Here is a 57,671-nt window from a genome sequence, read left to right on the forward strand (position 1 = left end):
AAATTGACAGCTTAATCCACCATCTTTTGTACGAGCAGTCCAGCCGTTGTCGTCCATTTTAGATTTCCAAGTCCCTGTATTTACCATTGGTTCAATTGTAATTACCATACCTTCTTTTAAACGTAAGCCTTTGCCAGCTTCGCCATAGTGAGGAACTGCAGGACTTTCATGAATCGTTGGCCCAATTCCATGTCCAATGAATTCACGGACAACAGCTAAATCTTCACCTTCTACGTAAGTTTGAATGGCGTGGCCAATATCGCCAATTCGATTGCCAACTTGTGCTTGTTCGATCCCAACGTATAGTGCTTTTTTAGTAACAGCCATCAAATGATCTAATTCTGGAGTTGATTTTCCTACTACATAGCTCCAACAAGAATCCGATAGCGCACCCTTTAAATCGACACACATGTCCACTTTGATTAAGTCACCATCTTTTAATACTTCTTTTCTAGGGAAACCATGGCAAATTTCATCGTTAATGCTAACACAAGTCGCATACTCATATCCTTCAAATCCTTTTTGAGCTGCGATAGCGCCGTGTTTAGTTATATAGTTATCTACAAATTCTTCAATGTCCCAACTTGTAATACCTGGTTTAATAAAATCTCGCAAAGCAATATGCACATCGGCTAATAATGCACCTGATTCCGCCATTGCATCAATTTCACGTGTTGATTTTAGTGTAATCATTCTATCTATTCCTCATTTCTTTATTTTCTTGATACTAGATTAGTATGGTAGTTTTTTTATAATCATCTTCTATATTATAGCGTATTTTTTTGATTTGTGTACTATTGTGGTTGATTTCTTATGAAATCCTATTTATTTTATCGTTTTCTAATTGCATTTACAAGACGGTTTTTGTTATAATCGATAAGACTTGTTCACTATTTAGATAGAGAAAGGATGGACTAAAAAATGGCAACTGCTAAAATTGTTTATGCGAGTATGACTGGAAACACGGAAGAAATTGCCGATGTTGTTGCTGAAGCATTAGAAAACTTAGATATTGATGTTGAAACTGTAGAATGTACTCAAGCTGATCCTGAAGATTTTGAGGATGTGGATTTGTGTATCGTCGCTACATATACTTATGGCGATGGAGATCTTCCTGATGAAATTGTTGATTTTTATGAAGAATTAGCTGAAATTAATTTATCTGGTAAAATTTTTGGAACTTGTGGTTCTGGCGATACATTTTATGATGAGTTTTGCAAATCTGTTGATGATTTCACCGCTCGTTTTATTGAAACTGGCGCAACACAAGGTGCTGACAGCGTTAAAGTTGATTTAGCTGTAGAAGAAGAAGATATTCAAAAATTAGAAACCTTCGCAAAAGAATTAGCGTCAAAACTATAATCTTGTACTTATATTTATATCTAAAAAAAGAACGGACTTAGAAAATTCTAAGTCCGTTCTTTTTATTTACTGTATCTTGCACCAAGAATCATATCAGATAACGCATCACGTAAATTCGATTCAATATCTTCTTCATTCATTGGCAATAAACCAGATGAAATTAATGACGCAATTCCTTGCGCTACAATCCAAATTTTAGTGAACAGTTCAAATTTATCTTCTTTTGATAAATTTTTCGTATCTTCATTTTCTTCCATTAATCGCATGGCAAAATCTAATGAAATTTTATGCATTTTTTCAATGCCTAAGTGATTTTCAATGTACAACGCACGGAATAAAACTTTTTCTTTATCTGCAAATTGAATGTAGTTGATACATGCATCAAGCAATGCATCTCCTGTATGTTCATTTGAGTAAACTTCTTGTTTTAAATAATTTTTAATTTTTTCAAATAATTCATTTTTCAAGTCATCCATATTTTTAAATTCTAAATAAATAGGTTGAGTAGAGCATTTCATTTTTTTGGCAATATTACGTGCTGTAAAACCTCCGAAACCTTCAGTTCTAACAACTTCATATGCTGCGTTTAATATTTGTAGTTTGGTAATTGTTTTTTTTCTAGCCATCCGGCTGCACCTCATTTCATTTAGTTGGGTTAGTTACTGTATTTGTATAATAAAAAATAGTTATTTGTTATTTGACAAAATGCTATTTTAACTATCTGGTTCGACCATTATGGCTGTCTGTTTTTTTATGTTCATAAATGAATAAAATAATCGCATTAAACACTTACGTTACCTATCTTTAAAAGGATTCCAAAATAATAACTAGTCTCTTTTTTTAACTATTGATTTCTTTTATAAATCTTCGATGTTAATTTTTACCCTCCTTAACTATTAACAATAAATGTTATTGTTATTTTAACACCTTTACAACAGAAAAAAAAGAACTTTTTAACGTATGTAGTCATTATTCTAAAAAATGTGACGTTTTTCTTAAAGTTATTTTATGAAACCTTAAAAAATGAACAACATTTGTAATGATTTTAGTCTTTTTTTTAATTTGACAAATTGTTTCCCACCTCTCCTTATGCTATTATAAACATATAGTTTTTCAATTTTTACAATCTTAATTCAGGGGGAATTCAAAATGGTATTACCAAATTTTAAAGAAAATCTACAAAAATATGCTGAATTAATTGTCAGTACCGGCGTAAATGTATCGAAAGGCCACACCGTTGTGTTACAAATAGATGTTGAACAAGCACCACTTGCTCGTTTGATTACTAAAGAAGCTTACAAATTAGGTGCAACAGAAGTCATTGTAAAATGGTTAGATGATGAAATTAATCGTGAAGTTTTTTTAGGTACTCCTGAAGAACGTTTAGTAGACATTCCTCAATATAAAATTGATGAATCTATTGACCAAATTGAAAAAGGCGCAAGTCGTATTAGTGTTCGTTCTGCTGACCCTGATGCTCTTGCTGGCGTAGATACAGATAAAGTTGCGGCTTACCAAAGTGCTGTTGGAAAAGCTCTCTCAGAGCAACGCACAGCTACTCAATCAAATAAAGTTAGTTGGTCAGTCGTTGCTGCAGCTGGCGCTAAATGGGCAGCTAAGGTCTTCCCTGATTTAGCAACCTCAGAGGAACAAGTAGACGCTTTATGGGATCAAATTTTCAAAACAACACGTATTTATGAAAGCAATCCTGTTGAAGCTTGGGTCAATCACGATCAGCTGTTAGAAGCAAAAGCAAATGAATTAAATAAAGAACAATTTGATGCTCTTCATTACACTGCTCCTGGAACTGATTTGACCATTGGTTTGCCAACAAATCATCGTTGGGAAGGCGCTGGTAGTTTTAATGTCCGCGGTGAGAAATTCATGGCGAATATGCCTACGGAAGAAGTTTTCACTGCTCCTGACGCAAATCGCGCAGATGGTGTAGTAAGAAGCACTAAACCACTTAGTTATGCTGGCACGACTATTTTAGATATGACCTTTACTTTTAAAGATGGCAAAGTAGTAGATGTTACAGCTAAACAAGGTGAAGACGTTTTAAAAAAATTAATTGCTACAGATAATGGCTCTGCTCGTTTAGGTGAAGTTGCCTTGGTTCCAGACCCCTCTCCTATTTCTCAATCAGGAATTGTTTTCTATAATACCTTGTTTGACGAAAATGCTTCTAATCATTTAGCTTTAGGATCAGCCTATGCGTTTAGTTTAGAAGGTGGTACAGAAATGACAGAAGCAGAATTGATTGCTGCTGGTTTAAACCGTAGCAATGTCCATGTTGACTTTATGATTGGTTCAAATGAAATGAATGTTGATGGAATCCGTAAAGATGGCTCAATTGTCCCAATCTTTAGAAACGGAAACTGGGCATAATAGAAAAGAACTCGTAATTTTATATTACGGGTTCTTTTTCTGTTTAAGGGCTAGACATTTTTTTTAAACCATGAGAAACTGTGTAAGAGATTTCTTTTGTTCCTATAGCTCAGGGGATAGAGCATTCGTTTCCTAAACGATGTGTCGCAGGTTCAAATCCTGTTAGGAACGTTTGATTAATGCTGGTATATTAGCCTTTTAGGTTTTTATATCAGCTTATTTATATATATGGAATTTTTTAAACTAATTAAACATTAACCTTTATTCTACACACATTATCCGTTGGAAATGTTTTTACGAAAAAAATGACTACTAATGATTATAGTAGCCATCTACACCCCATAGTTTATGAATCCCCTTAAAAGACTCTGATATCAGGAAATTATTTTTAAGCACATTTTTTGCGGAGTGCGACTCAAAAATGTAAATACGCCAATAGAGTTTAGATACATAGATAGGCTTACTCACTGTATTATTTTACAACAAAATTTCTTTTCTAACAAAATAAAAACACGCTCGATTAACGTGTTTTTCAAGGTAAATGGTTGTGAAACACTTGCCTTATCAATGATTATTTTATACTAACCTGTATAACTTGTAAAATGCAAAATTCAAATACAAGTCCTCTTATTATTTTGATTATCAAATACTTCTAGTTCATTAAACTTTAATACCAACTAAATCTAATTATTCCTTTACTGAGACTCTTTAAAAAGAAAGACAGCCAAACTTAAATTTTGTTCAAATAGCGACTTAAATAACTGATACTCTTTTTCTGTATAATACTCGTCTGGTAAAAAGCTCGTTTATTTACTTATTTCTTGAAATAACCTTTCGGACAAATCGATTTTATTCATATAATATTCCTCTTTTTAAAACAACACCTATCAAATAAAGCCTTTCAAAGAAGAACCCTTAGATATTTATAATACCGCATAGATAAAAAAAGCCTCCATAGACGAGTCCATGAAAGCTGTAAATAAACATGGAAATAGTACATTTTATAGAGGGAAAATGTATTAAATAAAAAATTTGGGATTAATTATTTAATTTATTTACATATTTATTTTATCATAATTTATAAAAATAAAAAAATCTAAAAAAACAATAACAGAATCCGTTTCCATCTACAATTTTTATAATAAAAAAATCTTCAACGACAAAATAGAGTGGTAGGAAAATCTTTGCATTAAAAAGTTCCTTCAATTATTATTCAGATAAATTTCTTTTTACACTCTTTATCATCTTATAAAGAGAATCTCTATCAATAAGACATACTCCAGTTTTAACTGCTAATTCCTTAGCTGATTTAGTAAAGTAGCTGTTCGTAACCACATATACCTCATCTAAGCCGTAATAACTCTTGCCTGCATGTGCTTCTTGGACTGCTTTATTTCCAACATTTTTCTTATATCTTTTACATTGATAACCCATTTTTTTATCTTCATTGTGTGCTAATACGTCAATTCCCTGGTCCCCTTGATATTGAGTTACTCTTACTTTTTTATAATTAGATTTTCTAAGTAAGTTAGCAAAATAATGCTCAAATTTTTCACCAGTCATTAAATCAATGTCTTTCATTTCGTAATTTTTATGACGTTCCATAAAGAATATAGTGATTTTAATACTATAGATAATTACAATCAGACTTATTCCTATCCAAAATAACTGACTCTTCAAAAGAGGTTCTAAAATTGTTTTTAAATCCATCATGTTAGTTTGTTTCATACGCCCTCCAAAGTTTGTTGTTATGTATTTAGTTTAGCATAGGTACAACATATTTATAAGTATAAAAAAACGTGTTTGTTAAGGTAGATGTCTTTTTTTTCTGTTAGGAACGTTAGATGAATTAAAACTTTATAAATATAAAAAACTTCTTAATCCAAAATTGGAATGAGAAGTTTTTTATATCTAATTATTTTATTGCAAAACGATTTTATAACTTAATTCTATTTTTTATACTCTCGATTAGCTACATTCAATAAGCGTTCATAGTATGGAGCACTAGAACTAAATTCCATATGTGGCATATCTTTATCATTATTTGCTTTATAAATTCTGCGTAAAATTTCTAATTCATCTCCATGTGCCAGTTGTTTCACTGCAATTCCATCAAAATAAAAAGTAGGTTCATTGTTATTGACTCTATATGTTAATTGCATTTCAATCTCTCCTTTTTTGTCTGTATTTGTTCCTGTCTGCCCTTTTAGTAATTCATAGATGCTATTTGCTGCATCAATTCGAATCTCCATATGAGCAAGGGCTACATCTGGCCTCTCCCAATGTGCACAAAAATCAGCTGCAGCTGCTGTCAAACTTGAACTTTGTTTGAATTCTGATAAAGTTTGATTACGCTGTACTGTTGGATGATAAGCGGTATTTCCATAGTTTGACCATTGACCAGTTTTATCCCCTTGTGCAATTATTGTTGCTTGCCCTTGAGCTGTTTCTGCCTCACTATTTGAAATCCCACAAACTCTTGCCTGCGAATATACATTACTTTTTGGGGTCCATTGGCCTAATCCGTAACCTCCGCCTCCACCATGTTCGTTAACGTGAGGATTGAGCGCAGATTCTGCATATAGATTCCCAATTACTCCTGCGGCAGAAATATCACTGTAGTTAAATAATTTTAATGTATTCCATACTATTTTTGCCGTCTCCAACTGCGTTGATGTAAAATTCACCATAGTCATTTCCTTTCCTTTTTACTACTTCCCATGCGTCCGTGAGGAACATACGTTCGTAACCCTATTATAAACAACATCCATCTATCTCGTCTTTCAAATGTCACTACACTATCTTTCTATATTCTTTCAAATGTCTTTTTATGTACCCTTCCACAAAGTAGGAGGTTCTTTCGAATTTTGTGACATAATGTTGAAGTAGCTTGCTTTATTCCAGTCACTGATATTAATAAACAGTTCACCGCATAAATACTTTTCCCTTACCACTTTGTACTCCAGCATATTCTACTTACTTCGACATTTGAATCAACTGAAACATTATAAAGAGGTAGTAAGTCTGGATAAATCGATACAACTACTTTATCTAATAAGAAAATATTTGCCATTTTAATTGCTTGGCTTAGGCGGAAATTATACCAATCCACAGGTACCCATTCATTATCACCAATTAAATAGTAAACATCCTCAAAATTATAAATACAAAACTTTGACCAAATTTTCACAAACTGACCAGCTAGCTCATCATAACTAGTTGGAGTTTATTTACGTACAGTCGCCTCTATAATTTTGATTGTTCCAATACTATTCGCATTTACACCTGTAACTTTCATTTTTATACAAAAAAAGTAGCCTTCAACTTTTCACATTGATGGCTACTTTTAACTATTTTTGTTTTGCAGTACAAATAAGTCATAGTGCTAAAAAAATTCTAGCACGTTTGAGATGTATATTTTTTACTAGCACTGCGCCACTATTTTCAAGACATTTTAGGGTTATATACACGTGTATTTTATGAATCGCAAGCTCTTCTTAAGGAACATCAGATAATAACCAGGTTATTTCACCTTGATAACTTCCAACTTTGGCATCTGGGCTGACTTTTAATAATAAACCTGCTGTTTCTGCCCACTGAACCGTTGGATAGGTTTCCGCTCCTGCTGCGATTTTTTGACTTGTTTCATTGATAACTACGTCTTGTGTTTGACTTTTTTTTAGAATCAAAGCACTTTTTAATTTTTCTTTGGCTTTGTCTTCAAAAGGAACGGCACTGGCAAATAGTGACCAGTTTGCAACAATGGTGTTTTCGAGTTCAATTTTCCAATCTGATTGTGCTCGTTCCACATAAGGGGTTTTTTGGCTTAACTCGCTGTCTTGTAATCTAATTTTTCCGGAAGCTCCATAAATTTCAGCTCACCACCGACAGATAACTTACTGGTTTTTTGTAAACTTTCCTCTGAATATTCTCTGGTTGCTTTGAATGTGGCACTATACTCACCAAATCCGGGTTTAATTTCATTTGTAATGAGCTCAATAGGAATTTCAGTCCCATCAGCTATATCCCAGGATTTTGGTTCAATTTTTTGACGAACCAGTTCATCTAAAGTTCCTTCTTCACTGCTTTTACGAACATCTACTAATTCAAAATAGGTGTCTTTGGCATCTAAGGCAATAGTGTCTTTGGCATTGAATACCGTACTTTCAGCATTGTATACATTGACTGGGATTTTTTTTATGACGTCCCTTTTTCCGTCAGTTAACGTCGCTTCTACCCATTGAAAGCCTACTACTGAGGAATCCATCGATAATGGCTTGAGCGTTACATTCGTTCCCTTTACTTCTTTGAACAATGTTGTTAAATCGTTACTAAGCGCTTCTCCCACTTTCACTTTCTGAATGTCAGGTGTGGCGTCTAATTCAGTAATTGTCAATTCGATTTTCTGAGCTGCGGAACGTGTTCCATACTCATCAATCCCAATTATTGAAACCCTATGAATTCCTGGTGAAAATAGTTTCCCATCAATTATTCCTTTATAAGTTTGCACTTCGTTATACGGAATATTTGTATAATCAGCTAACGGAACTAACGTTTTATCCTTATCATCCAATTCCAGATACACGCGATAATCCATATTGTCTTCATCCTAAATGGTTCCGTCAATTCCGATTTTTTCATCTCGGTACATGGAAGCTTTTGTTTGATTCAGTGTAATTTTGGGAGGTGCAAGTACACCATACTTCCAAATTTGTTTGAATGATATACTCTCATTACTTGCAACGTCTACACCTTGATTTTTCATTGAAATACTTGTATTCGATACTCTAACAGGTTGGTTTTCTTTTAAAACAGTCGGTGGAGACAACACCCCTCCATCATCATTACGATATCGTTTTCCCGTTTCCCAACCAACGCCATTTGCGTTTTGTATATTGTATTGTTGAAACTTATCTGCCAATCGGCCAGCTGCCCAATTGGGCATAGTTTCTGGATCTGGTATAACCACCATAGAAGACCCATTGTAAGTTAAATTAATCCCCTTAAAGTTATTGATTGGTGTAACAACTACTGGATATGAAGCTGACCCAAAAAACGTATTGGCAAATTGGCTAAGACCGATCTTTTGAGTGTCTGAACCTAAGTTTGTAACTTGATACGTAATTTCAACCCCGGTATTCTCTAATAATCGTTGAGTTATATGAATTTTATAGCGATCTAAATACTTAAACGTACGTCTAAGGGAGTTCGTTTCTCTCTGAATGCTATAAATTGATTCCGTCTGATTTTTTCTTAAAAACCCTTGCCCAACTGGATTATACCCAGCCATACCATCTGATGTTCCCGCTGGAAATACGCCATTTATAATTAAAGACGCTTCAAGATATCTATCCCAGTATATACAAGATTTCCCATTAAATGTGTACCACCAAGAACCTTGCACCCATTCAATTTTGTATCCGTCCTTTAAAATCGTATCATTAACTGATCCAAATTCCCAACCATCTTTTAAGGGCCCATCTGTTACAGCTAGACTGATTTTTTTGTATGAACTTTATTTGTGTCTTTTCTTATTGCTTTAATTGTTGCTTCATACTGTCCAAACTGCGACTTTACATTCTGTGACATGACCTCTATAGTAACTGCTTCCCCATTTTCTGTTTGCCAAGCTTCGGCTTCACTTTTTTGAAGAATCAATTCATTTAAACGATTTTCTTGAATCGCAGTAGTTAGTTCTGACATCGTCAATGCTGTATCTTTTACATCCAGCACAATATTATCTAGATCATTAAATGTTGTCGTTTTAGTATCATAAACTGTTACAGGTATTTTAAAGGATTCTTCTTTTAAATCAGCATCAATCAAGACTGCATCTGCCCACTGAAATCCAACGGTTGTAGAATCTACTGGAGAGACAGATTTCAACTTCGGTTCATTTCCAATAATATTTTCAAATAATTTCGTTATATCTGTTTGAATCGATTCTCCAATTGCAACCTTTTGTATCAGCGGTGTTCCATTTATTCCTTTCTTTGTAATGGATATTTTTTGAGCTACTGAACTCGTTCCATATTCGTCAATTCCAATAATTGAAACCATATGTTCACCGATTGTAAAGTGCTCCGCTTCAATTGATGCTTCATAAGGCTGCACTTCTTGATAAGGGACATTTTTAAAATCTTTTAAGGGAATGAGAGTTTTATCAGGATCATCCATTTCCAAATACAAACGATAATTATGGTTATTACTATCGAAAATAGTTCCTGTAATCTTCACACGTTCATTTTTATACATTTCACCGCTTTTTTGATCTAATGTGACGGTTGGAGGAACCATTCTCCCCAATTTTACAATTTGTTTAAAGATAGTCGATTCATCAGGTTGTACCATCACCCCTGGATTTTTCATCACTACATCTGCATTACCTATAGACATTGGTTTATTTTCTTTTAAGTCAGCAGATGAATCAGGTTGCCTTTTTCCTGATTCCCATCCAACTCCATTGACGGTCTTTGGATCATATCCGACAAAGTTATTTAACTTTCCATTATTTCCAACCGACCAATTTGGCATAGTTTCTGGGTCTGGAACCAGTGCCAATGAACTCTGTGCAATATTTAGCCCTTTAAAGTCATTAAGAACACGGATTGGTGTCCTATCTAAAATATTAACTTTTTGACTAACTCCAATTTTTTGAGCTACTGAAGTCTTATTCGTAACTTGATAACTGACTTCCACAGCTCCATCATCTAATAATTGTTGAAAAATAGTAATCTGAAAATTTTTATAAGCAAAACTTCGACTTAGTGTATTGGTCGTAGGATTTTTAGCATACACCGATTCAGCTTGATTGGCCCAGAAAAATCCACCACCCCAAACTAATTCATTCGTACCAGGTAAAAAATTATCATTAACAATCAATGCTGCTCCTATTGCATTACCATCTCCATATATCCATGTATTATTATTGTATGTGTAGGACCAAGCTTCACCATATTTCCAGCTAATTTTATTCCCGCCTTCTTCAATAAAATCAGTGTATTTTCCAACTACCCACCCGTCTTCAGTTGCTTCTTTGGTTATTCTTTCAACCTGTTGTGAAGGTATTTGACTTTTTTCTAGTTCAGTTACTAAAGTTTTTTCTAGCTTATTCCTTTCGGCACTGCTAGTCTTTCTAATTTCCGATATACTGCTCTCTTCACTCGTTTCAGCAAATATCTGCCCTTTTAAAAACTCAACATTTCCATAGACAGTAACACCAATTAAACTAATTGAGAAAATAAGCGCTATTAGCTTTTTTTGTTTTTTAAGCATGATGTATTCTTCTTTCATAAAGAATTAAACTAATTGACTTTATTTTTTTGTAGTCTGATTAGTGGGTCTTTTTTTTACTGTTTTTGTTTTAGTGAGTGCTTCTGAAGCATTTTTTCTTTTTCTTAATTCTTGATTTTTCTTTCGTCTTCTTTGTTTGATTAAGCGTGCACGTTTTTCTGCTGCTTTTTTCTTTTTATGACGATATAGGAAGAAACCAATCACTAACATAAGGAGTAAAATCACACCTACGACAACTGAAATAATCAAGATCCAGTTTGGTTCTGCTCTTTCTAATTCCACAGCTTCTTTATTTAAATTTGTGGACTCTTTTGACGAAATGGTAAATTCTTTTTCAAATTTCCATTTATCTTCACCTGATTGGGCGGCTAATTGCAACATGTAGGTTCCCGGGTCTAAGCTTTGATTGTCCCAATTAATCGGAAAATCGAAATTGGAGTTTGGTGCCATTGAAAGACCTTTTTTATTGGTTTCGTGAAGAACTTTTGTATTGCCTTTTTTCATCACTTTTGCGTCGATATCTAACTCTTTAATAATCGTCGCTTCTGTGTTTTGTATATTGGCCGTAACCGCTGTACGATAATTTAATAGGGTGGGTTTAATGTCATGTAATTCTATAACCGGCTTCACTTCATTTGTATTTTCACGAATTTGAAGTCCAATTACATAGGAATATTTATTTTTAATTTGAACATCCTTTTCTTTGGCCTCAAGCTTCGATGTATCTTCTTTTTTAGAAATATAAAATCCCCCTAAAATCAACCCATCAAATTCTTTTTCGGGCATTTGAAGAGTAAAGGGAACCTGTTTGGTTTCTTTTGGTTCTAAGGTCACTTCTTGCGCTTTCGATATAACGGACGTCAATGGATTTTTTAAGGTTGAATCAATTTTAGCATTCACTTTACTATAATCAATCACACCATTTTGGTTAGTCATGGCTACATTTGGAGAAATAAGAATGGTTGCTTTCGCATCGCTGGAATTACTAACGGTTAAGGTAATATCTTGTCTTTGGTTTGGCTCCATTTTTAGATCGAAATAAGTAAGTGTTTTATTGATTTGATTTTCTGGTATATTCGCTTTAACGGAGTAAGCCATTGTTTCGGCTGCTGCTCCTATTACTGGCATATGTTGGAGCCCCACTAGACATACAACGAGTATTGAAATAATTTTTTTCATCTTATTGTGTTCCCCTTTTCATAACTAGATATAGAAAGGACCCTTTGAACAACCGATCCTTTCTATCAAATTTTAAATTTAGTTGGTTATTTTGGTGCGTCTTCTAATTCCCACGTAATGGACGACGTGTATTCTGTATTGGCTTCTGGTGTTCCAGCAATCACATTTAATTGAACCGCTTCATTCGCTTGATCTGTTCCTGACCAAGTCGTTAGCCAAGTCCCACGACCGCTTTTATCTTTCGCATTCATGACTGGTCTACTGTCAGCATTAGTAAATAACATTTCTGAATGAGTCGGTGCAAGCGAAATATTGCTTGAGCTTCCAGCTTTTACAACACCGTTTTTGAAAGCTAGACTTGCGCCTTTTAAAACTTTATTGCCATTTTTAAATTCAGTCATTTTAGCAGATAAATGCCACCCTTCTCCAGCTCCTCGTAAATCGGTTACTTGGACAAATGGATTTGCATTCAACGCTTTATAAGCAATATCTTTACCTGTAATTTTGTGTTGTCCAAATTTTATATTAGATACATAGTCGATTGATAACGGTCCAGTTTGTCCTGTACCTTGATTTTCTGGATCTGTTGGATCTAGTGGTTTTGGGACATTTGGATTATCTGGGTTTGTTGGATCAACAGGAGGTGTTACCACGCCTTCACCCGCAATGAAATTAATTTCATTCTCTGATGTATGTGTGCTTGATACGGCTGCCTGTACTTTTGCTCCTCCAAAAGCAAATGAAGCTAAGGCTACAATTGTAATAATATATGAACTTTTTTTCATTTTTTCTCTACCATCCTTTTTAATTCTTTTTATTTATGGTGCATCTTCTAATGACCATGTAATGGTTGAAACATAGCTTGCCACTTTATTTCCTGAAGGTACTGCTAAGGTTACTTTTTCACCGTTTCCTTCGAAGGCATTGCTCCATCTTGAACGACCTTGTGTCGTTGTTGCACTCATAATTTTCGTTGGTGTTGGTGATAGATTCACTTTGAAAGCTGTTGGTGTTAAACTTGGATCCACACCTTCTTCTGTTGTTAATTTACCTGCTGGAATCGTCGTCACAGCACCTTTTAATGTCAATTTTTTATCTTCTGTTTCAAAATTGGTTGCACTTACTTTGAGATTCCACCCTAAATCTTGTCCACGTGAATCCGTTACTTGTAATCCTAATTTCGTACCTTCAACGGGTGTTGCTTCAAGTGGTGCTTGTGCTTCTGCTCCTAATTTTTTTGTTGGAAAATTAAAACTAGAAACGGCATCTAAACTTAATGGTCCTGGGTTCAACGTTGGCGGTTGAATTTCTGGATCCAGTATCTCAGGAACCGTTGCATCTCCTGCTTGTAATTCAAAATTTGCCTTTGAAGTCCCTTTACTTACTTCTGCGGCCACAACTGATTGACTACTCCCCAAAAATACAACACTCATTAAAAGACCTAAACCTATGATAGAATACTTACTTATTTTCATTTTTTTCTCCCCTTTAATCATCCATTTTATTGTGGTGCATCCATTAATGCCCATGTAACAGTAGACATATATTCACCTTTTTTATTTCCGGCAGCAACTGTTAATTTCACTTCATCTTTATCAAAAACGGTTCTCCACGTTCCAGCACCTGATCCTGCAGTAGCACTCATAAAAGTTGCTAAATCAGCATTAACTTCAACCGAACTTGTCGTTGGAGCAACAGAGATATTCCCAGAAGATTTCACTACGCCAGCTGGTAAAATAAGTTTTGTTCCTTTTAATACTTTAGTGCTATCAAGCTTATCGACAAATGGTGTTTGTGATACTTGCACATGCCACCCTGCTTCTTCTCCACGCTTATCACTCACTTGAACATTCGAATTTTCTACAACAGACGTGTAAACTTGTTGTTTTCCCTCTAATTTATGGGTAGAAAATAATAGCGGAGCAATGTTATCTAGTGTCAAACCCCCTTTATTTCCAGTTCCACCTGATGGAATTGTTGGTTCTTCTGGTTCAGTGACTGTGTCATCGTCACCTGGGGTCAAATTGATATAACCATGTGATGTACCACCTTTTCCGTCTACGCTTCCTTTAACTTCATCTTGTGTTTCCGCTGCACTGACTGTGCTTGTTCCTATCAACATACCACTTCCAACTAACCCTATTACTGCCATCATTTTCAATTTCATTTTTATTCCTCCTCTTTTTATTATTGCTACTACCACTAACAGAATCCATCCTACTGTAAGTATTTTAAATTCTTTAGGCTCCCCCGTTTGTGGCAATGTTAAGCTTGCTCTATCAACTTGCGTATTAGGTAACTCTTTGTTTTTTTGAAGAGTCCTGCCCCCGTATTCTTCTCTCTCAGTAAAATAAATACCCGCTTGACTAATAGTTGTATTCGCCATACTTGTTGATGAGAAAGTTAAAAGAAAAAACAAACTAAGTCCTGCTAATAGAACGCGCTTTAGTACCTTCATTTTTTCACCCCCCAATAATGATTGCCTTAGGTTTTTAATATGGAATTACCTAAAACCCAATTAAAATTTTAATTCATTCGTTTAAATCAACTATTTTTTTAATAATAAGACTTCATCATAATATTCAACTGATAATACTTTCGTAACTAAATTAAAACTTTTTTTAACTAGTTTTTCTAACTCAAAAAAATCTAACTCTTCAGGAAGAACGATATTCTTTCTAATTATTTTTAATGTCCCTTTTAAAGATACTTGAAATTCAACAGAATATAATATTCCATCCTCCCATTTATCCTCTATTCTCAACGTAACTCTCCCCCATTTCATTTCCTTCACAATCATTAATTTGAGCGTAAATTTTTTCTTGAATAATATAGACAATTTTTTTCAAACTAGATAGATCCTTATGTGAATAAATCATGAATTCTTCACTACAATTTTGTTCCATTGAACTATTTGTAAGAATCAAATTAGTTTGACTGTTTAATTGGCTCTGTATCTCAATATTTCCTCCAAATAGTAAAAGAAGTTTTTTTTTAATTAATTGTTCACTTAATAAATCAAATGTATCTGACATAAAAATTTTAATTGGCTTAATTTCTTTTTGATTGAATAAATATGTGTAAATGTAGTAATAATATTTTTCAATCACAATCTTTTCGCATATTTCCAACCCTTGACTTTTTATAAAATCTGAAAATTCTTTATTTTCTAATAATTTGTGATAGAACCGTGTTGTTTGTTGGTATATCTTTTGATTTAAGATAATTGGATTCAGATTATTCTCATATTTAGAAAATACAGAGCTTCTATTTAATGATAAGTCATAACGTTGATTTAAAATGTATAGGTCTTGATAGATTTGAAGTTCATCATTTAATGAAATTTGTTGATTAAAAATACGTTTGAATTCTTCTACCCATATTTGATTAATTCTTAAACATTTATTATTGTCATATGAAAACAACATAAAACTCCCCAAAGCGTCCTTCTTTATTGAAGTAATCCGCTCCGCATAAATCATATACATGAAAAAATTGGTTTCGTAAGCAACGTGTTTCTTACTGAAGATACTTTGATTATTTAGATACTCTTCATATATTTTATAAATTTCGTTATAACCTTTGAGCTCATTAAAAAGGTATGTATTTTCTAGAAGGATATTATTTTGAATTAATCTTTTCTTAATGATCAAAATCAAATAATACAACTTATGCTTTTGCATAAAATTCAACTCATTCGTCATACTTTTAATTTTTTCTTGATAAAAACGCTCTACCTCTATTTTTTGATTCTGCTGGAAAGGCCATTCAATAGAATTATAAAAAGAAGTAAAAAACTGGAAATAAAACAGTCTAATGTAATACTCATCTCCAACAATGCCTCCTTTTAAATGGGTGGCTAATGTTAAATTACTTTTTTCAAGAATTCTCATTAGTTGTTTTTTAGCTCTAGAAAAAGTTGCAGGGCTAATATATTTACTTTCACAAAAGTTAGCAACATGGATATGCCCTTTATGATACAACTCTTCTACCATACTAAAGACGATTGATTTTTTTCCACAAGCTAATACAAAAGCATCTAAATTAACATCATTCCTTTGTTTTTTATTCTCGCATGTATTTTCCAAGTAATATTCTTTATCGTTGTTCATTTTAATTTCAATATCAAAATCTTTTAGTTCACTTTCCATAAGGACTAAAAGCGTATACGCAGTCTTTTTCACAATTTTTATATGTTTAGCTATTTCATCTAGGGATACAGGTTTAACAGATTTATTAATGAAATCTACTATTTTAACCATTTTGATATACTCTAAATCTAAAAACTCTAACATATTCTATCTACTCTTTTCTTTTATTTAATCTACACTCTAAGATTAGCACAGTTTTTCTTGTTTTCTTTTCAAATAATTCCTTTAAAAAAAAGCTTGTTTATTCCTACTGTTTCAAAGTTTTTCACCAAATTTAATCTTTTTTTCGCATTCGTTCAAACAAAAAAACGAAAAAAGCCACTTTACGGTTGTTATTTTTTCATTTTTTTCCAAAAATATAAAAATGCTATCACCTCCAACAACTGTTAGTTTAGTCTAATCAGTAATAAAAATACATCTCAAAAACTCCTAACTAACATGGAGTTTTTGAAATGTATTCTAATTAATAACCTTATTCAATTATTTATTTACTTCGATTAGCATGCCTAACTCTCATTAATTTAAATTAAAACCAACTTAATAAATAATAAAAAATCATGTATCTTGATTGGTAAAATAGAAAGTAGAATAAAACGTTTCTAGTTTGGACCAGTCCTTTTCTCTTGGATATGTCAGAAAACAAAGGACTTCCACATTTGGGATAACAAGTCCAGGTATATTCGTAAGAACCAAATCACATTGATTTTTGATGTTTTCTATATCCACGAGGGTATAATTAATTCTTTTAACATCAAAACGTTTTTTAAATCTGTAGGTGATTTCATTTTGAATACGTTTTATAAATTTCTCTTCTGTACTGTAAATAAACCTTATTTTTAATGGCACTACTTCCCTCTCAAGTACGATGACAAATTCGTCCCAATAGATGATCAATATGCGTATATAGTCGTTTAATTTATAGTCTTCCAAAACTTCATCTTGAAAAATCTCTTTTAATTTTAATCGGATAAACTCAATTCCTTTAAAATAGTCATGGTTGAAATGATTGACAATATCCAATGAAAGATCGTATAAAATATGATGTTTTCCATATTCAATCATCCGACTATTACAAAGAAGAGTTACTAATACTTCTCTATTGGTCTGTTCAATTTTATACTTAAAAGCTATACTATCAATCAATTCTTCAAATTTTTCTTTGGTTTGTTTAAGCTGATTATTTATTTTTGCATGTTCTACTAATTTATTGTAACTAAAAGACCATTTCCCATCTAAAAATAAAGAAAATAATTGAATTAAATCTTGATCACTAATATCTGTATTAAATGCATTATTTAATTGTTTTTTGATTGACGAAGTGTCAACATCAGAAAAAATATTTTTCCGTTTAAGATTTGGCTCATCAATGACAAAATGATTGTTTTTCCGTCGAATTAATTGTACCAACATAAACATCTCTATTTGTTCTCTGCCTTGATATTCTAATTTAACATAATATTGTTTTAATGCTAAATCGATTAGCTCCTTAACTGCAGCTATCTGCGCTTCTGTGAAAATAGTTTTATTAAAATAATATCGCTCTAACACATAATAGGTAAAAACAGTATAAATTCTCCATTCATCCCCTATAATTTGCAACGGGTTTAAATTTATTTCCATACCTTCTTCCCGTAATACGACATTAATTCTGCTCACCATTCTTCTCAAAGATGAAGCGCTCAGAAATAACTCTTCTGACAACTTTTCTATTGTATAGGTTTCACACAAAAAAATTTTTTCAAGTAAACTGAATTCAAGGCTTGCTGAAAGCAAAGCAGAGTATATATACATAATAGAATAGTTAGAAGGGATTACAATTTTTACGCCTTTATTTCCATTAACCTTAATGTCAATCGGAAATAGAATTAACCTCGCATGCTCGATATCTCTTTTTAACGTTTTAGAAGAGACCTTAAGGTTATTACAAAGATCCCCCATAAGCAGCTCGTCTTTATCGTACAAAAATTCAACTAAATTTAAAATACGACTGTCCTGAGGAGACAATATTCTTCTCATATCTAATCAACTATCTTTTTTCACCTTAACTTTTATTTAAACGCGCTCTTCTTTAGGGCTGTAAAAAGTTTAGTTAAGATTTCATTTCGACACACCTGTCTGCATAGATAATTAATTTTTAGCTAACAAAAATTCAATATCTTTCATCATATTTTTAGGGCTATCCGTCGGTGCATATCTTTTTACAATAGTTCCTTCTTGATCAATTAAAAATTTCGTGAAATTCCATTTAATTTTACTTCCTAAAACACCTGAAGTATTCTCAACTAAATAAGAAAAAATTGGGTTCGCATTTTCACCGTTTACTTTGGAAATCTCATGCATAGGAAAGCTCACTCCATAAGTCAAACGACATGCCTCTCCCGCTTCTTTGCTCGTACCTAGTTCTTGTTTAAACTGGTTAGATGGGAATCCTAAGACCTCTAATCCTTTTTCACTGTATGCCTCATAGATTGTTTCTAAATCTTCAAATTGAGGTGCTAGCCCACACTTAGTTGCTGTATTTACGATCACGAGTACCTTACCTCGATATTTTTCCATTGAGTAGGTTTCGCCATTTTCTAGTGTTGCTGTATAATCATAAATAGTCATTTTAGTTCCCCTTCCTCAAATAACAAAAGTTAATTTTCATTCTATTGACTATTCATAGTATATCCTAAAACTACTTTTTCCCCTCTGATTTAGTCTTATTTTTTAGCATTTTTTTATACAATGTTCAATCAGGTATGATTAAGGGGAGACTTAGGTATACTTTTAATATTTCTCTCTACCTAATAAGCATATATTGAGTACCTTCTATATTTAGTCCTTTTCTATTATCATGAATTGTCTATCTTTTTGCAAGAACTTATTGTAACCTTAATCATGCTATTTTTTGTAACCTAGAATCAAGGTTCTAGCAATGACACTTCATCTTCAAAATTTAAATAAATTGAATTTTTTCACTTTCTTCTTTTTGATTGCACTCTCTTGTTCATTCATAGCAGGAATTCGTAATTTAAAGAAACATTAAAGTAGACCAAATAAAAACAAGCAACGCTTTTATTTGGTGAGAAAAGTGTTGCTTGCTTTTATAATTTATTTAGTAGATGCTTGTGGTTTTATTTTCTCCCACACGACTGTCATTTCGTTATACTCGTTAATTTCAATAATGGGTTGCTTTTGATAATAAATAAGAAAAAATAATAAATGAATCATCCAATCATTCCTCTCATCTTTAAGAACATTCTTACCTTTCTATATCTATCTTACCGAAGAGCTATGAACATTCTGTTAATAAAAACTAAAGGAAAGGTTAAATCAGTAAAATAAAACAGCTGTCCACAAATTGTGAACAGCTGTTTTTAATTTGTAACTTCAATCGAAGTTAGCATCTTTTTCATATTTCGTTTTCTAAAGTAACCTAAAATAATACCTAGTAGTTGGTCATTTAAATTTTGAATCGTTCCAAAAGACTCCATTTTTTCTTCATAATGAATACGGCAACGATTAGCATCCAACGCTTCAATTTTGTAGGCTACTTCAAATTTATTTTTCACTGTTTCCGTTGTGAATGCATACGCTTCGTTATCTACCATTTCAGTAATCACAATTTTACCAGTAGATGTTTTATTGAATTGTTTTTTATAAGTAAAACCTGCTAATTGATTTCTTCTTAAGGCTTTCTTTGTGTGTACACGAATATCGTACAACACAGATTCCATCACTCGGTCGTAAAAATATTGAGCGGATACATTTAATTCTTTTGTAATTTCCATTTATTTTCCCCTCCACTTTTTTTAATCCCTTGAGCTTTGCCTTTTCGATAAATAAGATAGCCCACTGCTAAAATGAATCCTCCTGTGATTAACACAGAATAGTTGATAATCATTCCATTTCCAACAGCACTCATCATCATAATCAGCAATCCGATACTCATTACAAACAATCCATTCTTAAGCATATGACTCATCCTTTCATTCTGCGGTTACTTGAAAATATAACACTGCACCATAAGGAGTCTCCTTAATAATTTCTTTTACTTTTTTTGCAGTGGCTTCAAGATCAGTTGCATTTGTGTTGAAATACAATTTCATTCCTTTTTTTTCAATAAACTCAAAAGTTAATCCTTCTTCATTATACGTTGTTAACGTTTCAATTATTTTATCTTGTTGAACTGGTGCATTTAATACGATCATCGGGTTCCCTCTTTTCTCTTGATTAGGTTCCTTACTATACTATAATGCAAGTTTCATGCCAAGTAGTTAGCTCTGAAAACCTTATTTTAAAACGATTTAATTAGTCTAAACAATTACACATACCTTTTAAATTTACACACTAATAATAAAACGGTTTGCTTTGATGACTGATCCATCGAAGCAAACCGTTATTTTTATGCGTCTACTTCACCTGCATTTGGATCAATTTTATTTGCTGCTAATACAAATGGTGTCCAGATTGCAAAAGCAACAACTGAATTAATTAAGGTTAAAATTGGTGCACGCCAGTCCCCGCCAGTTGCAAGGAATGAATTTAAGAACGGAGGCATAACCCATAGCACTTGAACTTTGATTGGACTTACTAAACCAAGTGTTGTTGCAAAGTAAGCAATTGTTACCATCACACATGGTGCTAATAAGAATGGAATAAAGTAAATAGCGTTCAATACAATTGGCAAACCAAACATTGCTGGTTCATTGATGTTGAAAATTCCTGGCGCTAATGATAACTTAGCAACAGTTAATTGATCTGCGCGTTTTGAGAATAGTAAGATGGCAATAATCAAGACAATCGTACCACCTGAACCACCCATCCAAACATAAGCATCAAATGATCCGCGTACCCACTCATAAGGAAGTGGCAAACCTTTTTGTGCAGCGTTTACATTTTCAAGCCCTGCAGTTCCCCAAATAGATTCTAGAACTGGTGCTAATACGTTAGGTCCATGAATTCCAAAGAACCATAACAATTGAACTAAGAAAGTAATTAGTAGTACAACGCTAAAGCCTTGTGATAGCGCTAATAGCGGCGCTTGGATTTCTGCAGAAATCCAATCAATAATAGCCATTCCTGTTACTTTTGTAAATACGAAATTGATAATACCTGAAACATATAAAGCAACTGTTGCTGGGATAATTGCAGCAAAAGCTTTTGATACTGCTGGTGGAACTTGTTCTGGCATTTTGATTGTAATATTTGCTAACATTAATTTAGAGAAAATAATAACTGAAATAAATCCGAATAACATTGCTGTAAATAGTCCAGTGCCACCTAAGTGTGCGCCAATATTAAAATAACTACCACCTGTTGATGAAATAACTGAAACCCCATCTGCTGTTGCTACTTGTCCACCTGCATCTGTAATCATTGTTACAGCGCTTTTAGATAAAACAGCTTTTAGTGGGAAATCAACGGTTGCTGCTTGTGCTAATCCCATTACAAATGCTGCTAGTGAAACCACTGCACCTGATAAAGCATCTACTTTATAAGCTTTAGCTAAATTATAACCTAATGTCATTGAGAAAATAACTGCTACAACTGCTAAAGTTCCTGTCCAAACAAATCCATTAACTCCAATGATTGGATTCATTGCTTTAACAAAACCTGTCCATCCCCATTCAGTAGGAAAATCACGTAAGAAGGCATTTAACAGTACTGCAATCGATCCTGCCATAGTTGCTGGCATTGTACCAATAAAAGCATCACGTAGAGCAACCAAGTGCTTCTGTGATCCTACTTTTGTTGCAACTGGAACCACATATTTTTCGAGCCAATTCATCAAACCATTCATTTTTATTCCTCCCAAAATTTAATTAATAGTTATAAAATAAATAAAAGCGTTCTCATTTATTTTGATAATATCCAAATCTAGTAAGTTTTTTCTTGCTGGTTAACAGAAATACTCATCATCCTTTTGTAAACAATGACCATTTATCTCGCTAAATCACGAAATAGGATAGTATTCATTAAATGATCTTGGCTCATCGTTTACAGCACTTTTAGCATTTCCCCTATTGATGATCAATCCCATGATTATTTCTAAATTTTGTTCATTCAGTTATCACATCCACTCCTTTACTAAATCGTCATGACTATTTCATTAAGTTCATTGCTTGATCTAATACTTTTTCGCCATTCATCATGCCATAATCTTGCATGTTAATAACTTCTAATGGAATGCCTTTTTCAGCTACCTTAGGTTCAAATTGGGCTTTCATAAAGCGTACTTGTGGGCCTAATAGCATCACGTCAATATTTTTTGATTCTAAATTTGTATCAGCTTCTGAAGCGGATACTGCAAAAATTTCTGCGTCTAGTCCTCTTGCTTCTGCTGCTTTTTCCATCTTTGTTACTAATAAACTTGTACTCATTCCTGCTGAACATACTAACATGATTGTTTTATCTGCCATTGTCATTCACTCCGTTTCTTTTTATTGTTTACACTTTATTATAATGCAAGTTTCGTGCCAATAAAAAAGATATTGAAAACGCTATCATTATAACGTTTCCAATATCTTTTTTATTCTACACACTTTGAGGAATGTTTACACAGATAAGTTATTTCATTGATTCTCCATTAATTTATCTGCCCAAGCCAACACACTTTCTCCGTCCATCAAGCCATAATCCTTCATTGAAATTACTTCAACAGGAATTCCTTTTGGTTCTAGCAAAGGCGCAAACTGTTTTTTCATAAAACGTACTTGTGGACCTAGTAACATGACATCAATTTCTTTTTCTTCTAAATAGGTATTCACATCTGAACCTGAAAGAGCAAATATTTCAAAAGGCAACTGCTTACTTTTTGCTGCTTTTTCCATATTTGAAACTAAGAGACTGGTACTCATTCCTGCTGAACATACTACCATAATCTTTTTCTTTTCCAATTGGTTGTACCTCCTATTTACTTTCTTAAAAAAAGATAGGAGAATATCTCCTATCTTTACTTTAGTGGCTTGTGCTTAAGCGATTGGTACGCCAGCCATTTTTTTATATAAATCAACCATCTCAGCTGCTAAGTCACGGAATGTGATTGCATTCATTAAATGATCTTGACTGTGTACGGTTAACAATGTTACTGCTACATGATCGCCTTTTGCTTCTTGTGTAAGCATACTAGTTTGTGAATGATGAGCTTCTACCAATGCTTTGTCTGAATCAATTAATTTTTGATCTGCCAACTCAAAATCACCTTTTTTTGCTGCATGAATGGCTTCCATTGCATCACTCTTAGCATTTCCTCCGTTAATAATTAATCCCATGATTGTTTCTAAATTTTCTTGATCTGCCATAATTAAACGCTCCTCTATCTACTAATTGTGTATTTTTATTTCATTAAGCTTAACGCTTGATCTAATACTTTTTCGCCATTCATCATACCGTAATCTTGCATGTTAATAACTTCTAATGGAATTCCTTTTTCTGCTAATTTAGGTTCAAATTGGGCTTTCATAAAGCGTACTTGTGGGCCTAATAGCATCACGTCAATATTTTTTGATTCTAAATTTGTATCAGCTTCTGAAGCGGATACTGCAAAAATTTCTGCGTCTAGTCCTCTTGCTTCTGCTGCTTTTTCCATCTTTGTTACTAATAAACTTGTACTCATTCCTGCTGAACATACTAACATGATTGTTTTATCTGCCATTGTTATTCACTCCGTTTCTCTTATTGTCTACACTTTATTATAATGCAAGTTCCGTGCCAACTTTTAATCATCAAAATCCAGATATACCAATGTTTTTAGGATTCATTTAATTACACTCTCTACCTTAAATTTTTACACACTTCATTTAAACAGCAACTTTATTGATTGCACGCTTCTTTTTCCCTTTACACTATCGCTTGAAGCTAATTTTAGTAGACTGATTATAGTCAATACCAATAAAGAAACATCCCACACTTAAAATTGTGGGATGTCTTTAAATTTAAGCTACTTCTTTTTCGCGTTTTAATTCTTGAATTTCAGCAATTTTTACAAATGGTGCGTAGATTACAACTGAAATTAATAAGTTAACTGCTGCTAATACTCCACCTGCAACGCTTTGAGTTGCTAAGAATCCGCCAATAATTGGAGGAGTTACCCATGGTGGCATTACCGTTGCTGCTGGTACAAGTCCAGAACTAGTTGCCAAGTATGCAACAGTTACTAAAACAACTGGTGTCAAAATAAATGGAATGAACATTAATGGGTTTAGCACAATTGGCAAACCGAACATCATTGGTTCATTAATATTAAAAATCCCTGGTGCTGTACTTAAATTTGTTACGATTTTATAAGCTTTATTACGACGTCCGAATAAGAAAATAGCAATAATTAAACCTAATGTTGCACCTGTTCCACCTAAGTTTACAAATGAATCAAAGAATGGTTTGTTTACAATATAGGGTGCTACTTCGCCAGCTTTGATTGCCGCTTGATTCGCTTCAATTGCTGGTAAATTAATTGTTTGCATTAATGGCTCTACCATGTTCGCGCCATGTAATCCAAAGAACCATAGGAATGGTGTAATAAATGCTAATAGCATTGCTGATGGCAATGAATTTGCCAATCCCATAAATGGTTGTTGAACCAACTCGTAGAATGACGCTACTAAATCTTTAACACCGAATGCTAAGAAAATTGTTGTGATTAAACCAAAGATACTAATTGTAATCATTGCTGGGAATAACGCTGCAAATGATTTTGCTACTGCTGGTGGCACGCCTTCTGGCATTTTTACGATTAGTTTTTCATTTCCAACTAGACGAGAAAAAATCTCAGCAGAAATCAAACCAACTAATAGTGCGATAAACAATCCGTTTGAAGCCATTCCTGTTGCTCCACCAAGAGCAAAGAAAGATGCTACAGAAACAACACCGGCTGCTACGCCATCTTTACCATAATGCTTTGTTAGGTTGTAGGCAACCATGAAAGCGATTAAAACTGATAAGATACCAAAAGTTCCGTTCCAAACATTTCCACCGAAACTCTTCCAAAGTTCTTCACCAAAAGTATTGTTCATAAATGTTTGATACATTGGAATTGGTAAATTATTGATCAAAATTGCCAATGATCCTAAAATCATTAGTGGCATTGTTACAATAAATGCATCCCTAATTGCCACTAAGTGACGTTGCGCTGCGATTTTTGACGCAGGTGGGATAAAGTATTTCTCCATAAAATTAATAAATCCATCCATTTTTATTGCCTCCTTATAATTGAGGTTTAAATTAAAATCATTGCCAATAAATAATTGCTTAAAACAAATTTTTCTATTTTAACTTTTTTAATTTAACCCCTTACATTGTTTATTATATGCAAGTATCGTGCCAAAATAAAAAAACACGAAGAAAGCTTTAAAATCAAGTTTTCTTCATGGTTTTCATTTAATACACAATAGCTACAGTACCTTACACACTTTCATTTTTGTGTATTTTTATTTATTTAACTCGTTATTTATTAATTGTTAATTGAACTTTATTGTCAATAAACATTTGAACAATATAGGCTACTTCATCTTCTACCATTAGAACGCCATATTGTTTTTCAATTGCCATTAAAGCTGTTTTAACAATATCCATTTCGATTCGATGTTGTTTTTTATACTCTTCTAAATTAGGAAAATTACGAATAACCGTCCCTACTTTTAGGCGTTCAACTAAAAAGGCTAAGTGAATCATAATTCCTGTATCGACACCCGGTTCAACAATAATATGCATATCTGTTTGAAGTTGGTGGACAATTTTTTGAGAAAGCATCACTAGTTTATGAACCGAACCAACATTACGAATCGTTCCTTCTAGTGATTGAATCATTTGTTCTACAGGAATTTCTTCGTCAACAATTCGTTTTAAAATATTTAATTTTTCATCATTAAAAATATCATAGGCTGAAAAATATGGAATGTTTTGATAATCAAATTCAACAGTCCCAACAATCGCTTTAATTTCATATTCTTCCATCAAATCATCAATATGTTGTTTGAATGCTTCCCTGTGTAAAAATTGTAATTGAATAATTTTCGTGCGGCTTTCATCAATTACAGGGCTGATTCGCTCGTTTAAATGTTTTGCTACACCTTCCCCTGTAAAACAGGTGACTAATACAGCTTTTTTTTGCGGTTTTTCATTGGTTAAAGGATGTTTTGAATAATTTTCAAATGAAAGTTGGCAATTTTGATAAATGTCTTCCAACGTTCTTCCTACAGATGCCATTCTTACTGCTTCTAACACAATAGGGGTACTTACCATAGAAAGGGATTTTGTACGAATGCCTAGTTCTTCAGAAAGCATATTGCCAAAAGAAGTTAGCGAACCCATGTCGGACAATACTAATAACCCATGTTTATAAGACTCTCGATCTGCAAGTATTGTTGTTTTAACGCGCTCATACATCTTTTGAACTTCCATCGTCAATGGCATATCAATAGCGACTCCAACTTTGGTGTCTAGCAATTCTTGTACAGTCTCTAACATACTAGTTGCTGTTGATCGCCCATGCATTAGAACCATAATAGAGACGAGTTCTTCTTGCGGTACTACTGCGTCGCTAATATCAATCGTTAAAAACATGGTAATAAAACCGATTTCATCAAAAGGGATTTCAATTTGTAAACTTTCTTCAATCATACCAGATAAATCAATGGCTACTTGGAATTCTTTTGAATAATTTTTTCGAACATTGTTTAAATCTGGATGAACAATTTGACGATTTTCTTTGATACGTTCAATCGAACTTTGCAAATGTAGTGCAAATGCAAAACGCGCTTTTGGATTGTAGCTTCGATCTAGTCGTTCTTCGGCTAAGTCATAGAGTTGGTCCGTTAAACTTCGAATATCTTCTGGGATCAAATCTTGATGAACTTCACTCATCGATAATTTTTCAACATAATCTCTAAAATATTTGTTCATATCTGTTGCCATTAATTCTTCTAAATTGATGTCATCAATTGAACCTGTTGCTAAAATTTCATCTACTTTTTCCTCAATAATACTGTATACACCCATATCTTTATCTGTTTCTTGACCACTTGGAACATAGCTAAATTGACTGGTTTTATGATCAATTAATCGTTCCATACGTTCAGGCGCTTCTTTGACTAAAAGCAATCCTTTTTGAACTTGTAATGGCAAATCTTTTTGGGAAATACGTAAATATTCTTCTTGGTGAGTTCGGTAGTGTAAAAATGCTTTCGCGCATACTAATTTTAAATCTCTTTGGACTTGTCCAATATTGCCCTCTGCATGGTATAACATGAAAGCTAATAATACTTCTCTTTCTACGACAATTTTTTGGCCAAGACGATCTGATTCTTTTTGTAAAAAAGTAGCAACTAATTCATAGCGTTCATCAATTGATCTTTCTTCTAATGGAGGTAATGTAATCATCATTGGAATACGGCGATTAAACGTTGACAGTAATGTATCAGAATTTTCTGTTGTCGCTCCTATAATTTGAACACTTGCTTCATGGACTTGACTGCTTTCACCTAGCGGACGGTAAATCCCTTTATCGATGAAAGTAAAGAGCATTTCTTGTCCTTCTGGAGGCAAACGATGGATCTCATCTAAAAAAAGAATTCCTCCATTTGCTTTATTCATTAACCCAGGGCGATCTTCGGCAGCCCCTGTATAGGAACCTTTTTTAACACCAAAAATATGACCAAATAATAATTGAGGATTTTGAGCATAATCCGCGCAGTTGAAAGAAATAAAAGGAGCGTCTGCGGCTAATGTTTCTGACTCTACTGCAAAGTGGTACATCGACTCAGCAAATAGGGATTTACCTGTTCCTGTTTTACCAAAAATAATAGTGTGTAATCCTCTTGGGGGATATAAAATGGCCGCTTTTGCTTGTTGAATCATTACTTTAAGAGATTCTTTATTCCCAATAAGATGAGCAAAGGATTCAGTATCATTTGTCGCATGTTCTTTCTTTTTATCAAGGCGTTGATACAAAACTGGTCTGCCGTTTATTTTTTCAATGGCTTTTTCTTTAAACAAATCATTTAAATATCTACTTACGTTTGCACGATCTAAATCCAATTCTTTTGCAATCTCAACTGCTGTAAATTGTTCAGATCGATTTTCTAAAAAATTTAAAATATCTTTTTTTCGATTAGACAACTAGTATTCCCCCAATCTAAACTTGTTCAAACTTCTATTTTTAAATAAAATGGGCTTTTTTATCTTTATTCTTTTGTTTTTCTTCTTGCCCCTTTGTTTTTTTGATCTTTCTTTTTGTTTTTTCTTTTTTTAGGAATTTCTGGAGTAGGAGCATTTTTTTTCTTTTCTTTTTTTACTTTTGGAGAAGCTGGTTTACTTTCTACTTCAACTTGTTCTGTTTGTTCTGGACGCTCAGTAACAATTTCTCCGCCAAATAGATATAATGGCGTTAATTCAATCTCTAAAGGCTCGACAATTTTTTTAAATTCACGACGTTCTCGATCATTCACCAAGGTTAAAACTGTTCCGTCAGCCCCCATTCTAGCCGTTCTGCCTGAACGATGAATATAGCTTTCTTTAGTCATCGGTAAATCATATTGAATCACATAAGGCAAACCGTGAATGTCTAATCCTCTTGACGCCACATCAGTTGTTAATAAAAGTTTTACTTTTTTATTTCTAAATTGTTGCAAAGCGTGTTGACGTTCTGTTTTATATTTTTCTCCATGTAAGACCGCAACGGAAACACCTTCATAACTTAATTTTTCAGCTACAGTTACTAAATTGGCTACGTTATTGATAAATACCAAACCACTGAAGTCAGGGAGTTGTGTTAATCGTTTAATAACTTCAACACGTTTTCTTGTTGGCGTTTCAATATAGCCATGAACAACGGTCCCATGTGACTCATCTTCATTCGTTACATCAATCCATAGTGGATCGCTATTAAACCATTTTGGCATCTCAGTCATGATTTCATTACTGGTTGCTGAGAAAAAACCCATTTGTCGTTCATTTGGCATGTTAGCCACTACTTTTCTAACAGTTGCTAACTGATCTTGTTGAAGTAAATGATCTGCTTCATCTAAAATGACTGTTTTCACTTGGTGTAATTTTAATTTTTTTAAATCAGAAATTTCTAAAATTCGACCTGCTGTTCCTACAATAATTTCAGGCTTGTCTCTTAATTTTTCTAGTTGACGTTTAATATTGGCTCCACCAATTAAGGGTTGAACTTTAATGTCTACTTGTTTCGCCCATTCTTTTACAACGGCTGCCACTTGAACAGCTAATTCTTGTGAGGGTGTTAAAATAACAACTTGTAACCCAGCCTTTGGCACGATTGTTTCTAAAAGCGGGAGTGTGTAAGCCACTGTTTTTCCTGTTCCAGTTGGTGAAATGCCGATCACGTCTTTGCCTTCAATTAATGGCGTAAATACTTTTTCTTGAATTGCAGAAGGTTGATTGTACGCTAATTTTTCCCAGTATGCTTGTAGTTCGTTTGTTAGTTTATCCATAGTGTGTAATTTCCCCGTTTCTCTATCGTTCATCTTATCTATTATACTTTAAAAAAACGTCCTTTTGTTGGATATTTTTAATAAATTCCTTTTTTATTTAAATTACTCTATTTTATTATCCGCAATTTAAATTTATATCATCAAAAAACCATTAGATTTTTTCATCCAATGGTTTTTGTTTACTTATTTAAATTTTATCTGCGTCAAAAACAATGCCTGCATCGTCTCTAAGTTTTTTCAGCACTTCATTCACTTGTTGACTTAGCAATAACCACGATTGATAAAGCTCTTGATTTTTTTTATCTTCTGGATGATTCAATACTTTAGCAAAGGCTTTTGCTTCATCTACCATTGGATTTTCTTGAGGGGGTGTTGCTAGTTCTTGACGTGTCGCTGTTTTACGGTCAATAACTTCAATTGACGAAATGGCGTTTACTCCATCCATAAGAATGGTTTGATTAAGTGTGTAGATTTCTGAAGGTAAGTACGAATCAACCATTTTACCTGTTAAGAGTGTCACATCGAAACCTGGATATCTTAAAATCATGGTTCCCATTCCGTCAACTTCCGTTGCGATTTTTTGTGCAAAATAATGACAGCTTATCGGCATCCCAAACCAACCAATTGCAGCATACACACCATACACACCTAAATCAGATAAAGCACCCCCTGAAAAGTGTGGTGAAAAAATATTGGGTTCTTGTCCTTCTAGCACTTGATCATAGCGAGAAGAGTATTTCATATAAGTAAAGGTTGCCCCTTTGATATCATCTATTTTCGTTAATTCTTCTTTTACAATTGCAAAATTTTGTTCGTGGATATGTCTTGCTGCTTCTAAGAGAAATACATCGTTTTCTTCGGCTACTTGTTTAGCAGCATGCCATTCTGTTGGATTTGAAAACATCGGCTTTTCAACGATTACATGTTTTTTTGCTTTCATTAATGTCAACGCTTGTTGAAAATGTAGGCTATTTGGCGAAGCAATATAAACAACATCAATTCCTGGATGGTTTGCAAAATCTTCTAATTTTGTCTCAAAAATAGTGGCTCCATAAGGTTTTCCAAAAGTTTCAGCTTGTTCCTTTTTTCGTGAATAAACAGCCACTAGCTGGTACTCTTTTGTTTCAATGGCAGCATCAATAAATTGATTCGTAATCCAGTTTGTTCCAATAATTCCTAAATTTAACATTGCTTCACGTCCTCAATTAGTTTCATCGTCCTATTAAATCAATTTAGTTTAAAAGGAATCGACTTATTTATTGTAATCGTTTTAGGGGTCACCTGACAAGTATAAGCTATTGTATTAACACCAGTTTTTAATGCGTTTTCCATTGCTTCTTGAAGCGCTGGCTGCATCTTTCGATTAATTGTTGCAGATTCTACTCCTTCCATTTGAACAATAAAACAAACACATCCATAGAATCCTACTTTCACGGCATGAATTAGTTCATTAACGTGTTTTAATCCTCTTAAAGTTGGAGCATCTGGAAATGACACTTGGTTATTTTTTTCTAGGGTCATTCCTTTTACTTCAATAAATCCTTTTTCAGATTTATCGGTTTCAAAATAAAAATCAAATTTTGAATTTTGATACACAACTTCTCTTTTTAAGGTTTGAATGATTCCTTTAACCCCTGGCAACTGCATTTTTCCAGTCAATAAGCTTTCCTCAACTATTTCATTAGGAACTTGACTGTCAATATTTATCAGTCTATTTCCTTTTAAAACCGAAATTAAGTCATAATCTGTTTTTCTCGTTTTAGAGGGAACATAATTTAGGTATACCGTCACTCCTGGTATGAGCAATTCTTTGCATCGTCCAGTGTTTTTAACGTGTGTTACAATCTCTTTTCCTGCAACTTGGCAGATAGCAATAAAACGATTTGGTCGTTCGATAAAGGTTCCTTTCACAATCTCTCGATACTCTACCATAAAACACCTCATCTATTTTAATTTAGTCTGTTTTTTTCTATACTAAAAAATCGAAAAGCTAAAAAGAAATTCTCTTAGCCTTTCGATTTTATTTTAACCCATCTCATTAAGGATATCCATGTCTTCATCTGATAATTCAAAATCAAAAATCGCTGCATTTTCAATTAATCGTTCTTTATGGGTTGTTTTAGGGATAGGAATAACGTCTCTTTGAATATTCCATCGTAATACCACCTGTGAAACTGTTTTATTGTGTCTATTCGCAATTTTCAATAATTTATTTTCAGTAGTTAATTTGCCTCTTTTTAATGGTGAGTAAGCCATTGAGACAATGTTTTTACTCTCACAAAATTCATGTAGCTCTTCTTGACTATGACCGGGGTAAATTTCATATTGATTGACCGTCGGTTTTATTTTAGCTGATTTTAATAAGGGTGTTAAATCACCCCGGGTAAAGTTTGCTACTCCTAGCGCTCTTACTCGTCCAGCTTCCACTAAAGTTTCCATCGCTTGCCAGGTATCTAAATTAACATCATCTGATTCATTTGGCCAGTGAATCAATAATAGATCGATATATTCTAATTCAAGTCGTTTAAAGCTTGCTTCAAATGCTTTCACTGTATTATCAAAACCCATTTCATTTTTCCAAATTTTCGTCACAACAAAAAGTTCTTCTCTTGAAATGCCTGCATTGATTGCTCGATTGATACCTCGGCCAACTCCGACTTCATTATTGTACATCGTCGCTGTATCGATCAAGCGATAGCCATTCATAATTGCCGTAAAAACAACTTCTTCTACTTCGTTGTCGTCCATACCGTATGTTCCTAATCCTATACCTGGAATCGTTAACCCGTTTTTCAAAGGCAATCTGTCTAATAAACTTACTACCATTCGTATCACGCTCCTTTATAGATTAAGTTAAGTGTAACGAATTTAAAGAGTGAATTCAAAGAATAACCCTTATACTAAAGTAGCCTAGTCAAACCTATTTTAGTGTGTCTGCTAAATAGGAAGTGCGCTAAGGATTACCATTAACAGACATAAAAAAATCATACTAATAGTAAATTTTTTGTATAACATCAATAGAGCAATATATTCACGAATTAGTGCTGTTGGTAAAAAATAGAGCGCCGTTGGAGCTCCAACTCCTTCTGCCTTTAATTGGGCTTTTCTAGCATACAGTGCACCTCTTAAAACATGATAATTATTAGTTGAAAAGAGAATTTTTGGATTTTCTTTATCATTTTTCCAATCTTCGAAAATTATTTTTTTAGAAAATTTCATATTCTCATAGGTTGTCGTTGAAGCATCTTCAACCAAAATTTTTTCTTCTGGGATTTGTTGAGATAGTAAGTACTTCTTCATAGCAAACGCTTCTGATACTGGCTCATCTGCTCCTTGCCCACCGCTCACAACTATTTTACTAGAACTATTTTTAACGTAATATTCAATGGCTTTATCCAACCGACTTTTTAGTAAGGGGGGAACTTCTTCACTTTTTATTCCTGAACCCAGAACAATAATATAATCAATTTGTTTTTTTATAGGAATCATTTGATACATCCAAGAATAAAATAAATAACAAATAAAGAAAAAAGAAATCAACAGATCACTTAAGATCAAAAATAAAATTGCTGAAAAAAGAACTAAATGTATTTCACCTGATCCGATAGTTATTAAATAAAAAAAAGCAGGTACAACAATCAATAAATTCAATCCTAATAACGCTGAAAGTTTTGCAGTTACACTACGCCCTTCCTTAGTATTCATAATATGTGTATTAACAATAAAGAAAATACTGACACCTAAAAATAATACCGGAAATAGTAAATAAACAATCATTAGAACAATAAATGAACCTTTGTTAGACACTTCACCTATTTGAACTAATAGTAATGACAACAAAGTTAGCGTAAGAAAAATACTTCCAAATGCTACACTCATTCCTCCAAAAAAACTGCGACGCTCTCTTAATAAAACCACCATACCTATTATAATAAAACAACTTGCTAAAATAACGAACTCCATACTTCATCTCCTCTATAACAATTTGCATTTCTCTATTAATAGTTTATTAAATCTACACTTAGTATAATAGATTAATTTTCCACTTGCATCTGATTTGCTTTTAAAGATTCTGAATTAACTTGCTAAAAAAAAGTAAATAAAAAAAACCAAAAATTCTTTTGGTTTTTTTAGATTAGATTCAAGTATGATTAGACATCAGAAAATAATGTTTATTGATTTTTTTCAATTTCTTCTAAAGCTTTTTTAGGAACTTCGCTTTTTGAAACTTCTTCCCATGAAAGGACACCTTTTTTAGGGTGAACTTTAGCTTTCAAGTAAGCATTTTTCTTTAATGGGCGATCGAATCCTCCATTAAAAGATAATTTTTGTAATTCTCCATCTTCGTTGTAAAATTTTTGATTATAAGAATAGTTAATGCTTTCTCGATCTTGATCATCCTTTTGAATAAATTTATGACCGTCAGTTATGATTTGTGTGTAATATTCTTTACCAGTATATTCTTTTTGATAAAAAAATCCTGCTGCAACAGCTACTACTAAAATAATTAATGCAATTCCTTTTTTCATCTTAATCCCTCTTTTCTTTCTTACATTATCTCTTTTTGAAAGAAAAAAGTCCTTTTAATGAACTTACAATTTAGTCTATCAACCTTACAGTTTAGTCATATCAGTTGAGTGTCACAACAACTAGCTCTGGTCGATTATTGATTCTAAATGGAAACGTCGAATTTCCTATACCTCGACTAATCACTAATCGTTTACTTTTTAATTGTGAGTGATAATGAATGCCTTCTGAAAAAGTTGGGTATTTTCCTTGTCCAGGAGCGTATAGTCCCCCAATAAAAGGTACTCTTACTTGTCCTCCATGTGCATGTCCGCTAAAGGTAATATCTGGAGATTTAACTTGATCCAAATGATAGCTTTCAAAAAATTCAGGATGATGCGCTAATAAAATTTTGGGTTGTTCTAGCATTCCTTCACTCAATTCAATTCCACTTAAAATAGGAGTTGATTGCAACTTAAAATTCTCTTTTTCAGATAACCCCATTATAACAAGGCCTGCATTGCTAATTTGCAACCATTCAGCTTCATCAATTAGAACTCGAACTCCTTGTGAACTGAGAATATCTTCCCACTCCTGTAAGTGTCCACTTGATACATCATGATTTCCAGTGACGGCATAGGTTGGTGCGATTGCTACTAATTCACTCGCTATTCGAGATAATTCCAATTTTGGAAACTCTTCTACTCGGATGTCTACTAAATCACCCGTTAAAAGAATTAAAGCTGGTTTGGCTTCCCTTACTTTTGTAACCAATTTATCCAAAGAAACATTGTGTCTTGGAATGTGTAAATCAGATAAATGAACAATCTTTGTTTTTTTAAGACTTGTTGCTAGGTAAGGAATCGCAATATTATACTGTGTAATTTTAATCCAATGATTCTGACTATATAAATAGAGTCCCACTCCTATCAAAATAACGATACCTAAAATTAAATAATTCATAAAATAGCCTCCATACCCTTTCTTTTCCTATTGTCCAAATTTTTCAAATTGATCTTTGTCACCATTAAATACCGCTAAATCTAGGCTTTTTTGTTTAATACTGCCCTTTGATAAATCGCCTTCTTCTGTGTATTCCCAGAACTTCCAAGGAATATTCTCTTCTTTACTTGGTTTATTTTTTGTATCAACTAACCAAATATCAGATTCTACAAATTCATTTTTTATAAATTTTTGATAGACATTAGCATCCACACATAAAATTAAGTTCTGTCCTTTTTCATCCATAACAACTTGAATAAATGCCTTTAATTCCTTGACAACACTTTCTTTTTCAGGTGGATTTTGCTTGTATTGATCGTACAATTCAACCATCACAACTGAAGGTAAGTCGCCTTTTTGAGTGGAAACAACTTGATTAAAATGACTACCTTGTGTTGCTCCAGGGCTATCAAAACTAAAATAGTGACTAGCACCTCTTCTTAGTGACGTTCCTTGGATTCTCTCCCAATTAATTGCAAATTGGTCATCTGTGTAATTGCTTCCCTCTGTAGCTTTAATATACGCAAAAGACAGTTGATTGCTTTCAATTCCTTGCCAATCTAAGTAGCCATCCTCTTGTGACACTTGGATGCCTTTGACCGGAAATGACTTTGTATCTTCTTTGAAAAGTGACCAATTTGATTCTTTAGCGACAAATAAACTAATTGCCATACTAACTAGCAAAATGACACCAATGATTGCCGTTAACTTAATTTTATTTATTTTAGGATCTTTTTGCAGATAATAGATCGTCAAAACCTCCTAGTCTTATTTATCACTAAATACGAGATTGCTTTTCGTCTAGTTTATCATAATTTACAATATTTGGGTGTTTTTCTTTTTCAAAAACAAAAAAATAGAAACTTACTATAGTAAGTTTCTAGTCTTTTTAATTTTAGCTTATTCTACCCCATATGCAATACGTTTTACATTTAATAGGTGATGCGCTGTGACATTGTCTGTGGTGCTACTCCCACCCATTGCTCCACATCCTAAAGTCATTGACGGTGCTAGGTTCGTTGTTGCGCCTATTGCACCTAATGCTCCTAGTGTATTTACTAATATTCGCGATGCTTGCATTTCTAATCCATACTGTTCAGCTTTCAATTCATTTGTTGTATGAATTACAGCTGTATGACCCATTCCCTCATTTTCAAGTAATGCTTTACAAGTAGCTACTCCTGTTTCAAATGAAGAGACTGTGTAAAGTCCTAAAATAGGTGTCAGTTTCTCTCTTGAATAAGGATTATTTTTGCTAATTTCTGTTTGTTCTGAAATTAAAACTTTTGTTCCAGCAGGTACCGAAATACCTATTAAATCCGCCACTGCTTCTGCACTTTTTCCAGCTATCTCAGGATTTAAAGCGCCTGTTTCTCGTAAAATAAATTTACTTACTTTTTCAGATTCTTCTAAATTCATAAAGTAAACCTGTTTTTCTTTTAGTTTTGCTACAACTTCTGCTTTAATAGATTCTTCAACAACAATAGCCTGTTCTGATGCGCAGATAACACCGTTATCAAATGATTTACTACTAACAATCGCCTCAATCGCCTCTTCAATATTTGCTGAAGATTCAATAAATGCTGGTACATTGCCTGGTCCTACACCGATTGCGGGAGTCCCTGAACTATAGGCTGCTGTTACCATTGCTTTTCCACCTGTTGCTAAAATTAAGGCTACATTTTTATGTTTCATTAAGTCTTCTGTTGCAATAAGTGTTGGCTGTGTAATGACTTGAACCAAACCTGCTGGAGCACCAGCTTCAATTGCTGCTTTATCAATAATTTCTGCTGTCATTAAAATAGACTTTAACGCTTTTGGATGGGGTGAAAAAATAATAGCATTTCTAGTTTTTAATGCAATCATCGCTTTGAAGATAACCGTTGATGTTGGATTTGTTGATGGGATCAATCCAGCTACTATTCCTAATGGTATGCCAATTTCAATAATTTTATCTTGTTCACGACGATTGATTATGCCTACTGTGGGAAGATCTTTAATACTGTTATAGACTTGCTCGCTTGCAAAGGTATTTTTTATTATTTTATCAGGTACATTCCCAAATCCTGTTTCTTCATTTGCTGAAATCGCTAATTTTTCTGCATTTTTCAATGTATTTTGATAAATTGATTCAATAATTTTATCTACTTGTTCCTGTGTATAATCTGCAAATTTTTCTTGTGCTGTTTTAGCATTCGCTACTAACTCTTCTACTTCATTGAATGATTGATAGTTTGTCATTTAAATCGCTCCCTCGCTTTTATTAAAAACGCTTACAACATAAGTTTAGTTTATTTTAACCTATTTGTTAGGGAATATTTTGAGATGTTTTTGGAAAAAATTTACCTTTCGACTTATTTATTTTTTCACAAAGAAAGATACTTGAAACCTTATTGAATTAAAGGTATCATATAATAACAAGGGAAATTTCACAAATGTGACTACATACTAAATATTATATTAAAGGAGTTGGTAAAATGTGTCGTTTATTAATCGTTAGTGATGACTTATCTGAAAGAAGGGCTATTCGAAAATTAATTGAAGAAACCTTTATGAATATTAAAATACTGCCTGATGCAACAACAGAAGAAGAAGCTCTTAAGATTTCAGACCGTTTTCTCCCTGAAATGATGCTATTAGATATGGATACCATTTTTTTAGATGGATTTTCGTTAGAAAGAAAACTTTCTCAGCAGTTACCAAATTTAAAAACCATTATTTTTACAAAAAAAAATGACTTTGAAACTGTCCATCATGCGTTACGTTGTGGCTTCTTAGATTATTTAGTTAAACCAATTGATTTGGATGAATTGAAGTTTGCAATCGATCGTTCAGTTAAATCCCTTAATCAAGTATCTTTAATGGATATTTTAAATAATAAGCCTTCAAATTTAGCTAAAGAACAAGTCAATATGATGTTAGATTATATTCATGACCATTTTGATGAAGAAATTAATTTAACGACGTTATCAGATGTCATGCATTTAAACCGGCATTATGTTAGTCGCTTTTTTAAAGAAGCTGTTGGAATGAATTTTATTGATTATTTAACCAATTATCGAATCGAAAAAGCGAAGCAGCTATTGATGAAAACAGATGATTCTATCACTGAAATTGCTGGTACAGTAGGATACCTTGATGCGACTTACTTTAGTAAATTATTTAAGAAAAAAGCGGGCTTTTCACCTTACCAATATCGTAAAAAATTGCAGGGTGAGTGTCTTCCAACAAGTATATAAATAAAAAAGGTACTTTCCTAAAAATAGGAGAGTACCTTTTTACGAGTTTATTTTTTGACAAGTAATGTTACGCTCTCAACATGGTGAGTTTGAGGGAATAGGTCAACTGGTTGAATTTTTTCAACACTGTAGCCACCTTCGTTTAGCAACGCTAAATCTCTTGCTAATGTTGCTGGGTTACAACTTACATAAATCATTTTTGTCGGTTGCATTTTTACAACAGCTTCGATAAAGCTTGGTTCTAATCCTTTACGTGGTGGATCGACAACTACAAGATCAGCTTTCATATCTTCGTCGCTCCATTGAAGCATTACTTCTTCAGCCAATCCTGTTTCAAACGTCACATTATCGATTTCGTTGATTTCAGCATTGTTTTTCGCATTTTCAACAGCTGCTTCAATCATTTCAATTCCGTAAACTTGTTTTGCAGCTTTAGCTAATGAAAGAGAAATTGTTCCAATTCCACAATAAGCATCAATAACGGTTTCTTCTCCAGTTAGTTCTGCATAATCTAAAACAGTTTGGTATAGTTTTTCTGTTTGCGTTGGATTCACTTGATAGAATGAACGAGCTGAGATTTCAAAAGTATTTCCTAACAATGAATCACGGTAATTATCGCGACCCCATAAGACAATATTTTCGTCTCCCATAATCGTATTTGTACGTGTTGGATTAACATTTTGCACAATACTGACTACTTCTGGTAAAGCTTCCGTAATAGCAGGTAAAATTTTACTTGTTGGGAATAATTTTGGTGTTCTTGTTACTAAAATAATCATCATTTCACCGGTATAATAACCACGACGGACGATAATGTGACGTAGGTTCCCAGTATTTGGGCCTTCGTTGTATGGTTTCACATTAAATTCACGCATAATATCGCGCACAACCAGAATCGCTTTATCAATTTTAGGGTCTTGAATTTTAAAGTTTTCCATTGGAATAACGTCGTGGCTATTTTTACGGAAGAAACCTGTTGTTAATTTGTCATCAATTTTACGTACTGGAATTTGAGCTTTATTGCGGTAGCCCCATGGTTCAGCCATTCCGATTGTTTCAAAAACAGGTACTTCTGGTAATTTAGCAATTCGTTGCATCACATTGCGCACTTGTTGACGTTTAAAGTCAAGTTGTGCTGGGTACGACATGTGTTGCAATGGAGTAATTCCAACGCGTGTGTAGTTTTCGTCTTGTAATTCAACACGATTTTGACTTGAAGTTAGACGTTTCATTGCTTTTGCAAAACCAAATGATTTTCCTGTTTTATGAATCTTAACTTCCATTTCTTCTCCTGGAAGTGCATTTTCAATAAATAGTGGGTATCCTTCGATTTTGGCAACACCCATTCCTTCGTGTGTTAAATCTTCAACCTTAACTGTGTATTTCTCATTCTTTTTAACTGGTATTTCTTTATTTGCTTTCATAAAAAGCTCCCTTCGTTGGTACCATCTATCTGTAAAATTTGGTTCGTGAATTAAGTGACATGTTCGAATTCTCAACATAAAAATTTGCTGTCCTTTTAGAGTATCTCACAAAAGGACAGCAAACTCAAAGCTCATTTATTGATTTTTAATTTTTTTCTTCAGATTCAGGCTTAGAAATGATGCCATCGCCATTAATATCTTCATCTGTCAATCCTTCAACTTCTTTGATAAAGGCTTCTTCAGCATCTTCAAAAGCCTCATCTTCTGCTGTTACAGCATCATTTGGAATTGCATCCACATCGCCAAACATTTCAATATGCTGAATTAAATTAGTGAAGGTCATTGGGGCATCTCCACCATATTCTCCATCTAAATTAATCATCATTTTTGAATCATCTAGTGGTTGGGCTTTAACCATCTTGGTTTTTGTGTACAGTACTTTAGGATGGTCAATGTGTTTTCCACCATTTAGCATTAACGCGATTAAGTGTAGCAATTCTACAACATTGGCTGTTTTTACAACAATTAGTGAAAAATAACCATCATCTAAATGGGCATCTGGTGCGATTTGTTCAAAACCGCCAACAGAATTGGTTAGTCCTAGTAGAAACATGGAGGCCTTTCCTTCAAAAACCCCTTCATCATACTCGATTTTCATTGGAATTGGTTTGATTCTTGGCAACATTTCTGCGCCTTTTACTAAATAAGCTAAATAGCCAAAAACTGATTTTAATTGGGATGGAACGTCATAGGTCAGTTCCGTTAAGTAACCGCCACCTGCAATGTTGATAAAATAGGTGTCATTTGCTTTTCCAATGTCCATTTTCACCGTTTGTTTCTTTGTGATAACTCTAGCAGCTGCAACTACATCATTTCTAGGAATATGAAGTGCTCGTGCGTAATCATTTGTGGTTCCCGCCGGAATAATGGCCATTTTCGGACGGTTTTCAAGTCCAGCAATGCCATTAACCACTTCATTGATCGTTCCATCGCCACCAGCTGCTACAATCAATTCAAAGCCATCCTTTGCTGCTCGTTCAGCTTCATTTCTGGCAGAATTAGGCTCTGGCGTCGTGGCATAAGCACTTGTTTCATAACCCTCAGCTTCAAGAATTTGTAAGATGTCGACTAAATTTTTCTTTAAGACTTCTCTTCCTGAAGTTGGATTGTAAATGACTCTTGCTCTCATATAAATCCTCCTCATGGAAAGTTTCCTCTCCAATATAACTTCTATCGTTTACTTAATTCTTGATTTAACAATTGGTTCACAACGCCTGGATTCGCTTGTCCTTTTGTCGCTTTCATGATTTGGCCTACTAAGAAACCAACTGCACGATCTTTCCCATTTTTGAAATCTTCAATTGATTGTGCGTTGTTATCTAAGACTTCATTTATCATTGGCAATAGTTGTGCTGGATCTGATAGTTGGACTAACCCCTTAGCTTCAACGACTTTCTTCGCATCTCCACCGTTTAGGATTAATTCACGGAAAACTTTTTTCGCAATTTTAGAACTAATTGTTCCATCAGCGATTAACGTAATCATACCTGCTAAGTTGGAAGGTGTTAATTTTGTATCGGCTAATTCAAGTCTTTCGCTGTTTAAATAGGCAGAAACTTCACCCATCAACCAGTTAGACGCTTGTTTTGCATCTGCATTTTCTGCTAATGTTGCTTCAAAGAAATCAGACATTTCTTTTGTTAACGTTAGTACCATAGCGTCATATTCAGGTAAACCAAGCTCTTCGACATAACGTTTGCGACGAGATGCTGGCATTTCTGGAATGGCATTTTTAACGCGTTCAATCCACTCGTCATCAATGACGAAATTAGGAAGATCTGGTTCTGGGAAATAACGGTAATCACTTGAACCTTCTTTAACACGCATTAAAATTGTTTCGCCTGTTGTTTCATCAAAGCGGCGTGTTTCTTGTTGGATGATGCCACCTGATAAGAGCACACGTGCTTGACGAATTTCTTCGTGAGCTAAGCCACGTTTAACAAAATTAAATGAGTTTAAGTTTTTAAGTTCTGCTTTTGTTCCAAATTGTTCTTGGCCAATTGGACGAAGTGAAATATTGGCATCACAACGCATTGAGCCTTCTTCCATTTTCACATCACTGACACCTGTAAATTGTACGATTTGTTTTAACGCTTCTAAATACGCGTATGCTTCTTCTGGTGAGCGCATGTCTGCTTCTGATACAATCTCGATTAAAGGTGTTCCTTGACGGTTTAAATCAACATATGAATAACCATCTGTTCCATGGTTGTTTTTACCAGCATCTTCTTCCAAATGAACACGTTCAATTCTGATTTTCTTTTTAACGCCGTCTACTTCAATTTCAATCCAGCCATCATAGCCGATGGGTTTATCAAATTGAGAAATTTGGTAGGCTTTGGGATTATCGGGATAAAAATAGTTTTTACGATCAAATTTTGTGTCTTTAGCAATTTTACAGTTTAAAGCTAACGCAGCTTGCATCCCAAAATCGATGGCTTGCTGATTGACTACAGGCAATACGCCTGGGTATCCCCAGTCAATCACATTGGTATTCGTATTTGGTTCTGCTCCAAAATGAGCAGGGGATGGCGAAAACATTTTAGATTCTGTTTTTAATTCTACATGGACCTCTAGTCCGATTACTGTTTCAAAGTTCATCTGGTTTTCTCCTCCTACAAGTTTGGTTTTTCTTTATGAAATTCAGTTGCTTGTTCAAATGCGTAAGCAGCTTGATAAATCGTTGCTTCATCAAAATGTTTTCCAATCAGTTGCAACCCAATTGGCAAGCCATTTGAAAAACCACAAGGAATTGAAATCGCTGGTACACCGGCTAAGTTAACTGGAACGGTTAAGATATCGTTCATATACATCGTTAATGGGTCGTCCATGTTTTCGTCTAAATTAAAGGCAGTTGTCGGCGTTGTAGGACCTAAGATTAGATCGTAGTCATTGAAGACTTTTTCAAAATCTTGTTTGATCAATGTACGAACTTGGCCTGCTTTTTTGAAATAAGCGTCATAATAGCCTGAGCTTAGTGAGAAGGTTCCAAGCATGATACGACGTTTTACTTCCATTCCAAAGCCTTCTGAGCGGCTCATTACATATAGATCATCTAATGATTTTGCTTCTGGCGAACGGTAACCGTAACGTATGCCGTCAAAGCGTTGCAAGTTTGATGAAGCTTCACTTGATGCAATGATATAATACACGGCAATCCCATATTTTGAATGCGGTAAGCTAACTTCTTCAACCGTTGCACCTAATTTTTTATAGGTTTCAATTGCTTCAAGAACAGCGTTTTTAACGTCCTCAGCTACACCTTCTTGTAAATATTCTTTTGGAACACCAATCTTCATGCCTTTGATGTCTTGGTTTAATTTAGCTGTAAAATCCGGTACTTCTGTTTTAGCGCTCATTGAATCGTTGGCATCATATCCACTGATTCCATTTAGCACGTAGGCATTGTCTTTTACTGTACGTGTAAATGGTCCAATTTGATCTAAACTTGAAGCAAAAGCAATCAAACCAAAGCGCGAAATACGACCATAAGTTGGTTTCATTCCAACAATACCCGTAAAGGCTGCTGGTTGACGAATACTTCCACCGGTATCACTACCAAGTGAAATTGGAACTTGTCCAGCCGCAACGGCTGCTGCTGATCCACCTGAAGAGCCACCAGGAACTTTTGTTAAATCCCATGGGTTTTTGGTTTGTTTAAAGTAAGACGTTTCTGTACTTCCGCCCATTGCAAATTCATCCATGTTTAATTTTCCAACTGGAATCATGTCTGATTCATATACTTTATTCATAACCGTTGCATCATAAATTGGAATAAAATCTTCCAACATTTTACTTGCTGCAGTTGTTTTGATATCTTTTGTAACAATATTATCTTTAATTCCGATTGGCATTGCTGCTAAAACATTGGATTCGTCAATGCCTTTTTCGTCTAGTTTTTTAGCTAACGCTAACGCTTCTTCTTTACTGACTGTAATAAAAGCGCCTACTTTATCTTCCGTTGCTTCGATACGGTCAAAGGTAGCGTTCATTAAATCTACGGCAGTAATCTCTTTTGAAATCAATAAGTCATGTAATTCGGTTAAGTCTTTCTCTAATAAACTCATGCTCCAGCCTCCCCGTTATCCATAATTGCTGGAACTTGAATTAGTCCATCTTTTTCTGTTTTTACATTTTTAAAGAGCTCTTTACGATCTGTTCCTTCAGTTGCAACGTCAGAACGCATTACATTTACTGTTTCTAGTGCATGTGTTGTGATGGGTACGCCAGTTGTATCGATGGCTTCAAGTTGTTCAACCATTCCAATGATTTGATCCATTTGCTCTGTAAAATGAGCAATCTCACTATCTTTAAATGCTAGCTTCGATAGCTTAGCAACGTGTTTTACTTCTGATTCAGTAATTGCCAATTTTATTCAACCCTCTTTCTTCTTTTCTTTATTCCAAATTGGAAACTCAGTTCCTATTCTATCATAAACCGCTTAAGGGCACTATCTTATTTACAAAAAAAGTGAAGTAAAGTAGGAAACTTTACTTCAACTTCTGCTATTTTTAAGATAATTAATCGAAAACATGAGATTGAAATTCTTTTTCCCCACTATCCCGATTTAAGAAGGCTTCCATTCCATCAATTGAATTAATCGAGATTTCAATTGGAATATTCGGCGGTAAATATTTTGATGCATTGTCTGACACGTGTTGTGTTAAGGCAATGATTTCAGACTGACCGTAAAATTGAGTCGTTACGGTTGCCTTCATTTTAATCAATTGATCTCCACTGTATGTCGCTTCTGCGGTAACACCATTTAAATTTGGGAAGAAGCTTTGAACTTGAGATTTAAAGTTTTCAAAACTCGTTGTCTCATTACTGGTTTCGCCATCTGTTCTTGGGAATATCACTTTCTTTTCGTTAATGTCTTTCCAGTTAGCAACAGTTGCAGCGCCATCTTTGCTAACGCCTTCGCTAAAGAAAACACCGCCAGCTAAACTATCTTTAGGCGTTTGTTCAAAAAGACCTACTGTAATTGGAATATTTCCTAAGCCTTCCATTTTACGCAAACGTGCAACAATTTCATTTGCCATTTTCTTTCCTTCAGCTTCTAAGTTAGCTCGTTGGATGTCGGTTTTAAATTCTGCTCCGTATTGTACTTTTTGGTAATAATCGACACTATTTAATGCTAAGCCAATACTTATACCTGCTAATTTAAAATTATCGCCATCTTTTACCATGTAATTTTGTTCTAAAATTTGGCTTAAATATTTAGGTGCACGCTTATCTGGTTCAAGTTCCCCATTATCTACTGGATTCAATCCTTCAGGATCACTCACTGTTAAATCAGGTTCTGGATTATCGCCTGAGCTACGTTTTATCCACTTAGAAATTGTTTCCGCATCTAGTTGCTGTCCTTCTTGAAAATAGTAAGTGTCCGTTGGGAATTCTGAATGAGACAGATTCATTAAACCTGTTTCAAATGCCTTGATGTTGTATCCTGAGTTTAAACTTAAACTAACCCCTCTTGATTGACTCACTTTGTATTGCCCATCATTAATGACGTTTCGATAATAGTCCTTAGATAATTGACTAGTAGTTGCTTTCGCTTTTTCACTTGTTGAAGTATCTGTTGTTGTCGTTTGATTGTTTCCTGTAACGTCACCACATGCGGTTAAAAGCAATCCACATGACGCTGCTAACACTATTAATTTTCGTTTCATCAAGTTATTCCTCTCCTTCCAGTTGTTCTAGTAATTGATCTTCATTCCAAACCGTAATTTCTAACTTTTCAGCTTTTGCTAGTTTACTACCCGCATCCGATCCTGCTACGACAATATCCGTTTTTTTCGATACGCTTCCCGTTACATTTCCACCAAGATTTTCAATTCGAACTTTGGCTTCTTCTCGAGTGAAATGCGTTAGCTTTCCAGTTAAGACAATCGTTTTCCCATTAAATACTGAATCACTTTGTACGACTTCGTTTTTTTTCTTTCCTAAGTAATCTAAATTCACTTGCAAAGTTGCTAATTCGTTTATCAATTCCGTTACTTCAGGTAATGAAAAATAAGTTTGAAGACTTTCTGCAATAATGTCACCTATTCCATCGATTGCTAAAATTTCTTCTTTCGTTGCTTGACGGATTCCAGTCATTGAGCCGAACTCTTCTGCTACCAATTTAGCAGCCTTAGCACCAACATGTCGAATCCCTAAGCCGAATAATAAGCGCTCAACTGAATTGCTTCGACTATTATCGATCGCCGCCAATAGATTATTAGCTGATTTTTCTTTAATTTTATCTAGTGTAAGCAGTTCTTCAAATGTGAGTTTATACAAATCTGCTACATCGTGTACAAGGTCTTTTTCGTACATTTGAATGATGACTTTATTGCCTAGACCATCGATGTTCATTGCATTTCTTGAAACAAAATGAGACAGGCCTTCCGTAATTTGAGCAGGGCATTTTGGGTTCATACAACGCAGTGCGACTTCTTCTTCTAAGTGAACCAATTCACTGTCACAAGCGGGACAATGGGTTGGGATTTGGTAAGGTTCACTTGTCTTTTCACGTTTATCAAGGACTACTCTCGTTACTTCTGGAATAATATCTCCTGCTTTATGAATAACAACTGTGTCGAGTAAACGAATGTCGCGCTCTTTAATTAAGTCTACATTGTGTAAGCTTGCTCGTTGCACCGTTGTACCAGCTAAACGAACGGGGTCCATGATAGCTGTTGGTGTTACAACTCCTGTTCGACCCACCGTCCATTCAATTTCTCTTACAATCGTCTGAGCTTCTTCTGCTGGAAATTTATACGCAATAGCCCAGCGGGGTGCTTTAACTGTGAAACCTAGTTTTTCTTGTGTTGAAAAACGGTTGACTTTGATTACAATTCCATCAATTTCATAAGGTAATTCGCTTCTTTTTTCATGAAACGCTTCGACATACTGACACACTTCTTCTATTGATTGACACAACTTGCGTTCATGATTTGTTTTGATTCCTAATTCGTCTAATTGATTTAAAGCTTCTTCTTGACTAGTCGCTGTCAATTCACCAAAGTCAGTTACTGTGTATAAAAAAGTACTCAGATTACGCTTAGCCGCTATTTTAGGGTCTAACTGGCGCAAACTACCTGCTGCCGCATTTCTTGGATTAGCAAAAACATCTTCGCCATTTTCTTCTCGTTCTTTATTTAATTTTAAAAATGAAGACTTTGGCATATAGCATTCGCCACGAACTTCAATTGAATAAGGTTTTTTTAAGCGGAGTGGGACTGATTTCACCGTTCTGATATTCTGCGTAATATCTTCGCCAACTGTTCCATCTCCTCTTGTAGCTGCTTGAACTAGTTTTCCTTCTTCATATTTCAACGACACTGCCAGTCCATCAATCTTTAACTCGCAAATGTATTCAACCTCTCCTTCAACCAATTTTTTAATTCGTTGATCAAAATCAAGCAAATCGTTTTTATTGAAGGCATTGCCTAAACTTAGCATTGGAATTTCATGAACTACTTTTGTAAAGCCTGGTAAAACAGTGCCACCCACTCGTTGGGTTGGGGAATCTCCAGTTACTAAATCGGGAAATTCCGTTTCAAGTTCAACTAAACGGTGATAAAGTTTATCGTATTCATGATCCTCAATGGAGGGGTTATCTTTTACATAGTATTCATAACTATATTGTTCTAATTTAGTTCTTAATTGAAAAACTTCTTCTTTGGCTTGATCAAATGAATACTTTTCAGTCATTTAAGACCCCTCTTTTCTTAATTTTAAGCTTTTTCGATTGGTGCAAAGGCTGCTAATAAACGTTTAATTCCTTGTTCAGGAAAAGCAATATCTAATTCTAAATTATTCGCGTCACCGCTGACTTTAACAACTGTTCCTGTTCCCCATTTTTTATGAAGTGCTTTGTCGCCAACAGACCAACCTAATTTTTCCGCGCCGCTTTCTGTTTTGCTTGAAACAGGCGATTGGTAAATACTACTTGTGGCTTTGGTAGCTTGCATTCGACTAACTGGACTGCCGCTACTTCTAAAGGGTGTATTCCCAGTAAATTGGTTACCAGACTCTAAAGCTTCTTCGCTAATTTCAGCGATAAAACGAGAAGCTGCATTGGCTTGCGTGCGTCCATACAACATCCGTGAATAAGCATTTGTAATATATAATTTTTGTTCCGCACGAGTAATCCCAACATAGGCTAAACGACGTTCTTCTTCTAATTCATTCTCCTCCATCAACGCTCTTGAAAGAGGAAAGACACCTTCTTCCACACCTATCAAGAAGACGATGGGAAATTCAAGACCTTTTGCTGCGTGAAGAGTCATTAGGGTTACTTCACTGGTTTGTTCTTCTTCTAGATTATCTAAATCAGAAACAAGTGCTAGATCCGTTAAGAAGGTTAATAAACTTTTGTCTTCCGAACTATCTTTTTCAAATTGCTGCGTTACAGATAGAAATTCTTGAATATTTTCAATTCGAGTTTCAGATTCTAAGGTTTGTTCTGCTTTTAAGGCTTTTAAATAACCACTGCGTTTTAAAACTTCTTCAACTAATTCTGTTACTGGCAGGTATTCTTGCATTTGTCTTAAGTCTTTCATCATAAAACCAAATGCTTCCAATTCCCCTGCAGCTTTTCCAGCAATTGGTGTAATGCTCACATTAAGAGCTGTTTCAAGCATTGACCAACCATATTGATTTGAAGCTGTTCTTAATTTATCAACGGTTCCTGGACCAATTCCTCGTTTTGGAACATTTACAACCCGTTCAAAGCTCATATTGTCTTCCGGATTTGCAATTAATCTTAGATAAGCTAAAACATCCCGAATTTCTTTGCGATCATAGAATTTATGTCCGCCGACCATTTTATAGGGAATATTGGATTTCAACAGGTTTTCCTCAATAACACGGGACTGTGCATTCGTACGGTACAACACGGCAAAATCGCCATATGCTAAACCACGTTCGCGCATTTCTTCTTGCATTTTTGACACAATGTAACGAGATTCATCGTGTTCGGATTGACCTCGATAATAGGTAATTTTTTCTCCATCATCATTGTCTGTCCATAATTTTTTCTTTTTACGATTGCTATTATTGCCAATCACATCATTAGCCGCTTTAAGAATCATTTTAGTTGATCGGTAATTTTGCTCTAGTAAAACAACCTCTGCGTCAGCATAATCTTTTTCAAAATTCAAGATATTTTCCATATTTGCACCACGCCAGCCATAGATACTTTGATCGGCATCTCCCACGACACAAAGGTTTTTAAACCGTTTCGCTAATAAATTAACAAGTGTGTATTGTGCATGGTTGGTATCTTGATACTCATCCACATGAATGTAATGAAATTTATTTTGATAATAATCTAACGTTTCGGGGCTATCTTGGAATAGTCGAATTGTTAGCATAATTAAATCATCAAAATCTACTGCTTGATTGCGACGTAGCTCTTTTTGATAATCATCATAGCAATCGGCGACTATTTTTTCAAAAGGACTGCTTGCAGTTTCACGGTAATCATTGGGTGTCATCAACTCATTTTTTGCATTGCTGATTTGACTTAAAATTGCACGAGGATCATATTTTTTTGGATCAATATTACGTTCTTTTAAAATACGTTTCATCAAAGTTTGTTGCTCGCTTGGATCACTTATAGTGAAGGCTTTATTGTAACCGATTTTATCGATGTCACGACGTAGCATGCGGACACACATTGAGTGGAAAGTAGAAACCCAAACATCATTGCCTCCTGTTTTCATTAAACGAGCGACCCGTTCTTTCATTTCTTTAGCAGCTTTATTTGTAAATGTGATGGCTAAAATATTCCATGGATTTACTTGTTTTTCTTCAATTAAATACGCGATACGATGTGTCAACACGCGTGTTTTCCCACTACCAGCACCAGCCATAATCAAAAGAGGCCCTTCTGTGTGAATCACAGCTTCTTTTTGACGTGGATTCATTCCATTTAATAAATCATCTCTTAATACCAATTAATAACATCCTCCTATTTCAAGCAATTTCGTGAACGTTAGACGTTTTAAATCCATTGGATCGAATTTTCAAAAACTAGACACTATCTGCTCATTTTATACATTAGTCCATTATAGCAAAAAAACACGAAAACTTCTTTAAAAAAAGAATAAGAGTTTTCAAACTATCCAATAAAAAAGACGAAGCTTTTTTAGCAGCTCGTCCTTTCTTCCGTTACGTTTTTTCTACCTTTGTCAAAATCATTGATGTGAGCCAAGCCGTAATTGGAATAATCAAAATAGCACCAATTCCAATACAAAGAACAGATAAAACTTCCGCCATAAATACTTTGGAATTAATAATAGTTTCAAAAGAATAATAAATATCTTTAAACCAAAGAATAAGCGCTAGGTATCCTCCTACAAACGCAAAAAATAAGGTGTTAGTGGTGGTGCCTAAGATATCTTTTCCAACCGTCATACCTGATTTAAAAAGATTTTTTTTAGTCAACAATGGATTATGGAAGTAGATTTCGTTCATTGCAGAAGCAATTGAAATTGCTGTATCGGTAACTGCTCCAATCATTCCTAACAAAATGGTTGAAATCCCTACTTTTATAAAGTCAATTCCAATGTAGAATGAAAAAGTGCTTAGTTCTTCTACTTCTTCTTCACCAAATCCTTGGATTTTAGCAAACTCCATTAACCCGTAAACCAAGATGAATAAAATAAAAACCGTCATTAAAGTTGCCACAAAAGCTGTCTTTGTCTTTAAATTGACTTCATTAATGTAAAACAAATTGACACAGCTTACTAAAATACAGGCAATAAAGGTTAAGAATATCGGGTCTTTTTCATAGACCGTTAATAACATCATCATAAAAACAATGACAAAATTTAAAAATAAGGCAATAAAAGATTTAGTTCCCTTTTCTCCACCAATTATTCTCATTAAAACAAATAAAATAATAGCAAGACCCACTAGTACAGTCATTTGATCCCGCCTTTCTTATGGATGAAGTAAATAGAAATGTACAACCCAATTGGAATCGTCAAGACAATCCCAATACTTCCTGCTAAAGCTCGTGCTAGTTCTAACGATAAATTCATTGAAAGTGTGTAACCAATTGCGGCACCATTTTTTAAATACAGTAAGACCATTGGAACTGCCCCACTAATATATGCAAAAAACAGTACATTTGTCATGGCCCCCATAATATCCTTGCCAATCTCCATCCCTGATTTCACAAGAGCGTCTTTAGAAATCTCTTTATTTTTAGTAACCAACTCCTGTACTGTTGATGCCATAATAATAGCTACATCCATTACTGCACCTAACGAACCAATCAATACTCCTGCTAAAAAAACTTTTCGAGGTGCACGAGTTAAAAATTGCATTTCTTCGTATCTTAACCCTCGATCACCAAGTAGGTTCATCACTCCGTAAGCAATGAAAAAGGAAATAAACGTTCCAATTAACGTGGAAATAATTGCGGCATAGGTTTTCCTGTTGTTTCCACTGACTAAAAAGAGTGAAATCACCGTAAACAGTACAACCATTCCCATTGAAATAATCAGTAAATTGCCATTTTCAGAACGAATATAATAATCAAGTACAATTGATAAAATCACAATGTTTAGAATCAAACTAATAATTGAAAAAACGCCACTTTTTTTTCCAACAAATAAAGCAGATAGTAGGAAAATCCATCCGACAATTAACAAATATTGATCTCGCTTAACACCGTCAATAGAGCCTTCCAAAGGTGTTTTTGATTTTTTTGAAATGGAGACAAAAAGTTCATCTCCAACTCGGTATTTTTCATCATGAGCCCCTGATAAAGAATACTCATTTTTCAATAAAATTTTATCGCCTTGATGTGCGCCATTTTTTACAATCCCTGTCAATTCTTGCGTTGTGACCAGATCTTTATTATGTGTTGCATCCGTTGTCTCAACTGACTTTACAACGGTATTTTTTGTTATTTTCACAACCGTCTGTTGATATAAATGCGCATTATGCGTTACAAAAAACCACGACAAAAGGACACTCAAAAAAAGAATACCTACCAAAAAAATTGTTTTATTATTTTTCAAACAATCGCCTCTCTCATTCAAACAAAATAACCACAATCTCTATAGTAGCATTGCGGTTACAAAAAAATTCATATAATAGAAAATTCTTAGTTAAATTTTAATCATTTAAAACACTTAGTACTAACTGATTAACTGCGATTCGGACTTGTTTTCTAGCCAGTCCAAATTGTTTTTTTCTTAGAAGATCTACAATTAGAGAATAGTGATGAATTTTTTTAGGAATATTTTTTTTCAATATATAGGCTAATTCAGAGTCTTTTTGTTGGTGAAGACTACGAATCGTATCCATAACACTACTCATCATGTAATCATTTTTCCCGCTTTGTAAAAACACACGAATCAGTTGACGCTCTTTTTCGTCATATAACTGAACGTCACCTTGTTCAATACAGGCGATCATCTGATTCAATAAACAATCTAATTTAGGAAAGTCAAGTTGAATCTCTTTTAGTTCTATAAAATGAAGTTGATGAACAATCATCAATTCAATATACTCTAGTCGGTCAGCGTATTCTTTAAATTTAATTTTAGGTTCTGTTACCACTGCACCTTTATGAGGAATAATCGTTAAATAGCCCTCTTCTTGTAGCTTTAAAAAAGCATTTCGAATAGGCGTCCTACTAATTCCTAAACAAGTTGAAATCTTTTGTTCTGTGATATGCGTTTGTGGCAACCATTCTTTTGATTGAATCTGTTCCTTTAAATAATGATACGCAACTTTTTCTAAGTTTTTCGACCTAGGCATAATGAATTCCCACCAACTTCAGTATTTATTTCAATTCTGTTTCATTGCTTTTTTCCCGATATCCATTCGATAAAAGGTTCCTTCAGTATCCACTGCTTTCAATTGCTGATAAGCTTTATCTGCAGCTTCCTTTAAGGTATTACCTTGAGCTTCTATTAAATAGATTCTACCACCATTTGAAACTAAATTTCCAGTTTTATTTTTTTTGACTCCTGCATAATAAACTTGTACCTCTTCAAGTTTCGTTAAATCAGGTAGTATTATTTCTTTTTGATAGGCTTCTGGATACCCATCACTTGCAATGACAATGCCAATATCATATCCTTTTTTTTGCCATTCAACAACTGGAACTTGATTATTTAATAAATCATCAATGAGTTGTGCAAAATCACTTGTTAAGCGATTTAAGACAACTTGCGTTTCTGGGTCTCCAAATCGAGCATTGAATTCAATTACCTTGACTCCCTTTTCAGAAGCAATAAGGCCTGCATATAAAATCCCAGTGAATTCTCTTTCTTCAGAACGCATTCCTTGTACGGCAGGTTTTAAAACTTTTTCAACAGCTTCTTCAATCATGCTCTCGGGGATTTGTGGAACAGGTGAATAGGCTCCCATCCCTCCTGTGTTAGGTCCTTTATCTCCTTCATAAGCTCGCTTGTGGTCTTGGGCAATCGGCATTGGATAAATTTTATTATTGCTTACAAACGCCAATAATGAGAATTCTTCGCCACTTAAAAATTCTTCAATGACTACTCGCTTTTCTGCTCCTGAAAATTTCCCATCTAACAACATATCTTTTAATGCTAACGTTGCGACATTCATATCTTCAGCAACTACGACCCCTTTTCCAGCTGCTAATCCGTCTGCCTTAATGACAATTGGCGTTCCTTTTTCTTCTACATAACATAAAGCTTGTTCATAATCTGTAAATGTTTGGTAAGCTGCTGTTGGAATTTGGTAAGTTGTCATTAGCTGTTTAGCAAAATCTTTTGAACCTTCAATTAAAGCTGCTTTTTTAGTTGGTCCAAATATTTTCAATCCTGCTGCAAGAAAATCATCCACAATTCCATTCATTAATGGCGTTTCTGGCCCCACAAAGGTCCAATTAATCCGTTCTTTTTTAGCGAACTCTATCAACGCTGCGTGATTGTTTTCTTCAATATCAACAAGCTGAATGCCGTCTTGTTGCATCCCTTCATTTCCTTTTGCGCAATAAACAGTTGATACTTTCGGGCTTGCTGCTAATTTTTTACATATCGCGTGTTCTCTTCCTCCACTACCAATTACAAGTACCTTCATTATTATCCCGCCTTTGATTGATTTTATAAGAATGCAAAAGCCTTTACTAAAACTAGTAAAGGCAGGTTTTATTAGTGTCTAAAATGTCTAACCTTTGTAAAGACCATTGTGACGCCATATTTATTTGCCATTTCAATTGATTCTTGATCTTTAATACTTCCGCCTGGCTGAATAATCGCTTCAATTCCATGTGTTGCCGCATATTCAACACTGTCACTCATTGGGAAGAACGCATCACTTGCTAGAACTGCTCCTTCTAATTTTCCAGCAGCCTGTTCTAACGCAATCTTAACAGATCCTACTCGGTTCATTTGGCCTGCACCAATCCCTAATGTATGGTGGTCATTTGCTACTACAATCGCATTGCTTTTCACATGTTTCATAACTTTCCATGCAAATTCCATTGCTTTTAATTCTTCAACTGTCGGTATTCTTTCCGTTACAACGTCCCATTCAGGAGCTTCTCCTAATAATAAATCTTGTTCTTGAATAAGTAGTCCACCTAGCACACTCACTTGTTCTGTACCTTTTACAACCGGCTGTTCAAAATTCAAGGTCATCAAACGGAGATTTTTTTTCTTGGTTAGACATGCTAAGGCTTCCTTCGTATAGCTTGGAGCAATAATAATTTCTAAGAAAATAGTGTGTAATTTTTCAGCTGTTGCAAGATCTACTTCGCGATTTAGCACAATAATCCCACCAAAAATGGAGACTTTATCTGCTTGATAGGCGTGTTCAAATGCTTCATAAATTGTTTCTCCAATTCCAACACCACATGGGTTCATATGTTTCACTGCTACCGCTACTGGTTCACTAAACTCTCTTGCAATTCGAATCGCAGCATCCGCATCTTTAATATTATTATAAGACAGTTCCTTGCCGTGAATTTGTTTTGCATTCGCAATTGAAAAATCAACCGTTAAAGGGTCTTCATAAAAACTAGCTTTTTGATGACTGTTTTCACCATAGCGAAGACTTTGCTTACGATCATAAGTAAATGTTACTTTTTCAGGCGCCTCTTCTCCAACTAAATCTGTTAGATAGTTCGCAATCAGTGCATCATAACTAGCAGTATGACGAAATACTTTGGCAGCTAAACGCTCTCTTGTTTTTAAAGTTGTTCCACCATTTTCTGTCAATTCGGCAATCACAAGAGCATAGTCAGCAGGATCTACTACAACAGTAACCGAGGCGTAATTTTTCGCTCCGCTTCTAAGCATACTAGGCCCACCAATATCAATATTTTCAATCGCATCTGCTGTCGTCACATCTTTTTTCAGAATGGTTTCTTTAAAGGGATAAAGATTTACACAAACGAAGTCAATTGGTTGAATGCCATACTCCTCCATTGCATTTGTATGACTCACTAAGTCTCTACGTCCTAGCAAACCACCATGAATTAACGGATGTAAGGTTTTAACTCTGCCATCCATCATTTCAGGGAAGTTGGTAACTTCCTCAATCCCAATCGTTGGAATTCCCGCCTCTACTAAAACTTGCTTTGTGCCACCTGTTGAAATAATCTCTACTTGATTTTCAACTAATGCTTTTGCAAATTCAACAATTCCTGCTTTATCTGACACACTGATTAACGCTCTTTTCATTTTGAAAAACGCCCCTTTATGTTTAATTTTCAGTTTTTTTAATCGCCTGAATGACTTCTTGAACCACTTCTGGATAAAGCTGATGTTCTGCTTGATGGATTTTTAATTCCAAACTTGCTAATGTTTCATTTTCTTCTATATTAACTCTTTTTTGAGCTAAAATGGGACCTGTATCCACGCCATTATCAACATAGTGTACCGTCACGCCAGTTTGCTTAACTCCTGCTTCAAAAGCATCTCGAATGCCATGCAATCCTGGAAATTCAGGAAGTAAGGCAGGATGGATATTTAAAATACGATTTGGATAAGCATTTAGTAAAGTTGGACCAATCAAACGCATATATCCTGCTAAAACAAGCAACTCCACTTCTTTTGCTTCCAGTTCTTTTAAAATTTCTCTTTCATATTCAACTTTATTTGCAAATTGTTTCGGTGAAAAAGACCGAACTGGAATTTGTAAGCTTTTTGCTCGCTCTAAAACATACGCATCTGTGCGGTCAGAAAAAACCAACACAATCGCACCTTCAATTTCTCCTTGATTCATGCTTTTCGCAATCGCTTCAAAATTACTTCCGTTTCCAGAAGCAAAAACGGCTATTTTCATCCCTACACCTCTTCTAAAATCAATGCTTCATCCGTTCGTTTCGTAATCCATCCAATAACTGAAGCTGTTTCTCCGGCCTTTTTCAATTGTTCTAAAACGCTTTTAACGTCATCTTTTGAAACAGCAATTACCATTCCTATCCCCATATTGAAGATCTCGTACATCTCATGAGCAGGAATAGTACCGTAAAGTTGCAATGCTTGAAAAATAGGCAATACATCCCAACTTCCCAACTGCACATGGGCAGCTAAATTATTAGGAAGCATCCGTGGAATATTTTCAACAAACCCGCCACCAGTTATATGAGCGATTCCATGAATTTTTCTTTCTTTGATTAATGGAAGCAACGCTTTAACATAAATTTTAGTGGGTGTTAACAAGACGGAACCTAATGGTTCACCTTTTAATTCAGGTAATATCGAGTCATAATCAAACTCATTTTGTTCAAAAAACACCTTACGAACTAATGAATACCCGTTTGAATGAATCCCACTTGAAGCAATACCTATCAAAACGTCCTCTTCTTTAATATCCGCTTTTTTTATCAATTGCTTTTTTTCTGCTACACCAACAGCAAAACCAGCTAGATCATAGTCATCATCGTTGTACATACCAGGCATTTCTGCAGTTTCGCCACCAATCAAAGCAGCTCCTGCTTGAATGCACCCTTCACTTACACCTGCAACTACTTTTTCCAAACGAGCAGGAACATTTTTTCCTGTCGCTATATAATCTAAAAAATAAAGAGGTTCTGCTCCTTGGGCCACAATATCGTTTACACACATTGCCACACAATCAATTCCAATTGTGTCATGTTGATCTTGTTGAATAGCAATCATTAACTTTGTTCCAACCCCATCTGTACCTGAAACCAAAACAGGTTCCTTTACATTTAATTGGGTTAAATCGAAGCAACCACCAAATCCACCAATTACATCCATAACACCTTTGCGTTCTGTTTTTTTCACATGTTTTTGAATGCGTTCAACGGTTTCATATCCAGCCTCAACGTCTACTCCTGCTTTTGAATAAGCATTTGCCATTATCTAATTCCCTCCAAATTCTTTGCTTTTTGATACCATTTTTATTTAAGTACCGGTGCTGTTCCTAATGATTTGAGGTAATCTGCTTCATAATCATATAAATCTGTTGGAAAATCGCCATTAAAGTAGGCCATACATAATCCAGAATAAGGTGCATCAAAATTTAAACCAATCGATTCAATCAATCCTTCTTCACTTAAAAAAGATAAGCTATCTGCAAAGATTAAGTCTTTAATTTCTGAAACGGAATGATTGGCTGCTATCAATTCTTCTCTAGTCTGAATGTCGATTCCATAGAAACAAGGATAGC

General features: G+C 34.4%; 55 protein-coding genes and 1 tRNA gene (2 of these 56 only partly in view). 4 read left to right on the forward strand and 52 right to left on the reverse strand.

The features are described 5' to 3' along the window. A protein-coding gene (gene map, locus BR52_RS07045) for a type I methionyl aminopeptidase (RefSeq protein ID WP_034570782.1) crosses the window boundary here: on the reverse strand, positions 1-693 show its 5' portion. Its footprint begins 63 nt before the window's first position; the window shows 693 of its 756 coding nt (coding positions 1-693); its start codon is at positions 691-693; the stop codon falls past the left edge of the window. Between the two features lie 228 nt (positions 694-921). Between map and BR52_RS07050 the strand changes: the two genes are divergently transcribed. Then, complete coding sequence (locus BR52_RS07050) at positions 922-1,362, forward strand: flavodoxin (protein ID WP_034570784.1); 441 nt, start codon at positions 922-924, stop codon at positions 1,360-1,362. 62 nt (positions 1,363-1,424) lie between these two features. Here BR52_RS07050 and BR52_RS07055 read toward each other — a convergent pair whose 3' ends face one another. Then, the gene (locus BR52_RS07055; RefSeq protein ID WP_034570785.1) at positions 1,425-1,988 is read right to left on the reverse strand and encodes a TetR/AcrR family transcriptional regulator; all 564 of its coding nucleotides are present in this window, start codon (positions 1,986-1,988) and stop codon (positions 1,425-1,427) included. A 523-nt stretch (positions 1,989-2,511) separates the two neighbouring features. On the opposite strand from BR52_RS07055, the gene BR52_RS07060 reads away from it, so the two are divergent. Further along, a complete protein-coding gene (locus tag BR52_RS07060; protein ID WP_034570787.1) occupies positions 2,512-3,750 on the forward strand; it encodes an aminopeptidase in 1,239 nt (412 codons plus the stop codon). Between the two features lie 98 nt (positions 3,751-3,848). Beyond that, positions 3,849-3,921, forward strand: a tRNA-Arg gene (locus BR52_RS07065). Positions 3,922-4,959: 1,038 nt separating this feature from the next. Here BR52_RS07065 and BR52_RS07070 read toward each other — a convergent pair. From BR52_RS07070 to BR52_RS07215, 34 genes are all read right to left on the reverse strand, one after another. After that, positions 4,960-5,478, reverse strand: coding sequence for a restriction endonuclease (locus BR52_RS07070; protein WP_236707174.1), 519 nt, complete (start codon positions 5,476-5,478; stop codon positions 4,960-4,962). Between the two features lie 221 nt (positions 5,479-5,699). Further along, positions 5,700-6,446 carry a phage tail tip lysozyme gene (locus BR52_RS12555; protein WP_051915656.1) on the reverse strand — a complete coding sequence of 249 codons (747 nt, stop codon included), beginning with the start codon at positions 6,444-6,446 and terminating at the stop codon, positions 5,700-5,702. Between the two features lie 251 nt (positions 6,447-6,697). Continuing rightward, positions 6,698-6,862: a hypothetical protein gene (locus BR52_RS12855; RefSeq protein WP_156099053.1), complete on the reverse strand. Its 165-nt coding sequence runs from the start codon at positions 6,860-6,862 to the stop codon at positions 6,698-6,700. Between the two features lie 385 nt (positions 6,863-7,247). Beyond that, the gene (locus BR52_RS13080) at positions 7,248-7,559 is read right to left on the reverse strand and encodes a hypothetical protein (RefSeq protein ID WP_236707173.1); all 312 of its coding nucleotides are present in this window, start codon (positions 7,557-7,559) and stop codon (positions 7,248-7,250) included. Between the two features lie 17 nt (positions 7,560-7,576). Next, positions 7,577-8,347, reverse strand: a complete 771-nt coding sequence (locus tag BR52_RS13085; protein ID WP_236707172.1) for a hypothetical protein — start codon at positions 8,345-8,347, stop codon at positions 7,577-7,579. A gap of 12 nt (positions 8,348-8,359) precedes the next feature. Continuing rightward, entirely contained in the window at positions 8,360-9,154 is a 795-nt protein-coding gene (locus BR52_RS13090) for a hypothetical protein (protein ID WP_244266940.1), read from the reverse strand. A gap of 86 nt (positions 9,155-9,240) precedes the next feature. Further along, positions 9,241-11,025 carry a hypothetical protein gene (locus BR52_RS13095; RefSeq protein WP_236707170.1) on the reverse strand — a complete coding sequence of 595 codons (1,785 nt, stop codon included), beginning with the start codon at positions 11,023-11,025 and terminating at the stop codon, positions 9,241-9,243. Positions 11,026-11,064: 39 nt separating this feature from the next. After that, positions 11,065-12,222 (reverse strand): WxLIP family cell surface protein, encoded by a 1,158-nt coding sequence (locus BR52_RS07085; protein WP_034570790.1) that lies wholly within the window; start codon positions 12,220-12,222, stop codon positions 11,065-11,067. Positions 12,223-12,308: 86 nt separating this feature from the next. Beyond that, complete coding sequence (locus tag BR52_RS07090; protein WP_034570792.1) at positions 12,309-13,007, reverse strand: WxL domain-containing protein; 699 nt, start codon at positions 13,005-13,007, stop codon at positions 12,309-12,311. 33 nt (positions 13,008-13,040) lie between these two features. Further along, complete coding sequence (locus tag BR52_RS07095) at positions 13,041-13,697, reverse strand: WxL domain-containing protein (protein ID WP_034570794.1); 657 nt, start codon at positions 13,695-13,697, stop codon at positions 13,041-13,043. A gap of 26 nt (positions 13,698-13,723) precedes the next feature. Then, the gene (locus BR52_RS07100; RefSeq protein WP_034570796.1) at positions 13,724-14,680 is read right to left on the reverse strand and encodes a WxL domain-containing protein; all 957 of its coding nucleotides are present in this window, start codon (positions 14,678-14,680) and stop codon (positions 13,724-13,726) included. Between the two features lie 90 nt (positions 14,681-14,770). Continuing rightward, on the reverse strand, positions 14,771-14,986 hold the full coding sequence (locus BR52_RS07105; RefSeq protein WP_034570799.1) for a hypothetical protein: 216 nt from the start codon (positions 14,984-14,986) through the stop codon (positions 14,771-14,773). Then, positions 14,970-16,517: a helix-turn-helix domain-containing protein gene (locus tag BR52_RS07110; protein ID WP_034570804.1), complete on the reverse strand. Its 1,548-nt coding sequence runs from the start codon at positions 16,515-16,517 to the stop codon at positions 14,970-14,972. The genes BR52_RS07105 and BR52_RS07110 overlap by 17 nt, the downstream gene beginning before the upstream one ends. A gap of 411 nt (positions 16,518-16,928) precedes the next feature. Then, positions 16,929-18,389, reverse strand: coding sequence for an AcpB/EbpR/MafR family transcriptional regulator (locus BR52_RS07115; protein WP_034570807.1), 1,461 nt, complete (start codon positions 18,387-18,389; stop codon positions 16,929-16,931). 111 nt (positions 18,390-18,500) lie between these two features. Then, positions 18,501-18,980, reverse strand: coding sequence for a glutathione peroxidase (locus BR52_RS07120; RefSeq protein WP_034570809.1), 480 nt, complete (start codon positions 18,978-18,980; stop codon positions 18,501-18,503). 752 nt (positions 18,981-19,732) lie between these two features. Beyond that, positions 19,733-20,146, reverse strand: coding sequence for a DUF3284 domain-containing protein (locus tag BR52_RS07125; RefSeq protein ID WP_034570812.1), 414 nt, complete (start codon positions 20,144-20,146; stop codon positions 19,733-19,735). Further along, positions 20,125-20,331 carry a DUF3188 domain-containing protein gene (locus BR52_RS07130; protein WP_034570815.1) on the reverse strand — a complete coding sequence of 69 codons (207 nt, stop codon included), beginning with the start codon at positions 20,329-20,331 and terminating at the stop codon, positions 20,125-20,127. The genes BR52_RS07125 and BR52_RS07130 overlap by 22 nt, the downstream gene beginning before the upstream one ends. 13 nt (positions 20,332-20,344) lie before the next feature. Continuing rightward, positions 20,345-20,566, reverse strand: a complete 222-nt coding sequence (locus tag BR52_RS07135; protein ID WP_034570817.1) for a hypothetical protein — start codon at positions 20,564-20,566, stop codon at positions 20,345-20,347. Positions 20,567-20,760: 194 nt separating this feature from the next. After that, positions 20,761-22,158 carry a PTS sugar transporter subunit IIC gene (locus tag BR52_RS07140; protein ID WP_034570820.1) on the reverse strand — a complete coding sequence of 466 codons (1,398 nt, stop codon included), beginning with the start codon at positions 22,156-22,158 and terminating at the stop codon, positions 20,761-20,763. Positions 22,159-22,459: 301 nt separating this feature from the next. Beyond that, a complete protein-coding gene (locus BR52_RS07145) occupies positions 22,460-22,777 on the reverse strand; it encodes a PTS sugar transporter subunit IIB (RefSeq protein WP_034570823.1) in 318 nt (105 codons plus the stop codon). Positions 22,778-22,930: 153 nt separating this feature from the next. Beyond that, complete coding sequence (locus tag BR52_RS07150) at positions 22,931-23,254, reverse strand: PTS sugar transporter subunit IIB (RefSeq protein WP_034570825.1); 324 nt, start codon at positions 23,252-23,254, stop codon at positions 22,931-22,933. Between the two features lie 75 nt (positions 23,255-23,329). Then, a complete protein-coding gene (locus tag BR52_RS07155; protein ID WP_034570829.1) occupies positions 23,330-23,659 on the reverse strand; it encodes a PTS lactose/cellobiose transporter subunit IIA in 330 nt (109 codons plus the stop codon). 35 nt (positions 23,660-23,694) lie between these two features. Beyond that, complete coding sequence (locus tag BR52_RS07160) at positions 23,695-24,012, reverse strand: PTS sugar transporter subunit IIB (protein WP_034570831.1); 318 nt, start codon at positions 24,010-24,012, stop codon at positions 23,695-23,697. A gap of 280 nt (positions 24,013-24,292) precedes the next feature. Further along, entirely contained in the window at positions 24,293-25,546 is a 1,254-nt protein-coding gene (locus BR52_RS07165) for a PTS sugar transporter subunit IIC (protein ID WP_034570834.1), read from the reverse strand. Positions 25,547-25,799: 253 nt separating this feature from the next. Beyond that, positions 25,800-28,472 carry a sigma-54-dependent transcriptional regulator gene (locus BR52_RS07170; protein ID WP_034570837.1) on the reverse strand — a complete coding sequence of 891 codons (2,673 nt, stop codon included), beginning with the start codon at positions 28,470-28,472 and terminating at the stop codon, positions 25,800-25,802. 65 nt (positions 28,473-28,537) lie between these two features. Further along, positions 28,538-29,809 (reverse strand): DEAD/DEAH box helicase, encoded by a 1,272-nt coding sequence (locus BR52_RS07175; protein ID WP_034570839.1) that lies wholly within the window; start codon positions 29,807-29,809, stop codon positions 28,538-28,540. Positions 29,810-29,996: 187 nt separating this feature from the next. Then, positions 29,997-30,998: a Gfo/Idh/MocA family protein gene (locus tag BR52_RS07180; protein WP_034570842.1), complete on the reverse strand. Its 1,002-nt coding sequence runs from the start codon at positions 30,996-30,998 to the stop codon at positions 29,997-29,999. Between the two features lie 38 nt (positions 30,999-31,036). Next, positions 31,037-31,741, reverse strand: a complete 705-nt coding sequence (gene sfsA, locus BR52_RS07185) for a DNA/RNA nuclease SfsA (RefSeq protein WP_034570844.1) — start codon at positions 31,739-31,741, stop codon at positions 31,037-31,039. 93 nt (positions 31,742-31,834) lie between these two features. After that, positions 31,835-32,635 (reverse strand): aldo/keto reductase, encoded by an 801-nt coding sequence (locus BR52_RS07190; protein ID WP_051915657.1) that lies wholly within the window; start codon positions 32,633-32,635, stop codon positions 31,835-31,837. A gap of 111 nt (positions 32,636-32,746) precedes the next feature. After that, on the reverse strand, positions 32,747-33,772 hold the full coding sequence (locus tag BR52_RS07195; RefSeq protein ID WP_034570847.1) for a YdcF family protein: 1,026 nt from the start codon (positions 33,770-33,772) through the stop codon (positions 32,747-32,749). A gap of 209 nt (positions 33,773-33,981) precedes the next feature. Then, positions 33,982-34,338 (reverse strand): YxeA family protein, encoded by a 357-nt coding sequence (locus tag BR52_RS07200; RefSeq protein WP_034570850.1) that lies wholly within the window; start codon positions 34,336-34,338, stop codon positions 33,982-33,984. Between the two features lie 100 nt (positions 34,339-34,438). Beyond that, entirely contained in the window at positions 34,439-35,278 is an 840-nt protein-coding gene (locus tag BR52_RS07205; RefSeq protein ID WP_034570853.1) for a metallophosphoesterase, read from the reverse strand. 27 nt (positions 35,279-35,305) lie between these two features. Further along, positions 35,306-36,073 carry a GH25 family lysozyme gene (locus BR52_RS07210; RefSeq protein WP_034570855.1) on the reverse strand — a complete coding sequence of 256 codons (768 nt, stop codon included), beginning with the start codon at positions 36,071-36,073 and terminating at the stop codon, positions 35,306-35,308. Positions 36,074-36,217: 144 nt separating this feature from the next. Continuing rightward, on the reverse strand, positions 36,218-37,558 hold the full coding sequence (locus BR52_RS07215; RefSeq protein ID WP_051915658.1) for an acetaldehyde dehydrogenase (acetylating): 1,341 nt from the start codon (positions 37,556-37,558) through the stop codon (positions 36,218-36,220). A 236-nt stretch (positions 37,559-37,794) separates the two neighbouring features. Here BR52_RS07215 and BR52_RS07220 point away from each other — a divergent pair, with 236 nt between their 5' ends. Then, complete coding sequence (locus BR52_RS07220; protein ID WP_034570857.1) at positions 37,795-38,556, forward strand: response regulator transcription factor; 762 nt, start codon at positions 37,795-37,797, stop codon at positions 38,554-38,556. 47 nt (positions 38,557-38,603) lie between these two features. Here the strand turns inward: BR52_RS07220 and rlmD are convergent, their stop codons facing one another. From rlmD to purF, 16 genes are all read right to left on the reverse strand, one after another. Beyond that, the gene (gene rlmD, locus BR52_RS07225; protein WP_034570862.1) at positions 38,604-39,980 is read right to left on the reverse strand and encodes a 23S rRNA (uracil(1939)-C(5))-methyltransferase RlmD; all 1,377 of its coding nucleotides are present in this window, start codon (positions 39,978-39,980) and stop codon (positions 38,604-38,606) included. Positions 39,981-40,125: 145 nt separating this feature from the next. Next, positions 40,126-41,169 (reverse strand): diacylglycerol kinase, encoded by a 1,044-nt coding sequence (locus BR52_RS07230; protein WP_034570864.1) that lies wholly within the window; start codon positions 41,167-41,169, stop codon positions 40,126-40,128. A gap of 41 nt (positions 41,170-41,210) precedes the next feature. Beyond that, positions 41,211-42,641: an Asp-tRNA(Asn)/Glu-tRNA(Gln) amidotransferase subunit GatB gene (gene gatB / locus BR52_RS07235; protein WP_034570867.1), complete on the reverse strand. Its 1,431-nt coding sequence runs from the start codon at positions 42,639-42,641 to the stop codon at positions 41,211-41,213. A 14-nt stretch (positions 42,642-42,655) separates the two neighbouring features. Next, the gene (gene gatA / locus BR52_RS07240) at positions 42,656-44,107 is read right to left on the reverse strand and encodes an Asp-tRNA(Asn)/Glu-tRNA(Gln) amidotransferase subunit GatA (RefSeq protein ID WP_034570870.1); all 1,452 of its coding nucleotides are present in this window, start codon (positions 44,105-44,107) and stop codon (positions 42,656-42,658) included. Continuing rightward, complete coding sequence (gene gatC, locus BR52_RS07245) at positions 44,104-44,409, reverse strand: Asp-tRNA(Asn)/Glu-tRNA(Gln) amidotransferase subunit GatC (protein ID WP_034570873.1); 306 nt, start codon at positions 44,407-44,409, stop codon at positions 44,104-44,106. Before gatC ends, gatA begins: the two co-directional genes overlap by 4 nt. Before the next feature lie 151 nt (positions 44,410-44,560). Continuing rightward, a complete protein-coding gene (locus BR52_RS07250; protein WP_034573634.1) occupies positions 44,561-45,712 on the reverse strand; it encodes a CamS family sex pheromone protein in 1,152 nt (383 codons plus the stop codon). A 4-nt stretch (positions 45,713-45,716) separates the two neighbouring features. After that, positions 45,717-47,741 carry an NAD-dependent DNA ligase LigA gene (gene ligA / locus BR52_RS07255; RefSeq protein WP_034570876.1) on the reverse strand — a complete coding sequence of 675 codons (2,025 nt, stop codon included), beginning with the start codon at positions 47,739-47,741 and terminating at the stop codon, positions 45,717-45,719. A 23-nt stretch (positions 47,742-47,764) separates the two neighbouring features. Beyond that, positions 47,765-49,990, reverse strand: coding sequence for a DNA helicase PcrA (pcrA, locus tag BR52_RS07260; protein WP_034570878.1), 2,226 nt, complete (start codon positions 49,988-49,990; stop codon positions 47,765-47,767). A 214-nt stretch (positions 49,991-50,204) separates the two neighbouring features. Beyond that, the gene (locus tag BR52_RS07265) at positions 50,205-50,963 is read right to left on the reverse strand and encodes a YibE/F family protein (protein WP_034570881.1); all 759 of its coding nucleotides are present in this window, start codon (positions 50,961-50,963) and stop codon (positions 50,205-50,207) included. Further along, the gene (locus BR52_RS07270; protein WP_115588697.1) at positions 50,960-52,012 is read right to left on the reverse strand and encodes a YibE/F family protein; all 1,053 of its coding nucleotides are present in this window, start codon (positions 52,010-52,012) and stop codon (positions 50,960-50,962) included. The genes BR52_RS07265 and BR52_RS07270 overlap by 4 nt, the downstream gene beginning before the upstream one ends. Positions 52,013-52,163: 151 nt before the next feature. Beyond that, positions 52,164-52,811: a GntR family transcriptional regulator gene (locus BR52_RS07275; RefSeq protein ID WP_034570888.1), complete on the reverse strand. Its 648-nt coding sequence runs from the start codon at positions 52,809-52,811 to the stop codon at positions 52,164-52,166. 30 nt (positions 52,812-52,841) lie between these two features. Further along, a complete protein-coding gene (purD, locus tag BR52_RS07280) occupies positions 52,842-54,110 on the reverse strand; it encodes a phosphoribosylamine--glycine ligase (RefSeq protein ID WP_034570891.1) in 1,269 nt (422 codons plus the stop codon). Positions 54,111-54,181: 71 nt separating this feature from the next. After that, positions 54,182-55,714: a bifunctional phosphoribosylaminoimidazolecarboxamide formyltransferase/IMP cyclohydrolase gene (gene purH / locus BR52_RS07285; RefSeq protein ID WP_034570894.1), complete on the reverse strand. Its 1,533-nt coding sequence runs from the start codon at positions 55,712-55,714 to the stop codon at positions 54,182-54,184. Between the two features lie 22 nt (positions 55,715-55,736). Continuing rightward, positions 55,737-56,318, reverse strand: a complete 582-nt coding sequence (gene purN / locus BR52_RS07290) for a phosphoribosylglycinamide formyltransferase (protein ID WP_034570897.1) — start codon at positions 56,316-56,318, stop codon at positions 55,737-55,739. A 2-nt stretch (positions 56,319-56,320) separates the two neighbouring features. Then, complete coding sequence (gene purM, locus BR52_RS07295) at positions 56,321-57,361, reverse strand: phosphoribosylformylglycinamidine cyclo-ligase (protein ID WP_034570900.1); 1,041 nt, start codon at positions 57,359-57,361, stop codon at positions 56,321-56,323. A gap of 41 nt (positions 57,362-57,402) precedes the next feature. After that, positions 57,403-57,671, reverse strand: the 3' end of a protein-coding gene (gene purF / locus BR52_RS07300; RefSeq protein WP_115588663.1) for an amidophosphoribosyltransferase. 1,171 nt of this gene lie beyond the right edge of the window; 269 of the gene's 1,440 nt are visible here — the last part of the coding sequence; its start codon lies beyond the right edge, outside the window; its stop codon occupies positions 57,403-57,405.

It is taken from the genome of Carnobacterium divergens DSM 20623 (genome assembly GCF_000744255.1).
Taxonomy (GTDB): Bacteria; Bacillota; Bacilli; order Lactobacillales; family Carnobacteriaceae; genus Carnobacterium; species Carnobacterium divergens.

Excerpts from the sequence above, each read along its gene's own strand:
- BR52_RS07050 (WP_034570784.1), top strand. The coding sequence starts at position 922 with ATGGCAACTGCTAAAATTGTTTATGCGAGTATGACTGGAAACACGGAA.
- BR52_RS07055 (WP_034570785.1), bottom strand. The coding sequence starts at position 1,988 with ATGGCTAGAAAAAAAACAATTACCAAACTACAAATATTAAACGCAGCA.
- BR52_RS07060 (WP_034570787.1), top strand. The coding sequence starts at position 2,512 with ATGGTATTACCAAATTTTAAAGAAAATCTACAAAAATATGCTGAATTA.
- BR52_RS07070 (WP_236707174.1), bottom strand. The coding sequence starts at position 5,478 with ATGAAACAAACTAACATGATGGATTTAAAAACAATTTTAGAACCTCTT.
- BR52_RS12555 (WP_051915656.1), bottom strand. The coding sequence starts at position 6,446 with ATGACTATGGTGAATTTTACATCAACGCAGTTGGAGACGGCAAAAATA.
- BR52_RS13085 (WP_236707172.1), bottom strand. The coding sequence starts at position 8,347 with ATGGATTATCGCGTGTATCTGGAATTGGATGATAAGGATAAAACGTTA.
- BR52_RS13095 (WP_236707170.1), bottom strand. The coding sequence starts at position 11,025 with ATGCTTAAAAAACAAAAAAAGCTAATAGCGCTTATTTTCTCAATTAGT.
- BR52_RS07085 (WP_034570790.1), bottom strand. The coding sequence starts at position 12,222 with ATGAAAAAAATTATTTCAATACTCGTTGTATGTCTAGTGGGGCTCCAA.
- BR52_RS07090 (WP_034570792.1), bottom strand. The coding sequence starts at position 13,007 with ATGAAAAAAAGTTCATATATTATTACAATTGTAGCCTTAGCTTCATTT.
- BR52_RS07095 (WP_034570794.1), bottom strand. The coding sequence starts at position 13,697 with ATGAAAATAAGTAAGTATTCTATCATAGGTTTAGGTCTTTTAATGAGT.
- BR52_RS07100 (WP_034570796.1), bottom strand. The coding sequence starts at position 14,680 with ATGAAGGTACTAAAGCGCGTTCTATTAGCAGGACTTAGTTTGTTTTTT.
- BR52_RS07110 (WP_034570804.1), bottom strand. The coding sequence starts at position 16,517 with ATGTTAGAGTTTTTAGATTTAGAGTATATCAAAATGGTTAAAATAGTA.
- BR52_RS07115 (WP_034570807.1), bottom strand. The coding sequence starts at position 18,389 with ATGAGAAGAATATTGTCTCCTCAGGACAGTCGTATTTTAAATTTAGTT.
- BR52_RS07120 (WP_034570809.1), bottom strand. The coding sequence starts at position 18,980 with ATGACTATTTATGATTATACAGCAACACTAGAAAATGGCGAAACCTAC.
- BR52_RS07125 (WP_034570812.1), bottom strand. The coding sequence starts at position 20,146 with ATGGAAATTACAAAAGAATTAAATGTATCCGCTCAATATTTTTACGAC.
- BR52_RS07130 (WP_034570815.1), bottom strand. The coding sequence starts at position 20,331 with ATGCTTAAGAATGGATTGTTTGTAATGAGTATCGGATTGCTGATTATG.
- BR52_RS07135 (WP_034570817.1), bottom strand. The coding sequence starts at position 20,566 with ATGATCGTATTAAATGCACCAGTTCAACAAGATAAAATAATTGAAACG.
- BR52_RS07140 (WP_034570820.1), bottom strand. The coding sequence starts at position 22,158 with ATGAATGGTTTGATGAATTGGCTCGAAAAATATGTGGTTCCAGTTGCA.
- BR52_RS07145 (WP_034570823.1), bottom strand. The coding sequence starts at position 22,777 with ATGGCAGATAAAACAATCATGTTAGTATGTTCAGCAGGAATGAGTACA.
- BR52_RS07155 (WP_034570829.1), bottom strand. The coding sequence starts at position 23,659 with ATGGCAGATCAAGAAAATTTAGAAACAATCATGGGATTAATTATTAAC.
- BR52_RS07160 (WP_034570831.1), bottom strand. The coding sequence starts at position 24,012 with ATGGCAGATAAAACAATCATGTTAGTATGTTCAGCAGGAATGAGTACA.
- BR52_RS07165 (WP_034570834.1), bottom strand. The coding sequence starts at position 25,546 with ATGGATGGATTTATTAATTTTATGGAGAAATACTTTATCCCACCTGCG.
- BR52_RS07175 (WP_034570839.1), bottom strand. The coding sequence starts at position 29,809 with ATGGATAAACTAACAAACGAACTACAAGCATACTGGGAAAAATTAGCG.
- BR52_RS07180 (WP_034570842.1), bottom strand. The coding sequence starts at position 30,998 with ATGTTAAATTTAGGAATTATTGGAACAAACTGGATTACGAATCAATTT.
- sfsA (WP_034570844.1), bottom strand. The coding sequence starts at position 31,741 with ATGGTAGAGTATCGAGAGATTGTGAAAGGAACCTTTATCGAACGACCA.
- BR52_RS07190 (WP_051915657.1), bottom strand. The coding sequence starts at position 32,635 with ATGGTAGTAAGTTTATTAGACAGATTGCCTTTGAAAAACGGGTTAACG.
- BR52_RS07195 (WP_034570847.1), bottom strand. The coding sequence starts at position 33,772 with ATGGAGTTCGTTATTTTAGCAAGTTGTTTTATTATAATAGGTATGGTG.
- BR52_RS07200 (WP_034570850.1), bottom strand. The coding sequence starts at position 34,338 with ATGAAAAAAGGAATTGCATTAATTATTTTAGTAGTAGCTGTTGCAGCA.
- BR52_RS07205 (WP_034570853.1), bottom strand. The coding sequence starts at position 35,278 with ATGAATTATTTAATTTTAGGTATCGTTATTTTGATAGGAGTGGGACTC.
- BR52_RS07215 (WP_051915658.1), bottom strand. The coding sequence starts at position 37,558 with ATGACAAACTATCAATCATTCAATGAAGTAGAAGAGTTAGTAGCGAAT.
- BR52_RS07220 (WP_034570857.1), top strand. The coding sequence starts at position 37,795 with ATGTGTCGTTTATTAATCGTTAGTGATGACTTATCTGAAAGAAGGGCT.
- rlmD (WP_034570862.1), bottom strand. The coding sequence starts at position 39,980 with ATGAAAGCAAATAAAGAAATACCAGTTAAAAAGAATGAGAAATACACA.
- BR52_RS07230 (WP_034570864.1), bottom strand. The coding sequence starts at position 41,169 with ATGAGAGCAAGAGTCATTTACAATCCAACTTCAGGAAGAGAAGTCTTA.
- gatB (WP_034570867.1), bottom strand. The coding sequence starts at position 42,641 with ATGAACTTTGAAACAGTAATCGGACTAGAGGTCCATGTAGAATTAAAA.
- gatA (WP_034570870.1), bottom strand. The coding sequence starts at position 44,107 with ATGAGTTTATTAGAGAAAGACTTAACCGAATTACATGACTTATTGATT.
- BR52_RS07250 (WP_034573634.1), bottom strand. The coding sequence starts at position 45,712 with ATGAAACGAAAATTAATAGTGTTAGCAGCGTCATGTGGATTGCTTTTA.
- ligA (WP_034570876.1), bottom strand. The coding sequence starts at position 47,741 with ATGACTGAAAAGTATTCATTTGATCAAGCCAAAGAAGAAGTTTTTCAA.
- BR52_RS07265 (WP_034570881.1), bottom strand. The coding sequence starts at position 50,963 with ATGACTGTACTAGTGGGTCTTGCTATTATTTTATTTGTTTTAATGAGA.
- BR52_RS07275 (WP_034570888.1), bottom strand. The coding sequence starts at position 52,811 with ATGCCTAGGTCGAAAAACTTAGAAAAAGTTGCGTATCATTATTTAAAG.
- purD (WP_034570891.1), bottom strand. The coding sequence starts at position 54,110 with ATGAAGGTACTTGTAATTGGTAGTGGAGGAAGAGAACACGCGATATGT.
- purH (WP_034570894.1), bottom strand. The coding sequence starts at position 55,714 with ATGAAAAGAGCGTTAATCAGTGTGTCAGATAAAGCAGGAATTGTTGAA.
- purN (WP_034570897.1), bottom strand. The coding sequence starts at position 56,318 with ATGAAAATAGCCGTTTTTGCTTCTGGAAACGGAAGTAATTTTGAAGCG.
- purM (WP_034570900.1), bottom strand. The coding sequence starts at position 57,361 with ATGGCAAATGCTTATTCAAAAGCAGGAGTAGACGTTGAGGCTGGATAT.